This window comes from Sphingomonas sp. (genome assembly GCF_003248515.1).
GTDB lineage: Bacteria > Pseudomonadota > Alphaproteobacteria > Sphingomonadales > Sphingomonadaceae > Sphingomonas_I.
On the sequence record NZ_QFOB01000013.1, the window covers coordinates 1 to 57671 of the forward strand.

At 65.8% G+C, this 57671-nt stretch carries 49 protein-coding genes (1 of these 49 running past the window's edge); 25 read left to right on the forward strand and 24 right to left on the reverse strand.

The window, feature by feature from the left end; all coding sequences use genetic code 11:
• The 3 genes from DI605_RS17625 to DI605_RS17635 all read left to right on the forward strand — a co-directional run.
• Positions 1–187, forward strand: a 187-nt coding sequence (locus DI605_RS17625; RefSeq protein WP_293976250.1) for an FAD-binding protein, incomplete at its 5' end; no start/stop codon positions are given.
• A 9-nt stretch (positions 188–196) separates the two neighbouring features.
• Positions 197–619: a PaaI family thioesterase gene (locus DI605_RS17630; protein WP_293976475.1), complete on the forward strand. Its 423-nt coding sequence runs from the start codon at positions 197–199 to the stop codon at positions 617–619.
• A 21-nt stretch (positions 620–640) separates the two neighbouring features.
• Entirely contained in the window at positions 641–940 is a 300-nt protein-coding gene (locus DI605_RS17635) for a polyhydroxyalkanoic acid system family protein (protein ID WP_293976477.1), read from the forward strand.
• 29 nt (positions 941–969) lie between these two features.
• Here DI605_RS17635 and DI605_RS17640 read toward each other — a convergent pair whose 3' ends face one another.
• Positions 970–2463, reverse strand: coding sequence for an efflux transporter outer membrane subunit (locus tag DI605_RS17640; protein ID WP_293976478.1), 1494 nt, complete (start codon positions 2461–2463; stop codon positions 970–972).
• Between the two features lie 48 nt (positions 2464–2511).
• Between DI605_RS17640 and DI605_RS17645 the strand changes: the two genes are divergently transcribed.
• The 6 genes from DI605_RS17645 (at position 2512) to DI605_RS17670 (ending at position 11406) form a co-directional block, all read left to right on the forward strand.
• Positions 2512–3132, forward strand: coding sequence for a TetR/AcrR family transcriptional regulator (locus DI605_RS17645; RefSeq protein WP_293976480.1), 621 nt, complete (start codon positions 2512–2514; stop codon positions 3130–3132).
• 75 nt (positions 3133–3207) lie between these two features.
• Positions 3208–4305, forward strand: a complete 1098-nt coding sequence (locus DI605_RS17650; protein ID WP_293976481.1) for an efflux RND transporter periplasmic adaptor subunit — start codon at positions 3208–3210, stop codon at positions 4303–4305.
• Complete coding sequence (locus DI605_RS17655) at positions 4302–7388, forward strand: efflux RND transporter permease subunit (protein ID WP_293976483.1); 3087 nt, start codon at positions 4302–4304, stop codon at positions 7386–7388. Before DI605_RS17650 ends, DI605_RS17655 begins: the two co-directional genes overlap by 4 nt.
• A 167-nt stretch (positions 7389–7555) precedes the next feature.
• Entirely contained in the window at positions 7556–7771 is a 216-nt protein-coding gene (locus tag DI605_RS17660) for a hypothetical protein (protein ID WP_293976485.1), read from the forward strand.
• Between the two features lie 39 nt (positions 7772–7810).
• The gene (locus tag DI605_RS17665) at positions 7811–10075 is read left to right on the forward strand and encodes a ribonuclease R family protein (protein WP_293976487.1); all 2265 of its coding nucleotides are present in this window, start codon (positions 7811–7813) and stop codon (positions 10073–10075) included.
• A 248-nt stretch (positions 10076–10323) separates the two neighbouring features.
• Entirely contained in the window at positions 10324–11406 is a 1083-nt protein-coding gene (locus DI605_RS17670) for a mechanosensitive ion channel domain-containing protein (RefSeq protein WP_293976489.1), read from the forward strand.
• Here the strand turns inward: DI605_RS17670 and otsA are convergent.
• The 5 genes from otsA to DI605_RS17695 form a co-directional block, all read right to left on the reverse strand.
• Positions 11367–12776, reverse strand: a complete 1410-nt coding sequence (otsA, locus tag DI605_RS17675) for an alpha,alpha-trehalose-phosphate synthase (UDP-forming) (RefSeq protein WP_293976491.1) — start codon at positions 12774–12776, stop codon at positions 11367–11369. The genes DI605_RS17670 and otsA overlap by 40 nt on opposite strands.
• Entirely contained in the window at positions 12773–14557 is a 1785-nt protein-coding gene (locus DI605_RS17680) for a glycoside hydrolase family 15 protein (RefSeq protein ID WP_293976493.1), read from the reverse strand. Before DI605_RS17680 ends, otsA begins: the two co-directional genes overlap by 4 nt.
• Positions 14554–15321: a trehalose-phosphatase gene (otsB, locus tag DI605_RS17685; RefSeq protein WP_293976643.1), complete on the reverse strand. Its 768-nt coding sequence runs from the start codon at positions 15319–15321 to the stop codon at positions 14554–14556. The genes DI605_RS17680 and otsB overlap by 4 nt, the downstream gene beginning before the upstream one ends.
• Positions 15322–15391: 70 nt before the next feature.
• Positions 15392–16627, reverse strand: coding sequence for an FAD-dependent oxidoreductase (locus DI605_RS17690; protein WP_293976495.1), 1236 nt, complete (start codon positions 16625–16627; stop codon positions 15392–15394).
• 468 nt (positions 16628–17095) lie between these two features.
• Positions 17096–18250, reverse strand: coding sequence for an aminotransferase (locus tag DI605_RS17695; RefSeq protein ID WP_293976497.1), 1155 nt, complete (start codon positions 18248–18250; stop codon positions 17096–17098).
• 149 nt (positions 18251–18399) lie between these two features.
• Here DI605_RS17695 and aroA point away from each other — a divergent pair, with 149 nt between their 5' ends.
• The 3 genes from aroA to DI605_RS17710 all read left to right on the forward strand — a co-directional run bounded on the left by aroA (position 18400) and on the right by DI605_RS17710 (position 21088).
• A complete protein-coding gene (aroA, locus tag DI605_RS17700) occupies positions 18400–19692 on the forward strand; it encodes a 3-phosphoshikimate 1-carboxyvinyltransferase (RefSeq protein WP_293976499.1) in 1293 nt (430 codons plus the stop codon).
• Positions 19693–19708: 16 nt separating this feature from the next.
• Complete coding sequence (locus DI605_RS17705) at positions 19709–20098, forward strand: nuclear transport factor 2 family protein (protein WP_293976501.1); 390 nt, start codon at positions 19709–19711, stop codon at positions 20096–20098.
• A gap of 204 nt (positions 20099–20302) precedes the next feature.
• Entirely contained in the window at positions 20303–21088 is a 786-nt protein-coding gene (locus DI605_RS17710; RefSeq protein ID WP_293976503.1) for a sulfite exporter TauE/SafE family protein, read from the forward strand.
• A 2-nt stretch (positions 21089–21090) separates the two neighbouring features.
• On the opposite strand, the gene DI605_RS17715 is transcribed toward DI605_RS17710, so the two are convergent.
• Complete coding sequence (locus DI605_RS17715) at positions 21091–21345, reverse strand: hypothetical protein (protein WP_293976505.1); 255 nt, start codon at positions 21343–21345, stop codon at positions 21091–21093.
• 35 nt (positions 21346–21380) lie between these two features.
• Between DI605_RS17715 and DI605_RS17720 the strand changes: the two genes are divergently transcribed.
• Together DI605_RS17720 and DI605_RS17725 are read left to right on the forward strand one after the other, a co-directional pair.
• On the forward strand, positions 21381–21713 hold the full coding sequence (locus DI605_RS17720) for a UrcA family protein (RefSeq protein ID WP_293976507.1): 333 nt from the start codon (positions 21381–21383) through the stop codon (positions 21711–21713).
• A gap of 473 nt (positions 21714–22186) precedes the next feature.
• Positions 22187–22681: an SET domain-containing protein-lysine N-methyltransferase gene (locus DI605_RS17725; RefSeq protein ID WP_293976644.1), complete on the forward strand. Its 495-nt coding sequence runs from the start codon at positions 22187–22189 to the stop codon at positions 22679–22681.
• An 81-nt stretch (positions 22682–22762) separates the two neighbouring features.
• On the opposite strand, the gene DI605_RS17730 is transcribed toward DI605_RS17725, so the two are convergent.
• From DI605_RS17730 to DI605_RS17775, 10 genes are all read right to left on the reverse strand, one after another.
• A complete protein-coding gene (locus DI605_RS17730; RefSeq protein ID WP_293976509.1) occupies positions 22763–24937 on the reverse strand; it encodes a S8 family serine peptidase in 2175 nt (724 codons plus the stop codon).
• A gap of 441 nt (positions 24938–25378) precedes the next feature.
• A complete protein-coding gene (locus DI605_RS17735) occupies positions 25379–25717 on the reverse strand; it encodes a cytochrome c (protein ID WP_293976511.1) in 339 nt (112 codons plus the stop codon).
• Positions 25718–25778: 61 nt separating this feature from the next.
• Positions 25779–27686 (reverse strand): PQQ-binding-like beta-propeller repeat protein, encoded by a 1908-nt coding sequence (locus DI605_RS17740; RefSeq protein ID WP_293976513.1) that lies wholly within the window; start codon positions 27684–27686, stop codon positions 25779–25781.
• Between the two features lie 56 nt (positions 27687–27742).
• Positions 27743–28462 carry an MBL fold metallo-hydrolase gene (locus DI605_RS17745; RefSeq protein ID WP_293976515.1) on the reverse strand — a complete coding sequence of 240 codons (720 nt, stop codon included), beginning with the start codon at positions 28460–28462 and terminating at the stop codon, positions 27743–27745.
• Positions 28463–28688: 226 nt separating this feature from the next.
• Positions 28689–30329, reverse strand: a complete 1641-nt coding sequence (locus DI605_RS17750) for a PQQ-binding-like beta-propeller repeat protein (protein WP_293976517.1) — start codon at positions 30327–30329, stop codon at positions 28689–28691.
• Positions 30326–31255: a c-type cytochrome gene (locus DI605_RS17755; protein ID WP_293976519.1), complete on the reverse strand. Its 930-nt coding sequence runs from the start codon at positions 31253–31255 to the stop codon at positions 30326–30328. The genes DI605_RS17750 and DI605_RS17755 overlap by 4 nt, the downstream gene beginning before the upstream one ends.
• Before the next feature lie 19 nt (positions 31256–31274).
• Positions 31275–31775: an SRPBCC family protein gene (locus DI605_RS17760; protein WP_293976521.1), complete on the reverse strand. Its 501-nt coding sequence runs from the start codon at positions 31773–31775 to the stop codon at positions 31275–31277.
• 5 nt (positions 31776–31780) lie between these two features.
• Entirely contained in the window at positions 31781–32695 is a 915-nt protein-coding gene (locus DI605_RS17765) for a ThuA domain-containing protein (protein ID WP_293976523.1), read from the reverse strand.
• A 54-nt stretch (positions 32696–32749) separates the two neighbouring features.
• A complete protein-coding gene (locus DI605_RS17770; RefSeq protein ID WP_293976525.1) occupies positions 32750–33505 on the reverse strand; it encodes an SDR family NAD(P)-dependent oxidoreductase in 756 nt (251 codons plus the stop codon).
• Entirely contained in the window at positions 33502–34782 is a 1281-nt protein-coding gene (locus DI605_RS17775; RefSeq protein WP_293976527.1) for an MFS transporter, read from the reverse strand. The genes DI605_RS17770 and DI605_RS17775 overlap by 4 nt, the downstream gene beginning before the upstream one ends.
• Before the next feature lie 214 nt (positions 34783–34996).
• Here DI605_RS17775 and DI605_RS17780 point away from each other — a divergent pair, with 214 nt between their 5' ends.
• A complete protein-coding gene (locus DI605_RS17780; protein ID WP_293976529.1) occupies positions 34997–35839 on the forward strand; it encodes an SDR family NAD(P)-dependent oxidoreductase in 843 nt (280 codons plus the stop codon).
• Positions 35840–35855: 16 nt separating this feature from the next.
• Positions 35856–36608 carry an SDR family oxidoreductase gene (locus tag DI605_RS17785; protein WP_293976531.1) on the forward strand — a complete coding sequence of 251 codons (753 nt, stop codon included), beginning with the start codon at positions 35856–35858 and terminating at the stop codon, positions 36606–36608.
• A 156-nt stretch (positions 36609–36764) separates the two neighbouring features.
• Here the strand turns inward: DI605_RS17785 and DI605_RS17790 are convergent, their stop codons facing one another.
• From DI605_RS17790 to DI605_RS17800, 3 genes are all read right to left on the reverse strand, one after another.
• A complete protein-coding gene (locus DI605_RS17790; protein WP_293976533.1) occupies positions 36765–37610 on the reverse strand; it encodes a fumarylacetoacetate hydrolase family protein in 846 nt (281 codons plus the stop codon).
• A gap of 69 nt (positions 37611–37679) precedes the next feature.
• Positions 37680–38420 (reverse strand): GntR family transcriptional regulator, encoded by a 741-nt coding sequence (locus DI605_RS17795; protein ID WP_293976535.1) that lies wholly within the window; start codon positions 38418–38420, stop codon positions 37680–37682.
• An 83-nt stretch (positions 38421–38503) separates the two neighbouring features.
• Positions 38504–40285 (reverse strand): IlvD/Edd family dehydratase, encoded by a 1782-nt coding sequence (locus DI605_RS17800; RefSeq protein ID WP_293976537.1) that lies wholly within the window; start codon positions 40283–40285, stop codon positions 38504–38506.
• 195 nt (positions 40286–40480) lie between these two features.
• On the opposite strand from DI605_RS17800, the gene DI605_RS17805 reads away from it, so the two are divergent.
• Positions 40481–43558 (forward strand): TonB-dependent siderophore receptor, encoded by a 3078-nt coding sequence (locus tag DI605_RS17805; RefSeq protein WP_293976539.1) that lies wholly within the window; start codon positions 40481–40483, stop codon positions 43556–43558.
• Positions 43559–43729: 171 nt separating this feature from the next.
• Here the strand turns inward: DI605_RS17805 and dld are convergent, their stop codons facing one another.
• Positions 43730–45445, reverse strand: a complete 1716-nt coding sequence (gene dld, locus DI605_RS17810; RefSeq protein WP_293976541.1) for a D-lactate dehydrogenase — start codon at positions 45443–45445, stop codon at positions 43730–43732.
• Between the two features lie 23 nt (positions 45446–45468).
• Complete coding sequence (locus DI605_RS17815) at positions 45469–46593, reverse strand: MBL fold metallo-hydrolase (protein ID WP_293976543.1); 1125 nt, start codon at positions 46591–46593, stop codon at positions 45469–45471.
• 346 nt (positions 46594–46939) lie between these two features.
• On the opposite strand from DI605_RS17815, the gene DI605_RS17820 reads away from it, so the two are divergent.
• A complete protein-coding gene (locus DI605_RS17820; protein ID WP_293976545.1) occupies positions 46940–48484 on the forward strand; it encodes a PQQ-dependent sugar dehydrogenase in 1545 nt (514 codons plus the stop codon).
• 182 nt (positions 48485–48666) lie between these two features.
• Here DI605_RS17820 and DI605_RS17825 read toward each other — a convergent pair whose 3' ends face one another.
• Complete coding sequence (locus DI605_RS17825; protein ID WP_293976547.1) at positions 48667–49173, reverse strand: outer membrane beta-barrel protein; 507 nt, start codon at positions 49171–49173, stop codon at positions 48667–48669.
• Positions 49174–49622: 449 nt separating this feature from the next.
• Between DI605_RS17825 and DI605_RS17830 the strand changes: the two genes are divergently transcribed.
• From DI605_RS17830 to DI605_RS17860, 7 genes are all read left to right on the forward strand, one after another.
• Complete coding sequence (locus DI605_RS17830) at positions 49623–49823, forward strand: hypothetical protein (protein ID WP_293976549.1); 201 nt, start codon at positions 49623–49625, stop codon at positions 49821–49823.
• Between the two features lie 147 nt (positions 49824–49970).
• Positions 49971–50297 (forward strand): DUF485 domain-containing protein, encoded by a 327-nt coding sequence (locus tag DI605_RS17835; protein WP_293976551.1) that lies wholly within the window; start codon positions 49971–49973, stop codon positions 50295–50297.
• Positions 50294–52006: a cation acetate symporter gene (locus tag DI605_RS17840; protein WP_293976553.1), complete on the forward strand. Its 1713-nt coding sequence runs from the start codon at positions 50294–50296 to the stop codon at positions 52004–52006. Before DI605_RS17835 ends, DI605_RS17840 begins: the two co-directional genes overlap by 4 nt.
• Positions 52007–52214: 208 nt before the next feature.
• A complete protein-coding gene (locus tag DI605_RS17845) occupies positions 52215–53732 on the forward strand; it encodes an MDR family MFS transporter (protein WP_293976555.1) in 1518 nt (505 codons plus the stop codon).
• 100 nt (positions 53733–53832) lie between these two features.
• Positions 53833–54882 (forward strand): sphingomyelin phosphodiesterase, encoded by a 1050-nt coding sequence (locus DI605_RS17850; protein WP_293976557.1) that lies wholly within the window; start codon positions 53833–53835, stop codon positions 54880–54882.
• A 7-nt stretch (positions 54883–54889) separates the two neighbouring features.
• Complete coding sequence (locus DI605_RS17855; protein ID WP_293976559.1) at positions 54890–55987, forward strand: glycosyltransferase; 1098 nt, start codon at positions 54890–54892, stop codon at positions 55985–55987.
• Positions 55984–57072 carry a glycosyltransferase family 4 protein gene (locus DI605_RS17860; protein WP_293976561.1) on the forward strand — a complete coding sequence of 363 codons (1089 nt, stop codon included), beginning with the start codon at positions 55984–55986 and terminating at the stop codon, positions 57070–57072. Before DI605_RS17855 ends, DI605_RS17860 begins: the two co-directional genes overlap by 4 nt.
• A 31-nt stretch (positions 57073–57103) precedes the next feature.
• Here the strand turns inward: DI605_RS17860 and DI605_RS17865 are convergent, their stop codons facing one another.
• Positions 57104–57671, reverse strand: partial view of a formyl transferase gene (locus DI605_RS17865; protein ID WP_293976563.1) — the 3' portion only. Its footprint extends 338 nt past the window's final position; the window shows 568 of its 906 coding nt (coding positions 339–906); its start codon lies off the right edge, out of view; its stop codon occupies positions 57104–57106.

Below are 57671 nucleotides of genomic sequence, written 5' to 3' on the forward strand. Positions count from 1 at the left end.
CGTGGCGCCCGAAGTCTATGTCGCGGTCGGCATCTCCGGCGCCATCCAGCACCTTGCCGGCATGAAGGACTCCAAGACCATCATCGCCATCAACAAGGATGAGGACGCCCCCATCTTCCAGGTCGCAGACATCGGCCTCGTCGGCGACCTCTTCAAAATCCTCCCAGAACTCACCGGGAAAATTTGAGGCAAGCCGATGACCGGTCTGGATGAAATCCGGAAACTGATGGCGGTCGGCAAGCGGCCGCCCATGATGGAACTGCTCGATATCGATCTGATCGAGGCGGATCATGGGCGCGTCGTCTTCGCGGCCACGCCCACGCAGCAGAGCTACAACATCATGGGCATCGTGCACGGCGGCTATGCCGCGACGCTGCTCGATTCCGCATGCGGCGTGGCGGTCAGCGCTGCTGCTGAAAAGCCCGTCACCTGCGTGACGCTGGAATTGAAGGTCGCCTATCACGCGGCGCTCACCGATCAGGTGGGGACGGTGCGGGCGATCGGGCAGATCGTGTCGATGGGAAGGCGCGTGGCCTATACCGAGGCGAAGCTGGTGGACGCCAACGACAAGCTCTTCGCCTCCGCGACATCGACCCTGCTCATCACCGAACGCCGATAGCGAACGCGAAGGACATCGAACGTGGAAATCAGCATCCCCCACGAACTGGGAAAAGCGGAGGCGCGCCGCCGCATCGAGCAGGGGCTGCCGAAGTTGCAGCAGCATATACCGGGCGGCGGATCGATGGAGGCCGAATGGCCTTCCGACTACAGCCTCGCTCTCCTGATCGGCGCGATGGGGCAGAAGATCCCGGTGCGGCTGGACATTGAGGAGGATCATATTCGCGGAGACGTGACCATCCCCATCTTCCTGAAGATGATGTCCGGCCAGGTATCGGAATTCGTGAAGACCAGCGCCGAAAAGATGCTGGCCAAGGCCTGATCGCGCGAGGACGTCCGCTATGGCGCCTGTCAGATCGCGCCGGACCAGCCTCCGCCGAGAGAGCGGAACGAGGCCACGGCCGCCCGCGCCGATTCCGTGCGCGCCTGGACGAGCGCGTCGCGCGTGGCGAGCAGGCGCGTATCGGCATCGAGCACCTCGATCAGACTGACCACGCCGCCCTTGTACGCCGCCATCGAGGATTGCTGCGCGCGGGCGAGCGACGTCTCGCCGCCGGCCAGCATGCGCTGCTGCGCCTCGCGATTCACCAGTGCCGAGAAACTGTTCTCCACATCCTCCGATGCGCGGAGCACGGCGAGGCGATAGGCGGCGAGCGCCTCGGCATTGCGGCCGCGCGCGGACTTTATCTCGGCATCGACGCGGCCGAAATCGAACAGCCGCCAGCGCAGGCCGGCAACGCCCTGCGCCTGCGTGGCCGCGCCCGTGAAGAGGGCGCCCGGCCCGGTCGCCGCCGTGCCGATCAGCCCGGTGAGCGACAATTTGGGAAAATATTCGGAGATGGCCGCTCCGATCCGGGCATTGGAAGCGGCGAGGCGGCGCTCGGCGACGATCAGATCCGGCCGGCGGCGGAGTAGATCGGCGGGGCTGCCTATGTCCGCCATGGCGGGGGGCGCTGGGATGGCGGAAGGCTGGGACAGGCGCGCGCGATAGGTGCCCGGCTGCGCACCCATCAGTACGTCCAGCGCATTCAACGCGCCATCCAGAGCGATGGTGAGCGTGGGTACCGTGCCCTGCACCTGCGCGAGCACGCCTTCCGCCTGCCGCAATTGCAGCTCGGCGGCGACACCCTTGCGATATTGCAGGCCGATCGTATCGACCAGCTTCTGCTGGGTCGCGACCTGATCGGTGGCGACGGCCAGCCGCGCCTGAAGACCCCGGATCATGATGTAGGTATCCGCCACCTGCGCCGCGACGGACAGGCGCGCGGCGGCGACGCCGGCCTGCGATGCCTGATAGTCGGCTGCCGCCGCCTCGCGATCGCGGCGCAGGCCGCCGAACAGATCGATCTCCCAGCTCGCGCCGAGATCGGCCTCATAGCTTTCCTGATTGCGGTTCGTGCCGAAGGCCGCGAGCTGGCGGCCCTGCAACGTCTCTCCCGAGAGGCGGAGTGCGGCGGCCGAGCCTGAAACGGTGCCCGAGGGAAGCAGGGCGGCATCGGCGGCGTGAAGCCCGGCGCGGGCTTGCGTCACGCGGGCGACGGCCTGCGCGATATCCAGATTCTGTTCGAGCGCATGGGCGACGAGATCCGTCATCACCGGATCGCCGAAGGAAGCCCACCAGGCGGACGCGGAGACGGGCGCCGGCGCGCTCACCACCGCTGTGGCGGGTGCGCGCCCGGCGACGGCGGCCGCGCCCATGAAGGACGTGGGAGCGGCGAGTGTGGGGCGACGATAATCGGGGCCTACCGTGCAGCCGGCCAGCGCCGCAGAGGCGAGGAGCAGGGTGAAGGAGCCGGAAAAGCGCATGGTGACCTCGACGTCGAGCAGGATGTGACCGATATACATTATGGTCACTCGTTGTCAATTCGTGGATCAGCCTCTATGTGGGTTGCCATGAGCGTACTCAAAGTCAGCAAAGGCGCCGGCCAACGCGGCCCCGCCGATCACGGCATCCGCGATCAGATCATCGAGGCGGCGGACGAGCATTTCAGCCATTATGGCTATGGCAAGACGACGGTGGCGGATCTCGCCAAGCAGATCGGCTTCTCCAAGGCCTACATCTACAAGTTTTTCGATTCGAAGCAGGCGATCGGCGAGGCGATCTGCGCGCGCTGCCTGGGCGGGATCATGGAGGCGGTCGAGGAATCGGTGGCCGGCGGAAAGAGTGCGACGGATAAAATCCGTAGATTGTTCAATACGATATCGGCATTGAGCGCCGAATTGTTCTTCAATGATCGCAAGCTCTATGACATCGCTACTTATTCCTGCGCCGAGCACTGGCCCTCATCGGAAGCCTATATCGCCCGAGTGGAGGAGATGGTTGCCGAACTCATCCGCGAGGGGCGCGAGGGCGGCGAATTCGAGCGCAAGACGCCGATCGACGAGGCCGCGCGCGCGATCATGATGGCCTTCCAGCCGTTCATGAACCCGATGATGCTGCAATATAATCTGGATGCCGTGCCCGAGGGCGCGAACGAGGTGGTGAGCCTGATCCTGCGGAGCCTGGCTCCATAAAAAGTTACGAGTGACTAGTTGACACAAGAGTCACTCGTCTTCATTTGAGCGCGACCCAGCAAAGGGACGCGACTCATGGCACGCTCGTTCACTCCTGTTCCGATCCGGTTTCTGGGCGCCTCGTCGCTCGCGCTCTCCCTGGCCATCGCCGGTTGCGCGAAGGCGCCGGCGGATCCGCGCGTCGGCGCGCCGCTCGTCCGCGTGGCGACAGCAGGCGGCTCGGCGGAGGCGACGCAGGATTATACGGGAGTGGTTTCCGCCCGCGTCCAGAGCGATCTGGGCTTCCGTGTTTCCGGCAAGATCGTCGAGCGGCTCGTGGATGCGGGGCAGAAGGTCCGTCGCGGCCAGCCCCTGATGCGGATCGACCGGACGGACCTCGCGCTCGCGACGGTCGCGCAGGCCGGCGTGGTCGAGGCGGCCCGCGCCCGCGCGTTGCAGGCGGCCGCCGACGAGGCGCGCTATCGCGATCTGGTGGCGGCGGGCGCCGTCTCGGCCTCGGCCTACGATCAGGCGAAGGCGGCCGCCGATGCGGCGCAAGCGCAGCTGGACGCGGCCCGGGCGCAGGCCGGCGTCGCGCGTAACGAGGCCAGCTATTCCCTGCTCGTGGCGGATGCGGACGGCATCGTCGTAGAGACGCTGGCCGAGCCGGGGCAGGTCGTCACTGCGGGGCAGACGGTGGTGCGGCTCGCCCGCTCCGGCCCACGCGAGGCGACGATCAACCTGCCCGAGACAATCCGCCCCGCGATCGGATCCACCGCCACCGCGGCGATCTTCAACACGCCCGGCTCGGGCACGGCGCGCCTGCGCCAGCTTTCCAACGCCGCCGATCCGCTGACCCGCACCTATGAGGCGCGCTATGTGCTGGAAGGGCCGGCCGCTGCCGCGCCGCTGGGCGCCACTGTCACGATCCGCCTCGCGCTGGCCAGGGCCGGCACGGAGATGCAGGTGCCGCTTTCGGCGCTCTACGATAATGGCAAGGGGCCGGGCGTCTGGGTGGTCCAGGGTTCGCCCCGCAAGGTGGAATGGCGCGCGGTTCAGATCGTCCGCGTGGGCGAGGAGGCTGCGACGATCAGCGGCGGCCTCCATCCCGGCGAGCGCTTCGTCTCGCTAGGCGCGCACCTGCTTCATCCGGGCGAGGCGGTGCGGGTTTCCGAACAGGTCGCTTCGCGATGAGCGGCTTCAATCTCTCCGCGCTGGCGGTGCGGGAACGCGCCGTCACCCTGTTTCTCATCATCGCCATTTCAGCGGCAGGCCTGTTCGCCTTCCTGAATCTTGGCCGCGCCGAGGATCCAAGCTTCACGATCAAGGCGATGACCTTCGTCACCACCTGGCCCGGCGCCACCGCGCAGGAAATGCAGGATCAGGTGGCCGAACCGCTCGAAAAGCGGATGCAGGAACTGAAATGGTATGACCGGAGCGAGACCTTCACGCGCCCCGGGCTCGCCTTCACCACCGTCACGCTGAAGGATCCGACGCCGCCCGCCGAAGTGCCCGAGGAATTTTACCAGGCGCGCAAGAAGCTGGGCGACGAGGCGGCCAGGCTGCCCCAGGGCGTGCAGGGCCCCTTCATCAACGACGAATATGGCGATGTCACCTTCGCGCTGTATGCCCTGAAGGCGAAGGGCGAGCCGCAGCGCCTGCTGGTGCGCGAGGCGGAGCAGTTGCGCCAGCGCCTGCTGCATGTGCCGGGCGTGAAGAAGGTCAACATCATCGGCGAGCGGCCGGAGCGCATCTACGTCGAATTCTCCTATGCCCGCCTCGCCAATCTGGGCGTTTCGGCGCGGGACGTGTTCGCCGCGCTCAACGATCGCAACATGCTCACGCCCGCCGGATCGATCGATACGAACGGGCCGCAGGTGCAGGTACGCCTGGATGGCGCGCTGGACGATCTGAGCAAGATCAGGGACACGCCGATCGTCGCCAACGGCCGCACCCTGAAGCTCTCCGACATTGCGGAGGTGAAGCGCGGCTATGAAGATCCCGCCACCTTCCTGATCCGCAACGATGGCGAGCCCGCGCTGATCCTCGGCGTGGTGATGAAGGAGCGTTATAACGGCCTCCAGCTCGGCAAGGATCTGGAGAAGGAGGCATCCGCCATCTCGTCCGGGATGCCGCTCGGGCTGAGCTTCACCAAGGTCACGGATCAGGCGGTCAACATCGCCGAGGCCTATGACGAATTCATGCTGAAATTCTTCGTCGCGCTGGCGGTGGTGATCGCGGTGAGCCTCATCAGCCTCGGCTGGCGGACGGGCATCGTCGTCGCGATGGCCGTGCCGCTGACGCTGGCGGGCGTGTTCGTCATCATGCTGGCGACGGGCCGCGATTTCGATCGCATCACCCTGGGCGCGCTGATCCTTTCGCTCGGCCTTCTCGTGGACGATGCGATCATCATCATCGAGACGATCGTGGTGAAGATGGAGGAGGGCTATGATCGCATCCGTGCGGCCACCTATGCCTGGGGGCATACGGCGGCGCCGATGCTGGCCGGCACGCTCGTCACCACGATCGGGCTGATGCCGGTCGGCTTCGCGAAATCCAGCGCGGGCGAATATGCGGGCAACATCTTCTGGGTGGTCGGCTTCGCGCTTTTGACCTCGTGGGTCGTGGCGGTGGTGTTCACGCCCTATCTCGGCGTGAAGCTGCTGCCGGATATCGCGAGGGTTGAGGGCGGCCACACCGCCATCTACGGCACACCGCGCTACGAGCGGCTGCGCGCCGGGATCAGCTGGATGGTCGACAACAAGAGGAAGGTGGCGTTCACCGTCGTCGGCCTCTTCTTCGCGGCCATCTTCCTGATGGGCTTCGTGAAGCAGCAATTCTTCCCGATCTCCGACCGGCCGGAGGTGCTGGTGGAGGTGCAGATGCCCGAGGGCACGAGCATCGAGGCGACGAACGCTGCGACGAAAAAGATGGAGAGCTGGCTCCGTAAGCAGCCGGAATCGAAGATCGTCACCGCTTATGTGGGGCAGGGGGCGCCGCGCTTCTTCCTCGCGATGGCGCCGGAACTGCCGGATCCCTCCTTCGCCAAGATCGTGATCCTGACGCCGGATGAAAAATCGCGCGAGGCACTGAAGCATCGTGTGCGCGAGGTGGCGGCCGAGGGCCTTGTCCCCGGCGCCCGCATCCGCGCGACGCAGATCGTGTTCGGGCCTTATTCGCCCTTCCCGGTGGCCTTCCGCGTGATGGGGCCGGATGAGGGCAAGGTGCGCGAGATCGCCGGCCAGGTGCGGGCGGTGATGCTGAAGAACCCCAATATGCGGCAGGTGAATACCGACTGGGGTGAGCGGGTGCCGACCGTGCATTTCGTGCTGGATCAGGATCGGCTGCGCGCGATCGGCCTCAGCTCGCACGATGCATCCCAGCAGCTGCAATTCCTGCTGACAGGCGTGCCGGTGACGCAGGTGCGCGAGGATATACGCTCGGTGGAGGTGGTTGCCCGCAGCGCCGGCAATGATCGCCTCGACCCCGCGAAGCTGGGTGCGTTCACGCTGACCGGAAGCGCCGGCCAGCGCGTGCCGCTCGACCAGATCGGCAAGGCCGTGGTGCAGATGGAGGATCCGATCCTGCGCCGCCGCGATCGCTATACGACGATCGCGGTGCGCGGCGACATCGGGGAACAGGTGCAGCCGCCGGACATCTCGAACCAGATCATCAAGGCGATCCAGCCGATCGCCGCGTCGCTGCCGGCCGGCTACAAGATCGAGACGGCGGCCGCGCTGGAGGAATCGGCCAAGGCGAATGTCGCGCTGGCCAAGGTCTTCCCGCTGATGATCATCCTGATGATGGTGGTGGTGATCTTCCAGGTCCGCTCGCTTTCCGGCATGGCGATGGTCCTGCTCACGGCCCCGCTGGCGCTGGTGGGCGTGGCACCGACATTGCTGATCTTCAACCAGCCGTTCGGCTTCAACGCCATCCTCGCGATGATCGCGCTCGCCGGGATCATCATGCGCAACACCCTGATCCTGATCGGCCAGATCCACCAGAATGAGGCGGACGGGCTGGATCCCTATCATGCGGTGGTCGAGGCGACGGTGCAGCGGGCGCGGCCGGTGATCCTCACCGCGCTGGCGGCGGTGCTGGCCTTCATTCCGCTGACCTTTTCGGTCTTCTGGGGATCGCTGGCCTTCACGCTGATCGGCGGCACGATCGGCGGCACCGCGCTGACGCTGATCTTTCTGCCCGCGCTCTATGCGATCTGGTACCGGATCAAGCCACGCGAGGGCGCCGCGCCGGCCGCTCTCCAGCCGCAGGCGTGATGATCGCGATCCGGCGCGCCTTCCTTTCGTGCGCCGGATCAGCCACGCGACGGACGGTTTCATCCGGCCGCGGATCCCGGATTTCCGGGTGCGACGGATCGAAACCTGCCCTATGATGCCGCCGTCCCGTTCCGGGGCATTTCCGCCGCTGCCGCCGAGGAAGATGCATGATACCCACGCCGGACTGGGACGAGATATGCACGCTCACGCAAACCGGAGGCGAGGACCGGCAGGGGCCGCTGGCCGAACTCGTCCTGTTCGCGACGCGCGACGAACTGGAGGATCGCCCCTCCTATCTGCTCGTCTCGGAGTCGCTGGGCGAGGTGGATAATGAGCAGCTGGAATGGCTGCGCCGTCGCCCCGATTTTCCGCTGATGGCCTGAACCGGGGACAAAGCCCGCAAACGCCCTTATGGATGGGCGATGCCCCGTCCCGCACGTCCCGCGCCCGGCCTCCCCAGCCGCCAGCAGATCCTCGATTTCATCGCCTCCAGCGAGACGCCCGCCGACAAGCGCGAGATCGCACGCGCCTTCGGCCTGCACGGGCAGGAGAAGATCACGCTGAAGGCCCTGCTCAAGGACATGGCCGACGAGGGGCTGATCGATAGCGCGCCGGGCCGCGCCTTCCACAAGATGGGCGGCGTGCCGAAGGTGACGGTGCTGCGCGTGGTGGACGTGAGCGACGGCGGGCAGGCGTTCGCCGTGCCGGAGAGCTGGCATGCCGATCAGCCGCCGCCGCGGCTTCGCGTGGTGGAGCGTGGACGCAAGGGCGGCGCGTTCGCCGTGGGCGATCGGATGCTCGCACGGACGGAGGAGGCCGGGCAGGGCTGGGTCGCGCATCCGATGAAGCGCCTGGCGCGCGGCGAGGAAATGATCCTCGGGGTGCTCCACAAGGAGGGCGACCGCCTCTGGCTGAAGCCGGTCGACAAGCGCGAGAAGCGCGAATTGCAGGTGTCCGACGCGGGCGAGGCGCAGGCGGGCGATCTGGTGCTGGCCGAGAAGGCCGGCCGCCCGCCGCGCATCATGGCGCGGGTGACGGAAAAACTGGGGCAGCCGTTCGAGCCGCGCAGCTTCAGCCTGATCGCGATCCACAAGTTCGGCATCCCAGATCATTTCGCGGAAGAGACGATCCAGGAGGCGGAGCGCATGGCCCGCCAGCCGCTTGGCGATGGGCGCGAGGATCTGCGCCATCTGCCGATCGTGGCGATCGATCCCGCCGATGCGCGCGATCATGACGATGCGGTGTGGGCCGCGCCGGATGAGGATCCCGCCAATCCCGGCGGCTACAAGGCGGTCGTCGCGATCGCGGACGTGAGTTTCTACGTTCGCCCGGGATCGGATCTGGATCGCGAGGCGAGGCGGCGCGGCAACAGCGTCTATTTCCCCGATCGCGTCGTGCCGATGCTGCCCGAGACGCTCTCGGCCGACATCTGCTCGCTCAAGGAGGGCGCGGATCGCGCCGCGCTCGCCTGCCACCTGACGATTGCGGCGGACGGCACGCTCAGGGCGTGGCGCTTCTCCCGCGCGATCGTCCGCATCGCCGCGAATATCGCCTATGAGGATGCGCAGGCCGCGATCGACGGGCGTGGCGATGTGGTGTTGAAGGCGGTGCCGCCCGAGCTTCTGGAGGATGCCCTCAGGCCGCTCTGGGCCGCCTGGGCGCTCCTTGCCAAGGCGCGCGACAAGCGCGAGCCGCTGGATCTCGATCTGCCCGAGCGCCGCGTGATGCTGGACGAGAAGGGGCGCATCCTTTCGGTGGCCCCGCGCGAGCGGCTGGATGCGCACCGGCTGATCGAGGATTATATGATCGCCGCTAACGTCGCCGCCGCCAAGGCGCTGGAGGCGAAGAAGGCGCAGGTCATGTATCGCGTGCACGAGGCGCCGAGCCGCGAGAAGCTGGTGGCGCTCAAGGATTATCTGGAGACGTTCGATATCTCCTTCGCGCTGGGGCAGGTGATCCGCCCCGCCACGTTCAACCGCATCATCGAGAAGGTGGGCGACGTGGATTTCCGGCCGCAGATCATGGAACAGATCCTGCGTTCGCAGACGCAGGCTTATTATGCGCCGGTGAATCCGGGGCATTTCGGCCTCAGCCTGGGAAGCTACGCGCATTTCACCAGCCCGATCCGTCGCTATTCGGATCTGCTCGTCCATCGTTCGCTGGTGGGTGCCTACCGGCTGGAGCCGGCCATCGAGCAGACGCGCCTCGCGCCGGCGGATGCGGCCGATCTCACTGCCGTCGGCCAGTCAATCTCGGCCGCCGAGCGGCGGGCGATGGAGGCTGAACGCGAGACGATCGATCGCTATGTCGCCGCCTTCATGGCCACGAAGGTGGGCGAACTGGTCGAGACGCGGATCACCGGCGTCAAGAGTTTCGGCTTCTTCGCCACGGTGGAGGGGCTGGGCGGCGACGGGCTGGTGCCGGTCTCCACGCTGGGCGCGGAGCGCTTCCGCTATGACGAGGCGGCGCAGGCGCTGGAGGGCGAGGAGAGCGGCGATCGCTATGTGCGCGGAATGATGCTCACGTTGCGACTGGTGGAGGCGGATCCGATCGGCGGCTCGCTCCGCTTCGAACTGGCCGAAGGCGCAAACCATCTGCCGATGCGCGGCGGCCCGCGCCGGGATCGGATGAAGATGGGCCGGCGCGGCCGCCCGTCGAACATCCGCCACAACGGCAAGAGACGGTAGCACCGGGCGGGATCGGGCGCCGGCCCGGTGCGACGGCCGCTTGCCCCCATCCGTTCGTGCCGGGCCGTTCCCGATCGGCGTGGAAACGGGAGCTGTGCTCCGGCGGGTTCGGCATATCCGTTCCGGGCGCCCGTCATCCATGCGCCGTTTTCGCGGGAATGAGGCATTTCGGGGATGAGCCGTTGGAACGGCTCCGTGCGCGCGCCGTTGGCTGATGGAGTTCCCCGCGACCGGAGTGCGCGCCCCTGATGACCCTGATCCCCGGCATCCCGCCATGGCTGGCGGATATCGTGTCGGTCGCCGTCGCGATCGTCGCCGCCCTTCTGCTCCATCGCGTCGCGATATTCGTCGCGGTGCGCGCCGCCCGGCGGACATCCACGATCGTCGATGACGTGATGCTGGAATGCCTGAGCACGCCGATCCGCTGGCTCCTCATCCTGCTGGCCCTGGGGGCGGTCCAGCCCGCGCTGGATATGGGCGAGGGCATGCAGATCGTGTGGCGGCGCATCGTCGGCCTGTTGGGTCCCGCCTTGCTCGGCTGGCTGGCGGTCCGCCTGCTCGGCGCATTCCAGAGGATCGTGCTGGCGCAGGCTGATATCAGCGTGGAGGATAATCTGCGCGCCCGCCGCCGCCGCACCCGCGCCAGCATCCTCCATCGCGTCGCGACGTTCGTGGTGCTGGGCGTCACCTTCTGCCTGATGCTGATGAGCATTCCCAGCATCCGCACGATCGGCGTGACGCTGATCGCGTCCGCCGGCCTCGCCGCACTGGCGATCGGCGCGGCGGCCCAGCCCGCGCTCAAGAATCTGATCGCGGGTCTCCAGATGGCGTTCACCGAACCAATCCGGCTGGACGATGTGGTCATCATCGATGGCGAATGGGGGCGGATCGAGGATATCAGGCTGACGTTCGTGGTCGTGCGGATCTGGGATGATCGCCGCCTCGTCGTGCCGGTTTCCAAATTCCTGGAAGACAGTTTCCAGAACTGGACGCGCGAAACCAGCCAGCTGCTCGGCAGCGTTTTCTGGCAGCTCGATCCGGCGACGGACATCGCTCGGCTGCGCGCGAAGCTGGGCGATGTCGTCCAGGCCAATCCACGCTGGGACAAGCGCTTCTTCAACCTTCAGGTGACAGAGGCGCGCTCGGATGCGATCGAGGTGCGCGCCCTGATGACGGCGCGTGACGCCAGCACCGCTTTCGATCTGCGCTGCGACGTGCGCGAGGCGATGCTGGATTTCATGCGCCGCGAAATGCCGGAGGCATTCGTGCGCAATCGCGCCGATCTGGTGATTCAGTCGACCGGATCGGGAGAAGGCATGGCGGCGGCCTGAGGCGTGTTGATGAGCGCATCGGTGAAGCATTGCCGCCACCAGATCACGTCCTCGCGCTGGACATTGTCCATCAGCGCGCGCCACCGCGCGATCCGCTCGTCGCGCGACATGCGCAGCGCCGTGAGGATCGCATCGGACATCTCCTCCGCGCTGTAGGGATTGACGATCACGGCCTCCTTCAGCTGGAGCGCCGCGCCCGCGAAGCGCGAGAGGATCAGCACGCCGGGATCCTCGGGATCCTGCGCCGCTACATATTCCTTGGCGACAAGGTTCATGCCGTCGCGCAGGGGGGTGACCAGCCCGATGCGGGCGGCGCGATAGACGCCGGCAAGCACATCGCGCGGATAGCCCTGGTTCACATAGCGGATCGGCACCCAATCCAGATCGGCATAGGCTCCGTTGATGCGTCCGGCGAGGCCCTCCAGCCCCGTGCGGATCTTCTGGTAGGTTTCGACCGATCCTCGCGAGGGCGGCGCGATCTGGAGCAGGAATACTTCCTTCCGCTCGCCCGGATGTTCCTTGAGGAAGCGCTCATAGCCGAGGAAGCGTTCCTCGAGGCCCTTGGAATAATCGAGCCGGTCGACACCGACGATCATGTCGCGGCCAACGGCGCTGTCGCGCATCTGGCGGAAGGCGAGGCGCGCGCGCGTGCTCTGCGAAAGCTCGGCAAATTCCTTGGCGTCGATGCCGATCGGCGCGGCGATCGCGCGCAGCGTGCGCCCCTTGAGCGTGACGAGATCGCCTTCCACCGATCCGCCAAGCTCGTTGGTGACGAAATCGAAGAAGGATTGCAGCCATTCCTGCGTGTGAAAGCCTATGACATCATAGGCGAAGAGCGTGGTGACCAGTTCCTCCGCCTCGGGCAGCGTCGAAAGCAGGCGCTGCGGCGGCCACGGAATGTGGAGGAAGAAGCCGATCCGGTTTTCGCATCCGCGCCGGCGCAGTTCCTCGCCCAGCGGCAGCAGATGATAATCCTGGATCCAGACGATATCGTCCGGCTCGATCAGCGGGCGGACGGTTTCGGCGAACCGTTCGTTGACCCGCTGATAGCCCCCGGCGAAGCCGCGCTCATATTCCGCCAGATCGATCCGATAGTGGAACAGCGGCCAGAGCGTGCGGTTCGCATAGCCGTCATAATATTCCTCGACGTCCTGCTCCTCCAGATCGACCGTGGCGGTCGTCACGTCATGCGCGCGCTGGAAATTGATGTGGCCGTTAAACTGCTCGGTGGTCTCGCCCGACCAGCCGAACCAGATGCCGCGATATTCGCGCAGCGCCGCCGAGAGGGCGACGGCGAGGCCACCCTGCGCGCCCGAATGGGAGCCGGTAGGGGCCGAGACGCGGTTGGAGATGACGATCAGTCTGCTCATCGGATGCTTGTCCACGGTTTGCTCAGCATCGCGGCGCAGTTGATCATGCCGACGAGCGAATAGGTTTGCGGATAATTGCCCCAGAGCTCGCCCGTCACAGGATCGATATCCTCCGACAGCAGCCCCGCGGACGTCCGCCTTCCCAGCACCTCTTCGAAAAGGGCGCGTGCATCCTCCGTCCGGCCCGTCGCCTGAAGCGCTTCGATCAGCCAGAATGTGCAGACGTTGAAGGCGGTTTCGGGCAGGCCGAAATCGTCTTCCGTCGCATAGCGCAGCATGTGCGATCCCCGCCGAAGCCCTTCCTCGACCGCCTTCAGCGTGCCGAGAAAGCGGGGGTCGTCGGGCGAAAGGAAGCGCAGATCCAGAAGCTGGATCAGGCTGGCATCCAGATCGTCGCCCGAAAAGGTGGCGGACATGCGGTTCGTCTCCGGACGCCACGCCGATGCGATGATGCCATCCTTGATCCTGCCGGCGCGATCATTCCAGTAATCGCGCCTGTCATCCAGGCCCAGGACGTGCGCGGCATTGGCCAGGCGATCGCACGCCGCCCAGCACATGGCGGAGGAATAGGTGTGCACGCTCTGGCGCGTGCGCAATTCCCACAGGCCGGCATCGGGCTGGTCATGAAACTGCCAGGCGCGCTCGCCCACCTTCTCCAGCGCCTCGAAATCCTCGATCGTGGCGGGGCGGAACAGGCGGCGATCGAAGAAGGCCTGCACGTTGCACAGCACGATCTGGCCATAGGCGTCGTGCTGGATCTGCTCATAGGCCTGATTGCCCACGCGCACAGGCCCCATGCCGCGATAGCCCGCCAGATCGGGCGCGAACCGCTCCACCAGCGTCGCCTCGCCCAGAACGCCATAGAGCGGCTGGATATGGCCGCCCCGGGCGCTGTCGACGATGTTGCGCAGATATTGAAGATAGCCTTCCAGCACATCCAGCGCGCCCAGCCGGTTCAGCGCCTGCACGGTATAATAAGCGTCGCGGATCCAGCAGTAGCGATAATCCCAGTTGCGCTGCGATCCGGCATGTTCGGGGATCGACGTGGTGAGCGCCGCGACGATCGCGCCCGTCTCCTCATGCTGGCAGAGCTTCAGCGTGATCGCGGATCGGATGACGACATCCTGCCATTCCAGCGGGATGGCGAGGCCGCGCACCCAATGCTGCCATTCCTGCGTAGTCGCGTAGAGCATTTCCTCGATCGTCGCGCCGACATTGCGATCGAAGCTCTCGTCCGGGCCGAGGAAGAAATAGAGGGGGTGTTCGACGCGGAAGGCGCGCTCTTCCTGGATCAGGCCGACGGGCGCCGTGGTCGTCAGCCGCAACGTGATCCCGTCGCCGGGAAAGCGGATATGGTTCGAGCCGCCCGTGCGGATCGCGCAGCCGCCGCCCCAGCCGCATGTCGGCCGCAGCTTCACTCGGATGCGCGGGCTGCCGGAGAGCGGCTTCACGATCCGGCAGAAGGCGGTAGGGCGGTAATTGCGCCCGAGCCGCTCGAAACGGGGGCAGAAATCTGTGATTTCGATCGAATTGCCCGAAGAATCGGTCAGGCGGCTGATGAGGATCGGCGTGTTGCGGACATAGGTCTGCTCGATCGTCGCCACGTCTTCCAGCTCGATCGCCCAGAAACCGGTTTCCGGCGCTTCCCCGCCGATGAGCGCGGAGAAGAGCGGATCGCCGTCCACGCGCGGCACGCAGCCCCACACGAACCGCGCCTCGCGATCGACCAGCGCGCTGACCTGGCAATTGCCGATCGGCCAGAGATCGAGATCGGGCTTCATGCCGCGGCCTCCGTGGCGGCGGCCAGCCAGTCGATCGTCTCGGTCACACCTTCCAGGCGATAGCGTGCCGCACTCGGGCGATCCGCGCCGACGAGGACGCCGGCTCCACCCAGCTTCCGGGCCATGGCGAAGGCGGCTTCGTCCGTCACGTCATCCCCGAAGACCAGCGGGCGCGTACCCGCCATCGGCGGTTCGTTCATGAAGGTGGCGACAGCGGCGCCCTTGTCCGCGCCGAGCATGCGCAGTTCGACCACCATCTTGCCGTGAAGCACCTCGATGTCGCTCGCTTCGGCGAGATTTTCAGCAAAGGAGCGGCAGGCCCGCTCCTCGTCCGGCGCCTGGCGATAGTGAAGCGCGATGCCGAACGGCTTGGTCTCCACCAGCACGCCCGGCCGGCTCCTGCCGAACGTTTCGAGCCGGGATCGCGTCGGTGCCAGCCAGGCGGGCGGCTGGGCATCGCGGCGGCTGCCATCCGGCCAGAGCATCTCGGCCCCATGGCTGCCGCTGAACACCAGCTGGGGTATCTCCAGCAGTGCCGCGATCTGCGCGAGAGGACGCCCGGTGACGATCGCCACGCGGCCGGGCAGGGCGGACTCCAGAGCTGCCAGCGTGCCCAAAAGGCGATCGCTGACGATCACCGCCTCCGGCCGATCCGCAATATCCACCAATGTGCCGTCGAAATCGAGGAACAGGCTCGCATCGCGGATCAGATCCACAGGAGGCGCGAGCCGGCCGCCGACGATGGTCGTCGTCTCTTGCTGCATCACGGTAGAAAGGATTCGGGGCCGGATCGTTCCACGTCCGCCCCGATTCTCCGGCAGGGACGACGAAGCGTTAGGAAGCGGCGGCGAGTTCCTTGAGTGGCACCGCAGCATCGGCCAGCCGCGCGGGATCGGGCGCGATCCCGCCGGCCACCAGCGCCTTGCCCTGAACATAATCCTTGGTGGCGTTCACGCAATCGAGCGCGATCACCCGGCCACCCTTCAGATAGACGAGGCTGAAGCTCCGGCTGGCGGTATCGCCACGCTGGACCACGGCATCGTGGCCGATCGAGAGGCCCACCGTCTGCAGGCGCAAATCATATTGGTTCGACCAGAACCAGGGCACGGAATCGTAGGTGACGTCCGCGCCGGTGATCGTCTTGGCCACCACGGTTGCCTGATCGTTTGCATTCTGCACCGATTCCACGCGGATGGTGGCACCCTCCGCATAGCCGTTGCTGTGGAGCGCGCAGTCTCCGATAGCGAAGATATCGGGCAGGCTGGTGCGGCACCGGTCATCCACGGACACGCCGTTGCCGCCCTCGGCGCCCGCCGCGATCAGGGGTTCGACCGCCGGCACGATGCCGATGCCGACGATCACCATCTGGCAATCCAGCACCTCGCCATCGTGCAGGCGCACGCCGGTGACCTTGCCATCCGCGCCTTCGAGGCAATCCACCCTGGCGCCGAGCCGCACCTCCACGCCATGGGCGCGATGCTCCGCCTCGTAGAAGCGCGACAGCGGCTCGCCGGCCACGCGCGCCAGCACGCGATCCAGCGCCTCCAGCAGCACCACCTGCTTGCCGAACTTGGCGAGCACCGCCGCCGCCTCCAGCCCGATATAGCCGCCACCGATCACGACGGCGCGGGTGATGCCGTCCAGTTCGTCCATCATCCGGTCCGCATCGGCGCGGGTGCGCACCGTGTGGACGCCGGCCAGATCGTGGCCGGAGCAGACCAGCCGGCGCGGTTTTCCGCCGGTTGCCCAGATGAGCTTGCCATAGCCGATCGTCGCGCCATCCTCGGTCGTGATGCTGTGCGCGGCGGGATCGACGGCGATCACCTTGCGGCCCAGCAGCATCGCGATGTTGCGCTCCTCCCAGAAGGCCGGCTGGCGGATCAGGATCCGCTCGAAAGTCTTCTCCTTCGCGAGATAATCCTTGGAAAGAGGCGGGCGTTCATAGGGAAGTTCGGGTTCGTCGCCGATCATCGCGATCGTGCCCTCGAACTTGTTCTGCCGAAGCGCGATCGCGGCCTGCGCGCCACCATGGCCCGCCCCGACAATCACGACGTCATATGCTTGCCCCACAGGTTCCTCCGAGCGCTTCGTTCGGGGCCTCCCAAGCCCCCGGCGGCATGCCTGTCAATCCTGGAGTGCATGCGCCACACCAGCGATCCGATGCTAAACGGGAGTGATACGCCGCTTTCATGTGCGCCTCTCCCGATCCGGCGATGTTCCGATCGAATTCGCAGATTTCCAAGGTTAATTATCGTCAACGCGCGTTGTGGGAAATGGCCGGCTTCGGCAGAATGGCGGCGTGGCGGCTATGAGAGTCGCCGCAGCGCCCCGCTGAAGCTCACGCCAGCGGGGCGCTTCCTCCTCTTGCCGCCTCTCGCGCCCGGTCCGTCGCCAGACGGATTGCCAAATTGTATCAATATGTCAGGGCCGTAACCGGCGTTCCCCAGCGCCGTGTACCCGGCCCCGCCACACTCCCTTTTGGCGGGGCCGTTTGCGCTCTGGAGAGCCCCCGGTGCGATGCGATGCGATGCGATCCGGCTAGGAGCGGGCGTTTCTGGCTGCGATCAGCCTTTCGGCCGCATCATCGAGCGTCGCATCCTTCTTCGCGAAACAGAGCCGCACGAACGTGCGCGGCGCATTCTCGCTGTAGAAGGCGGAAAGCGGGATGGCCGCCACACTATGATCGCGGACGATCCGCGCGCAAAAATCGGTGTCGCTCTCGTCGATGCCCGAGGCTGCGAGATCGATTGTGAGGAAATAGGTGCCTTCGCTTGGCAGCACGGCGTAGCCACCGCCGGCCAGCGCGCCGCCGAGGCGATCGCGCGACCGCTGATAGCCGGCCCGCATCGCGGCGAATTCGGCCGGTGGCTTCGCCAAGCCGGCCGCGACGCCGATCTGGAGCGCCGGCGGCGTCGTGAAGGTAAGGAATTGATGCGCGCGGGCGATCGGGTCCAGCAGCGCCGGAGAGGCCAGCACGAAACCCACCTTCCATCCCGTGAGCGAGAAGATCTTTCCGGCCGAGCCGATCTTCACGGTGCGCTCCGCCATCCCCTCCATGCCGATCAGGGGCAGATGGCGACGGCCGTCGAACACGACATGTTCCCACACCTCATCGCAGATCGCGACGATATCGTGCGCGATGCAGAGCTGGCCGAGAAAGGACAGTTCCTCCTCGTCGAGCGCCTTGCCCAGGGGATTGACCGGATTGTTGAGCAGCAGGAGCCGCGTGCGCGGGCCGATCGCCGCGCGGAGCGCCGCGCGCGGGAGTGACCATTTCGGTGGCTCCATCGTCACCAGCTTCGGAACGCCGCCCGCGCGCAGCACCAGCGGCAGATAGGCATCGTAGAGCGGCTGGATCAGGATCACCTCGTCCCCCGGCGCGATCAGCGCGAGAAGGGATGCCGCGATCGCCTCGGTCGCGCCTGAGGTGACCAGAATGTCGGATGGCGGGATGGTGAGGCCCTGATGGGCGGCATAATGGGTGGCGACCGCCTCGCGCAGTTCGGGCAGGCCGGCCATCGGAGGATATTGGTTGGATCGCGAGACCAGCGCCTCGGCCGCCGCTCTCCTCACCTCGGGAAATCCATCCTCCTCGGGGAATCCCTGGCCGAGATTGATCGCGCCAGTGGCGCGCGCCAGCGCCGACATCTCCTCGAAGATGGTGGTGGGCATGCCGCAATAGATCGGATTCATAGCGTCTCCATAGGGGATTGCGCTCCCGTGGGCGAGGCCGCGCGGAGAGCGAAGGTCCGGCCAACGCTGCCGGGGGGATTGCGGAAGTCGATCATTGGGCTACGAGCGCGGGCCATTCCTTCCCCCGACGAGAGCTGCCCGGAAGAATTATGCGCACGGATATCGATCCCGATCGCCAGTGGCTGGACGAGGCCGCGCTCCTGATCGTGCCGCCTGCCGGGGCCGCCCAGGCGCGCATAACCCTGCCGGGCTCGAAATCGATCACCAACCGGGCCTTGCTGCTGGCCGGGCTGGCGAACGGCCGCTCGCATCTGACGGGGGCACTCAAGAGCGACGATACCGGCCACATGGCGGTGGCGCTCCGCCAGATGGGCGTCGGGGTCGAGGAGCCCGAACTCACGGCCTTCGTGGTGGAAGGCAAGGGGCGGCTGGAGGCGCCGGAGGCACCGCTGTTTCTGGGCAATGCGGGAACGGCCGTGCGCTTTCTCACCGCCGCATCGGCGACGCTCGCGGGGCGGACCGTGCTCGACGGCGATGCCCATATGCGCAAGCGGCCGATCGGTCCGCTGATCGAGGCGCTGGGGCGGATGGGGGTGAAGGCCAAGGCGCCGAGCGGCTGCCCGCCCGTCACCGTGGAAGGGCCGCTGGCCGGCGGTGGCGAGATCATCGTCGATGCCAGCCTTTCAAGCCAATATCTGTCGGCGCTCCTGATGGCCGCGCCGCTGGGCGCCTCCGCCACGACCTTTCGCCTTTCGGATGCGACGATCGGCGCCCGGGGATATGTCGACCTGACCGTGGCCGCGATGCGGGCATTCGGAGGTGAGGTGGATCAGCCCGACGTGGCGAGCTGGCGCGTACAGCCCGGCGCTTATCATGCGGCCGATTACCGGATCGAACCGGATGCGTCGGCGGCCACCTATGTCTGGGCGGCCGAGGCGCTGCTGGGCGGCTCGATCGACATCGGCTTCGCGCCCTCCGATTTCACCCAGCCCGATGCGGCCGCGCATCGCCAGATCGTGGCCTTCCCGCATATGCCGGCCGTGATCGACGGCTCGCAGATGCAGGATGCGATCCCTACGCTCGCGGTGCTTGCCATGTTCAACGAGACGCCGGTGCGTTTCGTCGGCATCGCGAACCTCCGGGTCAAGGAATGCGACCGGATTTCGGCGCTGGCCACAGAGCTTTGCCGCTTCCGCCCCGGCCTGGCGCGGGAAGAGGGAGATGATCTGATCGTGGCGGGGCAGGGGCTGACCGCAGCGATGGCGCCGCCCGTTTCGATCCACACCTATAGCGATCATCGCATCGCGATGGCCTTCGCTCTGGCCGGGCTGCGCTTCAGGGGCGTGACGATCCTGGATCCGGGGTGCGTGGCCAAGACCTATCCCGGCTATTGGGCCATGCTGCACAGCCTTGGGGTCGGGCTGATGCCGGTTTCCGCATAGGTTCTGGAGGACCCCGATGAGCATTGCCGCCGAGCTGGCGATCCGCAGCGGTCGGGCGGCCTTCAACAGGGCGCTGGCGAATGCCGATCTCGATGGCGTCGCCCGCATGCTCGCGCCGGATGCGATCCTCGTCACCGGTACGGACAGCGCCGTGATTTCCGGGCGCAAGGCGCAGCTGGCCACGTGGAAGCGCGAGTTCGGTGCCTCCGCCAGAACGGTTTACACGCGCACGCCCGAAACGATCGCGGTTTCGCCCGTGGAGCCGATCGCCTTTGAACAGGGCAGCTGGACGGGCGTCCTCCAGCCCGGCGGGCAGGAGCTTGCGCGTGGAAGCTATGTGGCGAAGTGGCGTGAATTCGCGTCCGGCTGGCTGATCGAGGCCGAGCTTTACCTGACCCTCGCATAGGCGGGAGGGGCCTGCCGCCGCCCGGAAGATCGGCATGCGGGCTCGGGCGGGCTGACAGCGCTGCCATAGCGGCTGCGAGAAAAAATATCTCGCGCCGCAAGCCGAATGATCCGAAGCAGCGCTATCGGCCGGGCGTCCTGCACGGCATCTGTTTTGGGACGAATGCCCGATGGTTCCGGCGCTCATCCGCGATCCGCTGTTGCGATGATCCCGGTGCATATCGATCTGCTTTATTCCATTGCGGGTGTGGCGGTTGGGCTGCTGGTTGGCCTGACCGGTGTAGGCGGTGGGTCCCTCATGACGCCGCTGCTGGTGCTCGCATTCGGCTTCCACCCGGCGACAGCGGTCGGGACGGACCTGCTCTACGCCTCCGCCACCAAGTCCGTCGGAACGGCGGTGCATGGTTTCAGCGGCTCGGTCGACTGGAAGATCGTCCGCCGGCTCGCTTTGGGCAGCGTGCCCGCGACATTGGTGACGCTTGGCCTTCTGGCCTTTATCGGGACGCGCGTCGGCGGAACGGAACACCTCATCACGTTCGTGCTCGGGCTGGCGCTGATCGCCACCGCGATCGCCATGATCTTCCGGGGGCGGATCGTGGCCCGTTATGCCGACAGGATCGATGCGCTGGGGGATGGCCAGGTGCGCACCCTCACGATCATCCTCGGCGGAATGCTCGGCGTGCTGGTGGCGCTTTCCTCCGTTGGCGCGGGGGCGCTGGGGATGACGGCGCTGCTGGTGCTCTATCCGAAACTTCCGACCAGCCGTCTGGTGGGATCCGATATCGCCCATGCCGTTCCGCTCACGCTGGTGGCCGGTATGGGGCATTGGGCCATGGGATCCGTGAATTTCGGGTTGCTGCTGTCCCTGCTGATCGGCTCGATCCCCGGGATCATCGTCGGCAGCCTGCTTTCGACGCGCATACCGGATCGTGCCCTGCGCGCCGTCTTGGCGGGCACGCTGGCGGTGGTGGGCGGCAAGCTGCTCTTTTGAGATCAGGGCATCCTTTTAGGGTTTTGATCGCCGATCCATTTTGTTTCGGACAAGATAATTATCCCGATCATGCTCAGATATTTGGTGGACAGCTCGGGAGCGGGGCAAGAAAAATCCGGAAATTCCGCGCCGATATCCGGATATTCGACTTTGTATGACGCAGGATTAACCATTTTAACGTGTTTTTTACGATCGCATATACCGGGCTTCACGGAAGAATGACGCCGAAACCCTAGAGCCTCGTCATCGGCCGCCATGGTGACGCGCCGAAAGGTTCATAGGGGTGGTTCATATGATCCGTGCTTTTCTTCTCGCCGCCGCATTGCTGGGTTCCTCATCGCTGTTCGCGGAGGTGCCGGCGTCCGATGGCCCGCTGACGGCGCACGTCAGCTATGCCGATCTCAACCTCGCCAATCCGGCCGGGCAGAAAGTGCTCGATGCGCGGATCAAGCGCGCCATCGGGCAAGTCTGTCCGGAGCTGAATTCGTCCGTTGCCAGCAGGCTGGCGGCCAATCATTGCCGCCGGGAAGTGACCGCCGAAACGCGGCGCCAGACGGCGATCGTGGTGGCGGCGGCGGGCGGCAAGCGCGCCGGTGGCCCGATGACGGTCGCTGCCATTCGCTGACATGTCTGGATCGAAGAACGGGCGCCTCACCGGCCAGGTGGGGCGCCCGTCTTGCGTCAGATCAAGCTGGCCCCGACCCCGTTTTCGGGGAGCCATCCTGCCCGCTCCCGTCCCGATGCGCACCGGGAGGTTCCGAAGCGGATGGGCTCGGGGGCACGGAAACTCCTACGCTACTCGTACGCCTGCCGGCGGTCCTCAATACGCCGGCAAGATCCCTCTCGCAGAGGCATCGTGAAACCAGCGTGAAATGGAAAACCGTCGGCATGGCCGGCGGGCGACGCTGGCGCGGTTCTCGGACGATCCGTCCCGCATTGGTCTCGTTTCGTCGCTTCGCGTCTGCGAGGCGCCCGAAATGCGACGGGTGGAGGCCGCCGGGGGCGACGATTTCACGCGGAAATCACGGCTTTCTCACGCGCGTAATGATCTGTGGATGGCAAGCAATAGCCTCCTCCAGCCGATGGAAACGAACCGTGATGCATTCTCAGAGCCTCCACACGATCAAACCTTGGATCGAGGGTGGGCCGGGGCTGCGCGCCCGCCGCGATATCGCCGAGGGAACGAAGCTCTATCGGGTGAGCGGAATGCTGTCGGCGCTGCCGACGCGCACGTCACTCCAGGTGGGGGCCGCGCTGCATATCGATTCCGCCACCGCCGAGTGGCGCTTCATCGAACATTCCTGCGCGCCAAACCTGCATATGGATTTCGTCGACTGGTCGTTCCGGGCAGATCGCGACATCGCCGTGGGCGAACTGCTGACCTTCAACTATCTGACGACCGAGGCGCGGATGGCCGCGCCTTTCACCTGTAGCTGTGGCGAAAGCGAATGTTTTGGCGAGATATCGGGCTTCGCCAAGCTGGCGCATGATCTGAAGGAGCGGCTTCGCAATCGGGTCGCCCCGCATCTGTGGGCGGGCGAAGCGGGCGGCTGCATCTTCGGCGCGTTCCAGGCCATGCCCGGCACCCTATAAGTTTCGCGACGTACCGGATCTGCGAAAAAAAGAGGGCGGGGGCGCATGCATCGCGCCTCCGCCCCCGCCGGGCATCAATCCTCAGCCGTTGGCGATGCTCACGGACGCAAGATCGCCAACCTGGAGGAGGGACAGGCCCGTTGTCGTCCAGGCGACACCATACCAGACGCTGTCCGTGCCCGACCATCGGCGGATGACGATCTCGTAAGTCTCGCCCGCCTTCGCCGAGAATTCGGCGACCTCGTAGCTATTGTCCCACGAGGCCGCCACCGCGACCTGGGTGCCGTGGCTGTCACGCACGAGCAGGTCGAGATCCACCGTCAGCGTCGATGCCGTGGGATTGTCGCCCGATGAGGTGACCGCGCTGTCCCAGGCGAGCGCCACCTTCACCCTCGGGAAGAGCAGGCCCCTGGGCACGGCGATGCGATGGCGGAAGGTGGCGAGCCGATCCGCGCCGATGACCGAGGAGGAGAGGGTGCCCACATCCCAGCCGTGACGGGTGGCCGCGCCGTTGCGCGCGTTGCGCTGGCGCGCGATGGTCACGCCGGCGCGGGCATCGAGAGCCCCCGCGCCATCGCGCGCGTCGACCCGGGTGGACACATCCTGCCACCAGTTGCCGTCGCGGATGTTTCTCCCCGCCGACGCCAGCAGGATCGCGCGGCAGCCCTCCGGCCACGAGCAGAGCACGCCATCGACATCCTGCAGCACGGCGGTGACGCCCGCCGTGGCGGGTGCGGCGAAGCTCGTTCCGCTCTTGCTCTCGCCCACCGCCGAAACGCCGGTGCCGTTCGCGGCCAGTTCGGGAAGTTCCCGGTCGCCATGCGAGGAGGTGGGATTGCGGAATACCGAATCCCCCGACATCGCATCGGCCGTGTCATTATGGTTGCCGATAGCGAGTGAATTATAACCCTTGTGGTTCACATATCCATTTTCGGGCGGATTGATGCCGTCGGCATCGCCCAGCCAGAAATTGCCGGCCGCCTGCAGGATGGTGGGATAGGGCCAGCGCAGCACCATCCAGTCCTTGAGCAGATCGTCCGACTGGAGGCCGGAGCCGCCAGGCTCGCTGCTGCGATGGAAGCTCTGGCTGATGACGGTGCAATGCTGATCGTTCACCGCCCATTTGAGCGCATCCGTGCCAGCCCGATTGGCCGAGTAGAGGCTGCAATCCGGCGCGTGGCCATGCGGCTTGCTGGCTTCCACATTCTTGATGATCGCGGAGGTCAGCCGGGCGTGGCTGCTGGCGGGCGGCGATGTGGAGAAGCGCCCCGCGAAGGAAAGATTGGTCGTGTCGCTCGGCCCATCTTCCCACACGGCCACGCGGATGCCCGTGCCATCGAACCCCGCCAGATGCGCGCGGTCCGTCCGCGCGATGGCGATGGAATCGCCAAGATCGGTGATCGCGCTGCGATCGTCATAGTGAATCGCGCCGACAGCGTCGTTGCGGGCCAGAGCGCGGATCTGATCGGCCGTGGCGATCGCCCGCAGGGCTACGGCATCCTTGTCGGCGGCGTCGGCCTTGTCCGGTTCGATCTTGTGGCGGGTGAGGGCCTCTCGCACCTGCCCGCTGCGCTTCCTGATTTCCGCATCGATCTTCAGCTGGCCCTCGGGCGGGCGCGGGGAGCGTTCGTGGGAGGGCTTTTCATAGGGGGCCGCCGGCAGATCGAGTTTCGGCCAGACGATGATCGGCACGCGGCCAGGATCCTTCGTCGTTTCGAGATGATGGAACAGGGTTTCGTGGATGCGGCCATATCTGGCGTTGCGGCGCGCGGCGAGCTCGGCCAGCCGCTCGCCATAGTCCACCCGTTCGCCGCGCTCGTCGAAGGCCAGCTCCACGGGGGCGCCGTCCTTCCGCTGAACCGCCTTCACGACATCGACATGCCCGCCTTGGCCCACTTCGCCGGGGCGAAGACGCACGATATCCAGATCCTGGATCGCCACGCGCACTGCATGTTCGATCCGCAGATCGGCCGGCACCTTGCCCGATATGGGAAGGATCGAAAAAGGCAGGATGTGATGTTCGACGAGCTTCTCGCCCTTGGCGCCGAGCAGCTCCGAGATCGTCAGGCGTGTCGCACCGGGCGAAAGCCCCTCGGTTTCCACCCGTACGGTCCGTCTGGCGACCTTGATGCGGGTCGGCAGCGTCTCGCAGCCTCGTCGGAGCTGGATGGCCCCCTGCGCGGATTGCGGATCGACCGCCGCTGCGAAATTCAGTTCGATGATGCGACCGTCGGCGACGATTTCGTCGGCGCTCACATTCGCTGTGAAAGACGTGATGTCAGCTTTCAAGGATGGATCAATTTTCATCGAAAGTCCCCTCCGCGTACTGGTACAAAAAGATCCCCGTCCACGCGGCGGATCAGGAATCTTCCAGATCGTCGAAAAAGAATCGGCTCCCCCGGGAGCCGGAGAGGTTTCTGTCAGGACCGGCGTGAGGCCATCGTTAAAGTTGCGTGAATAATAACCATAGGGTCGCGCTGGCTGCTCTCGCGGCGAATGACATGGTGTTTTTCTGCGCGGATGGGCCGGATCAACATATCGACGCGCCCGATCTACGCGCCATGCACATGGCGCGCGCGGCCGGGATCAGCGGGTGGGGGCCGTAATCACGCCGGGTGAGGGGAGGCGATGATCGTCTCCGAGGCGCACGGCGGACGGGATCCTTCGCGCGCACGCAGCCGGTGATGCGTACAGGTCTTACGGCTTGGCGGGCGTATCCGGAAAGGCGGTGGCGAGATAGTTGGTCACTTCGTCCAGCTGTTCGTCGGTCGCCTGTGCCCCGCGCGAGGCCATCGTGTTCACCAGCTCCACCCAGCCATCATGCGACAGGCGCTGCTGGGCGGCGATCGCGGGATCGTGACATCCGGAACAGACGCGCAGCATCGTATCGCGGCCGGGGCCGGGGGGCAAAGCGCTGGGCGCGGCGGGCGCCGTCGCCACAGGCTGTGCAGGCGCGGCCGGGGCCTGGGCGAAGGCCCTTGGCAGGACGATGCCAGCGCCGCCCGCAAGAGCCAGGATCACAAGTCTATGGCTCATCAATGAATTTCCCGTCGCTTCCGCTCGTGGTTCTTTTGTGCCGGCTACTGTGAACGGGGGCTTATGGCAGGGAGAAGGCGATGACGGAATCGCCCTCGGCCTTCGTGATATTCTGGCTGCCGCCGGTCGCCACTACCGCGACATATTCCTTGCCGCCGGCCCCCTGATAGACGGCGGGCGTCGAGGCTGCGGCCGCATCCAGCAGGATCGACCACAATTCCTTGCCCGTCTTCGTATCGAAGGCGCGGAAGCGCTTGTCGTCGGTGGCGCCGATGAAGGCGAGGCCGGCGGAGGTGAGCGTCGTGCCGCCAAGGCCAGGCCGGCCCGTATCCCGGAGCCCCTCGGGGAAGCTGTCCGTCACGCCCAGTGTCGATCGCCAGGCGATCTTGCCGGTATCGATATTGACCGCGACCATCTGGCCCCACGGCGTGGGCCCGCACGGGAGCCGCTTGTCGGCATCCCAGAAGCGCCGCGTGCCGGCCAGCGGCCCTCGATTGACGTAGCTGCCGTCCGGATTCCTTTCCATTCGCATCGGCTGTGCGATGTTGTTGACGTTCGCCACGAACAGGCGCAGCCGGGGATCATAGGCGCCGCCATAATAGTTCACGCCGCCCTGCGTGCCCGGCAGCGACACGGTATAGCGATCTAGCTCCAGCGGCGTGTAGACTGGCCCCAGCTTCATATTGTTGTCGTCGACCAGTTTCTCGCAATAGGCCTGATGCGATGGCTCGCCCTTGTAGAGATTGTCGCGGCTGAGCTGCGTCTGCGCGAGCGGTTCGGGCAAGACCGGGAAGGGCTGGGTCGGCGAGAGTTGCTCGCCGGGGATCGTGCTGGCCGGTACGGGCCGCTCCTCGACCCCGAAGACAGGCTTGCCGGTCACGCGATCCAGCACGAACATCAGGCTGTTCTTGTTGACCGAGACGAGCGCGGGGATGGTCTTCCCGCCCTTGCGCACATCCACCAGGGTCGGCGGGGACTGGGTATCCATGTCCCACACGTCATGATGGGTGATCTGGAAGTGCCAGAGATATTTGCCGCTCCTGGCGTCCACCGCGACGATCGAACTGGAATAGAGATTGTCGCCCGGCCGATCGACGCCGACGCGATCGTTGTTGGGTGCGCCGAGCGGCATATAGAGGATCCCGCGCGCCGCATCGATGGTGAACCAGCCCCAGACGTTCACGCCGGATCGCGCCACCCAGCTGTCTCCGCCCCACGTCTCGTGGCCCGGCTCGCCGGGCTTGGGGATGACGTGGAAGGTCCAGACGAGCTTGCCGGTGCGCGCATCCCATGCGCGCGTATCGCCCGCCGGCCCCCTGCCGCCGCCAAGGCCGCCCGGCCCCTCGCCGGGGCCGGCGCCGGTGATGACGAGATTGCCGTAGATGATCGGCGGCGAGGGAAGGATGTAGGATGCCGTTGGCATGCCGTTCATCACTTCGGGCGTCTTCAGGTCGACGATCCCGCCCGCGCCGAAGCCGGGATTGAGCGCGCCGTCGCGTGCGGCGAAGGAATAGAGCTTGCCGTCCCGCGAGCCGACGATCAGCTGCGCGCCAAGCTTGCCGTCGCCCGGCCAGTAGGAGACGCCCCGGATCGAGACGAGATCGCCGTTCGGAACCGGGACCGACCATTTTTCGGCGCCCGTGGAGGCATCCAGCGCGACGATCCGGCCATAGGGCGTCGGCAGATACATGACGTTGCCCACGACGATCGGGATCGCCTCCGATATCATCACGCGCGAACTGGGCGCCTGACCGGCCGCGGGGCGGGGCTTCATGTGATAGGTCCAGGCGATCCGGAGCTTGCTCACGTTGGCGGGCGTGATCTGCGCGAGCGGCGCATAACGCTGCGCGCCGAGATCGCGATTGGAAGAAGGCCAGTCGCCCGGCCCGGCGGCGAGGCCGGGAAGCGCCGCAAGCAGGGCTCCGCCTGTCGCCAGCGCGGATAACGAGCCACGAAGATGATTCCTCACGCTCCCGGTTCCTCTCTCGGTTCGGCTCTGCGGCCGGTTTTTACACAATGGTGCGGCTATTTCGGGCCGCCGGCTTCCGCCCAGAGCCCGTCCACCCGCACGGCGGGCCAGGATGTCGCGGTCCAGCTCCAGCCCAGATCCTCCGTCCTGATCCGGGCGATCAGGTCCGCTTTGGTCGCGCCGCCCCGGATCGCGGTCCGCGCGCGGTCGAGGAAGGTGGCGAGCTTGGCGCGAAACCGCTCGACATCCGCGCGCGACAGGGGCGCGTCGCCATGACCGGGAATGGCCGTGTCGAAATCGAGCTTCAGCATCTCGTCCAGCGTGGCGATCCACCCGGCGATGGTTGCGCCGCCGGCATAATCGATCGTCGGATTGGCGGCGACGACGAGATCGCCGGTGGAAACCGTCTTTGCCGTCGGGAAATGAATGATCGCGTCGGCGGAGGTGTGGCCCGGCCGATAATGATGCGCATCGATCCGGCCGCGCATCAGCACCAGTGAGAAATCCTTCGTGAAAAGGATGCTGGGAGTCTTCGTCCCATTCTTCGCACTGGCCAGCAGGCGATCGATGCCGTCGACGCCGATCACCATCACGCCCGCCGCCAGAAAGCGATCATTGTTGCCGATATGATCGGGATGATAATGGGTGTTGAACACGGCCAGCACCGGCAGCGTGCTGACGCCCCGCACGGCGGCGACGAGATTGTCGAAATTGGCGTCGCCGGCGAGCTTGTCGTCCACCAGCATCACGCCATGATCGCCGATGAAGGCGGTCACGTTTCCGCCCGCGCCCGTTATCATGAAAAGGCCGGGCTTCACCTGCCGTGCGATCTGCGGCTGGGGCGCCGGGGGCGGGGTCTGGGAAAATGAGGGGGCCGCGCCCACTATGGCAATCGCAACGAACGTGGTCCGGCGCACGCAGGAGCCCAGAGCCAGGAGCGCCGCCCTTCGATAACCCCGGGCTCCTGCGTGCGCGGGAGCATGGAGGGTGGCATCGCTCACCTCAGTTTCCACCAGCCGCACCAGGCGCCGCCGGCAGCGTCAGGGAATAGAGCGTGTCGCCGGCGGCGATCACCACATATTGTTTGCCGTCCAGCATGTAGGTCATCGGGCCGTTCGACTGGTTGGCCAGCGCCTTGTAATGCCACAGGATCTTCCCGTCCCGTGCACGATAGACGATGATGTTGTTCTGATCGTCGCCTGTGAACAGCAGATTGCCCGCCGTCGCCATCAGCCCCGGCCCCACCGTGGCGCCGGGCGAATTGAGGTTGGGATAGGGGTGGCGCCAGACGATCTTCACGTTCGTCGGATCGATTGCCAGCAACTCGCGCACGCTTTCGCCGATGCTGCCCCCGCCGCCGCCGGCATAGCCGGCGGGCTTCGGGCTGGTATCGTAGAGATAGTATATGCCCATGCCGCGCACCGTATTCAGATAGAATAGGCCGGTCTGATCCGAATAAGCGGGATTATACCAGTTGGTGGGGTTCGAATTGCCGATCGATCCGGTCGTCTTGGGATCATTGTCGCGATCGGAGATGGGCTCCAGCGTCTTGGGGTTCTGGCCCTTCACCCATTTGAGCGGATCCATATAGGGCCGGGATGCGATCGGCTTGCCCGTCTCGCGATCGACCGTGACGAACCAGCCCGAGCGCGCCGCATAGGAGACGAGCTTGCGCTCCCGCCCGTCGATCATGCGGCTGAACAGGATCGGCGTGTTGGTGCCGTCATAGTCGTGCGTGTCGTGCGGCATGGCCTGGAAATGCCATTTGAGCTTGCCGGTCTCGACATCCAGCGCGACGAGGCTGGCCGTGTAGAGATTGTCGCCCATCCGCCCCTGGCCCGCATAGACCGGGTTGGCATTGCCCGTGCCCCAGTAGAGCGTCTTGAGATCGGGATCATAGGTTCCGGGCAGCCAGGTGCCGCCGCCGCCATGGGCCGCTGATTCCGCATCGGGCCATGTCTCGATGCCCGGTTCGCCGGGGCCTGGCGTGACGTGGAAGCGCCATTGCTCCTCGCCCGTTTCCGGATCGAGGCTGGCGAGGAAGCCGCGAATGTCCATGGCGTCGCCACCGACGCCCACGATCACGTGATTGCCGGCGACGATCGGCGCCGAGGTGGAGAAATATTGCTTGCGCGCATCGGCGATCTCCTTGCGCCAGCGCTCCTTGCCGGTCGCGCTGTCGAGGCAGATCACCCAATTGTCCGGCCCCATGAAATAGAGCCAGTTCTTGTACATGCCGACGCCGCGATTGCCGACGAGATGGCCGCCCTTGTCGACCCACTTGTAGGTCCACAGACGCACGCCCGTCCGCGCATCGAGCGCATAGACGAGATCGGGCAGCGTCACATAGAGAATGCCGTTCACGAAGAGCGGGGTGCCCTTGAGCACCGGCACCGGGGCGCCGCGCATCGTGCCCACATCGCTGAAGCGCGATGTCCACGCCACCTGCAGGCTGCCGACATTGCTCTCGTTGATCTGATCAAGCGTGGAGAAGCGGCGGCCGGAATAGTCGCCATGGAAGGTTGGCCAGCTATCCACGGGCGGCTTGCCCAGCAGGCTCGTGTCCAGCGTATTGGCGTGCGCCGCGATGGCGGCACCCAGCACCAGGCACCAGCCGGCGGATTTCGTGATGCGCCGCGTCATTTCACGGTGCTCAGGTAGGTGACGAGATCCGTCATGTCCTTGTCCTTGAGCCGGTAGGCGAAGTTCTTGTGCCACTCGAGCGGATCCTTGAGCGTGACCTTCACGTCGCTCTGGCGCCAGGCGTGGACGACGCCCGCCTTGTCGCGCAGCACGATATCGAAATCGTCGATTTTGGTGACCTCGCCCTCGACGGTGCCGTCCCGTCCGACAACGGTGGCCTGGATCATCCGGGAGGGATGCCCGTCCCGTTCCGGGAAGATCATGTATCGTTGCAGATCGAGCGGCCGGAACCTGGCGCCAACGCCCTTGAGATCGCCCGTCGCCGAATGGCAGGCGGTGCAGGTCTTCGCGAAATAGGCGGCGCCGGCCTTCGCATCGCCGACCAGCAGGTTGTTCACATTCTGATAGGTGCCGCGATTGGCATAATTCTCGACCTGAAGGTGCAGGAATTCGGTGATGTCGGTGAGCGCCGCATCGCCGAGCTGGGCGAAGGGAGGCATGCCTTTTTCCGGCCGGCCCGCCTTCAGGAACGGCACCAGCTTTTCGCCATGATCGTCGTCCAGCAACTGGCTGGAATAGAGCAGATTGGGGCCGATGCCGCCGCGCGCGTCCGGGCCGTGGCAGGCGGCGCAATTCTGCGCGAAGACCGGGGCGCCGCGCTTGGCGGCCTCCGCATCCGGCGCCACGCCGAGCCCCAGAAAGGCGCGTGTCGCCTCCGCGCGGGCGGCGGGGGCCGCCGCGCCCTGGCGGGCGGACGGCTGCGGCGCGGATGCGGCGCGGGGGGGCTGCGCGCCACCCGGCCTGCGTTCGCCCTGCGCGGCGGCCCCCATGTCGTCATTGGGATCCACCTGCTGACGCTGCTGGGCAAGCGCCAGCCCCGTCACGAACAGGGCGCCCGTGGCGATGGAAAGGGAGAAGCGGCGCATCTCTATCGGCCCCGATCTGTCATTTGGCTTCCGCCAGTCGCTTCATTTCGGCGAGCGCGCCTCCGAAACGGCCCTCGAGCCGCTTGTGCTCGGATTCCCGCACCGCATCCGAAGGCATCAGGGAGGCATCGTAGAAGAGCGTGTAAATCAGCTTCGTGCGGCCCTTGCCCGCAGGCTCGGCGACGAGCGACCCGTGATACTGATAGGGCGTCATCGTGCCGGCGCTTTGCCAATAGGCGTAGGAAGTCGCGGTCTTCGCGACCATCGGCTCCACCGTGGTGCCGTTGAGCCGCCTGACCGTTCCCACCTCGCCGGTGCCGGAGGTTAGCTCGCATGTCACCTTCAGCCAGTCCGCGATCGCGCAATAGCCGCCGATTTTCGCCCAGACCGCATCGACCGGCCGGTCGACGATGTTCGTCTGGACGATGGTCACATAATCGGCCGCCGCCACGGGAGAGGCTGCGACGAGACCGGTTACAAGGGCAATGGCGAGTGGGGCGATGGGGAGGAGTGCGCGCATCGCGATCATCCCTGCCGTGCGGGGCGGGGAGGGGCCGGCGGCTGCTTGTAATCCACCAGTTCGTCGACCGGATGCTTGCCCGCCCAGGCGATGCCCCGCAGCAGCATATTCTCGATCATCGGATTGCCGAGGTTCGCATATTCGTGGCCCTGCATCCACACGAAGGCGCGCGCCGGCTGGCCGCCGGGCAACGCATGTTCGTAGGTCCAGATCTGCGGCACCACCTGGCCCACGCCGCCGCCTTGTCGCGCGGCCGGCGTATCATCGATCGTGGCGGTGGCGAGTACATGGATCTTCGGGCTTTCCGCCCATGTCATCTTGTAGAAGCTCTCTTCGGGCTTCAGCGCGAAATCCTTCACCCCCTTCATGATGGGGGAGGCGGGGTCGACGATGTGATAGGGCACGTTGGCATCGAGCGTGTAATTCACCTCGCCATGCTTCTTGCCGCCACCCACGAGCATGGCCATTTCGGCGGGATCCGGCCCGCACAGGGCATCGTGGATCATGACGATGCCGCCGCCGCGCTTCACGAACGCCATCAGATCGGCGCGCTCCTTCGCGGTCATGAAGCCGGTATCGCCCTTGTACATGACGATCACGTCCACCCCTTGAAGCTCGTCCGCGCCGGGCGCGTGGAAGGATCCGTCGACGACGGCGCCATGCTGCGTCAGGATTTTGCTCCAGTCCGCGAGGAACTGGGGATAATCATGCTGGCCGGGCAGGTGGGTCTTGAGGCCGGCGCGCAGATAGACGTGCATCCCGTTCAGATTCTGGCCGGGAATGCGCGGCTTTTCGGCACCCGTCGGCACGCCATTGGCATCGGTGACGGCGCCACCCTGCGCGCCCGCCACCGCCGAAAGCGCCAGCGCCACGGCCGCTGCGCCGACGAGCGGACTCCACTTCAACATCGTCCTGATCATCATCCCTCTCCCCCCGGGCTTCGATCCGGGTTTTCGTTCGTGTCGTTCAGGCGGTCACTTCACGATCCAGCCGCCGTCGATCACGTAATCCGCGCCCGTGATGAAGCCTGCGAGATCCGAGCAGAGATAGCAGACGAGGCCGCCAATCTCCTCGACATTGCCCCAGCGGCCGACCGGCAGATTGGTGAGGAACTGGGCGTTGGCGACGGGATCATTCTTCACCACGGCATTGAGCGGCGTGCTGAACGGGCCGGGGCTGAGCGCGTTCACCGTGATGCCCTGATCCGCCAGCTCGAGCGCGAGTGCGCGCGTGAAGCCCTGGATCGCAGACTTGGCCGAGGAATAAGCCGTTCGCTGCGGCAGCGAGACATGCGCCAGCATCGAGGCGAGATTGATGATCCGCCCATAGCCCGTGCCAGTCATGCCCGGCACGAAGGCGCGGCAGGCGAGAAAGGTGGAGATCAGGCTGGAATCGACGACGCTGCGGAATTCCTCCAGCGTGAAATCCACGCAATTCTTGCGGATGTTCGTGCCCGCGCTGTTGATCAGGATCTGCGGTGCGCCGAAGCGGGCATTTACCTCATCCCGCAGGCGTGCCACGTCCGCCTCGTCCAGCAGATCGGCCGTGAAGATGGCGGCGTCCGCGCCCCGGGCGGCCAGGTCGCTTTCCAGCGCGCGCAGTTTCTCCGCATTGCGGCCGACAAGCGCCAGCGCCGCGCCGGCCCCGGCCAGCGTGTGCGCCATGGCCTCGCCGAGGCCGCCACTCGCCCCGACGATGACGGCCGTTCTGCCGGTAAGATCGATCTTCACGCGCTCAATGCCTCCTGGGAAGTGGGGCCGCCAAGGCCCGACGCGGCCATGCGGCGGGCCGAACGCTCGCCCGTGGGATCGATGAAGAGCCACAGGAAGGCGCCCAGCGCCGCGAACACGGCCATGACGTGAAGCACCATGCTCCAGTCATTGTTGTAATGCTTGAGGATGTAGCCACCCACGAACGGTGCCACGAAACCCGAGAAATTGGCGAACATGTTCATCGCGGCCCCTACCGTGGCGGTGTATCGCTTGCCGATCTCCACGCAGGCATTCCACGAGATCGGCACCGTCAGGTCGCCGGTGAAGCTGATCGCCGCCATGATGGCGATGGCGGGCACGACGCCGCTTACGTTCGGCAGCAGAAGCAGCAGGGCGAGCACCACGAGATAGGCGCCGATGGCGACCCATTTGCGCGGAACATGAAGGGGCAGGAGCCCGCTCACCAGCGATCCGAATCCGCCGAACAGCAGCGGCAGGATCGCAAAGCCGGCGGTGGCGGCCGCGCTCTGTCCCTGCGCCTCGGTGAGATAGGTGGGCAGCCAGGTGACGAAGAAATACCAGACGTAGGACCAGCAGAAATACTGCATCATCAACAGGATCACCTGAGGCTGCAGCAGCACGCTGACCCAGCTGGCCGTATGATGCGTGACGAGTGCGTGCGAATCCCTCAGCAGATCCAGTTCGGCCGCGTTCACCTTGGGATTGTCGGCCGGATTGTCGTGAAAGGCGCGCAGGAAGAAGACGCACCACACCACGCCCAGCAACGCGAAGGCGACGAAGCTCCAGCGCCAGCCGAACAGGTTGATGCCGAGCAGCGCCAGCGGCGGGGTGACGGCCCCGCCCCAGCGGGTGGCGGCCCACATGAAGGCCTGCGCCCGGATCCGCTCGCCGCGCGGCAGCCACTGGCTGAGCATGCGCGTGAGATTGGGAAAGCAGCCGGCCTCGCCCGCGCCGAACAGGAAGCGGATGACCCAGAGGGACGCCAGATTCCACGCAGCACCGGTCAATGCCGTGAAGGCTGACCAGGCGAGCACGACCTGCGCCAGCACGCGCCGCACGCCGCGCTTGTCGCCATACAGGCCCATCGGGATTTCGAAGAGCGCATAAGCGAGGCCGAAGGCGCCGAGCACGGAGCCCAGCTGCTGCTTGTCCAGGTGCAGATCGGACGCGATCGGGCCTGCCGCCTGGCTGATCGCGACGCGCTGGATGTAGGAGAGGATGGCCAGTGAAAGGGCGAATCCGACGACGCCATAGCGGACCTTGGTCGCCTTCATCGCGGGTTTCCGATCCCGGCACCATGGCGTCGTCGCGACATCGCATCCCCTCGATATAGAGAGCCGGTTTTCCGGCTTGCATCTGTATACTAAATTCTGATTCCCGCTTGTCAATGCGCAGCATTCGCGTCATCAAGCTGCAACTGCGCCGCCTTCCTATAGGGTAAATCAAGGAGGAAGGGGGTGCTAAAATCTGTATTCAGGGAGGCCGGAGATGGATCAGAGAGTCGAGGCCCGGGGGTCGGAGCCTTCGTCTTCGGACCTGACGGGGCAGATCGCGCTGGTCACAGGCTCCGGGCGCGGGCTGGGGCGCACGATCGCGGAGAAGCTGATCGCTCTGGGCGCCCATGTGGCGATCCACGATATCAATGAGGACGCGCCCGCCCAATATGGCGAGGGCAAGAGCCTGAGTGAGGTTGCCGCATCGCTCGGCGCAGGCGGCATCGAGACGATGGGCGTGACCGGCGACATCACCGACGAGCAGGCCGTCGACCGGATGGTAAGCGCGATCGAGGCGCGGCTGGGCGGCGTTTCGATCCTCGTGAACTGCGCCGGCGGCGATATCGGCGCTTCGGGCACGAAGCCCCATCCGAACGGGGCGCTTGATATCAGCCTTGCCGATGCCATGGCGGTATTCCAGCGCAACTTCATCGGCACGATGCTGATGTGTCGCCGCATCGTGCCGGGCATGATCGCGCGGAAGTCGGGCGCGGTCGTCAATTTCGGCTCGCTCAACGGCCATGTCGCTGTGTCGCCGGAAGTGATGTACGGCTGCGCGAAGGCCGCGATCGTCCATTATACGCGCTGTCTTGCCCTGGAGACGCGGCCCGTGGGCGTCCGGGTGAACGTCGTCAGCCCCGGGCCGACGACGACGGCGCGCTTCCTCGCCACGCGTCAGGTCGATCCGGCGATGATGGGGAAGGGACCTTCGCTGGATCGCTATGCCATGCCGGCAGAAATCGCGGATGTGGTGGCCTTCCTCGCATCGCCGCAGAGCAGCTTCGTGAGCGGGCAGGTCCTCCGCGTGGACGGGGCGATCGGCCTCTACGCGGCCTGAAAGGAACAGACGAACCATGACGTCGCGATTGGCCGGGCGATTGGCCGGCAAGGTCTGCCTGGTGACGGGCGCCGCCCAAGGCATCGGCAACGCCATCACCGAAGCGTTTCTGGCCGAAGGCGCGATCGTCGTCGCGACCGATCTGAGCGAGGACCTGCTGGCCGCCGCCTATGTGAGGCGCGAGGTGCGGATTGCGCGGATGGACGTGACCGATGCCGCCGCGGTCGCATCCGTCGCGGCGGCGAATCCGGATATCAGCGTACTGGTCAACTGCGCCGGCTGGGTAGCGAGCGGGGCACTGCTGGAGAGCGATCCGGCCGATCTCGACCGCAGCTTCCAGATCAACGTCACCTCGATGGCGAATACGATCCGCGCGGTTCTGCCCGGCATGATCGGGCGCGGGGATGGCGCGATCGTCAATATCGCCTCGGTCGTTTCCTCCGTCATGGCGGCGCCCAATCGCTTCGCTTATGCCACCAGCAAGGCGGCCGTGATCGGCCTCACCATGTCCGTGGCGCGCGATTATGTCGGCCATGGCATACGCTGCAACGCGATCAGCCCCGGCACGATCGACAGCCCTTCGCTGGGCGAGCGGCTGCGTGCGGGTGGCGACGAGGCGGCGGCGCGCGCGGCCTTCGTATCGCGCCAGCCCATGGGCCGGATCGGCACGCCGCGTGAGATTGCGGATGTCGCGGTGATGCTCGCCTCGGACGAGGCGACCTTCATGACCGGATCGAACCTGATCGTCGACGGCGGCATGAGCCTTTGAACGGAGCGGGCACGCGCAAATGCGGGCGGAGCGAGGAGGCGATCCCGTCCCCATCGCAAAGGCGGGCGGGGCGCCGCGCGGCCTTGCCCTCCGCGCTGACGGCATCCCGATCCAGCTCCGGCGAAGACGGGGCGGCTCGGCGCCGCCCCTTTTTCTTCAGCCCTTGTAGCGGCTCACCTCCTGCCGCTGGTCGCCGAGACCCGCGATGCCGAGCGTGATGACATCGCCTTCCTTCAGGAAGACGGGCGGCTTCTTGCCCAGCCCCACGCCCGGCGGGGTGCCGGTGGAGATCACGTCCCCGGGCTGGAGGCTCATGAACTGGCTGACGTAGGAAACGATCGTCGGCACATCGAAGATCAGGGTGGAGGTGTTGCCGGTCTGCATGCGCTGGCCGTTCACATCCAGCCACATGTCGAGATTGCCGACATCGGCCACCTCGTCGAGCGTGACGAGCCAGGGGCCGAACGGGCCGAACGTGTCGCACCCCTTGCCCTTGTCCCACGTGCCGCCCCGTTCGAGCTGATATTCCCGCTCGGAGAGATCGTTTATCACGCACAGGCCGGCGACATGCTCCATCGCCTGTTCCTTGCTCACGTAGCGCGCTTCCTTGCCGATCACGACGCCAAGCTCGACCTCCCAGTCGGACTTGGTGGAGCCCGGCGGCAGCAGCACCGCATCGTTCGGGCCGATGATCGAGGATGTCGCCTTGGTGAAGATGATCGGCTCGGTCGGGATCTCCATGCCGGATTCCGCCGCATGATCGCTGTAGTTCAGGCCGATGCAGAGAAACTTGCCGACGCGCGCGACAGGCTCGGCAAGGCGAATTCCGGCTTCCACGATCGGCAGGGAGGCGATGTCCAGACCCCGCAGCATCTCCAGCCCGTCCGCCAGGATCGCGCCGTCAATATCCGCGATGAAGCCGGAAAGGTCGCGGATCGCCCCCTGATCGTCCAGAAGGCCCGGCTTTTCCTGCCCCCTGGGGCCATAGCGCAGCAATTTCATGATCTTGTCCTCTCATATTGCGGGCCTCCCGATCTCGCAGGACGCGATCGGCCCGGTGCGATCGCGCGATCAGTCGCGCGGCTTGGAACCGATGGCGAGGCTCGAGAAACGCTCGGGCTCGTTATAGGCCATGCGGAAATGGGTCAGCAGCGCCATCTGCGGATCGGCCGCCTCATTCACCAGCGCATCGAGCAGCGCGCGATGGTGATTCAGGCGCCAGCGGCGGATTTCCTGGCTCACATGCTCCAGCGCCTTGTGGGCGAAGAGCGAGGTGGTGAGGGAATCCAGCATCCGCTGCAGATAGGGATTGCCGGTGGCCGCCCAGATCACCTTGTGGAATTTGCGGTCCAGCGCGGCGGCATCGATCAGCGGACCCTGCCACGCCTCCATCTGATCGACGAGATCGGTCAGCTCGGCCATGATTTCCGGCGTCATGTTGGCGCGCGCGAGCAGCATCGCCTCGTTCTCGAGTACGAGGCGCAGGCTGTTGATCTGCTGCACTTCCTCTGGGCTGAGCTGCATTACGAACATGCCGCGCCGCTCGTGATTCATCACGAGGCCCTGCTCCTGAAGCTGGGACAGAGCCTCGCGCACCGGAATGCGGCTGACATTGAATTCGCGCGCGATCTGGCTTTCGTTGAGCCGCTCGCCCGGGCGGTAGCGGCCGCTCAATATCTGGGAGCGGAGCACCTTGACGATATGCGTGCGCAATGTGGAGGGCGTCGTATCGTCCGATCCTGCCGTTACCTCGCCTTGCTGCATCTTCGTCTCGTCATCCGCTGTTTTGCGGCCGCTTGGGGGCTTCGCCATCTGCTCCGGCCTTATAGCAGAGGGCGTCATTTACGAACCCTGATCGACATGGCCCGATCGATCTTCACCGGTCCGGCCCGCCATCAGTGATTGTGTCGCGGCAATTCGCGCGAGATGCGCTGATAGCGCGTCGCGAATTCCAGCACCGCGCCATCCTGCAACTGGCCGACATGCGCCCGGTACATTTCCTCCCACGGCGTATGGCTCGGCGGCATGGCGGGCACGCCGCCAGCCTTGCGGCGCGTGATTTCCTCCTCCGAAACCAGCGCGTCACAGCGGTTGAGGTTCAGATCGACGCGGATCATGTCGCCTGTCCGGAGCCAGGAAAGGCCGCCGCCCGCCGCGCTTTCGGGCGAGCAATGCACGATCGAGGGGCTGTCCGACGTGCCCGACTGGCGCCCGTCGCCGATCGTGGGCAGGCTGTTCACGCCGCGCCTCAGCAATGCGTCCGGCGGCTGCATGTTGACGACTTCCGCCGACCCGGGCCAGCCCACGGGGCCGGCGCCGCGCATCACCAGGATGCAATCCTCGTCGATTTCCAGCGTCGGTTCGTTGATGCGATGATGATAATCGTCGCCGCCCTCGAACACGATCGCGCGCCCTTCGAAGACATTTTCGTGCCCCGGCCGGGAGAGATAGCGTGCCCGGAACTGATCCGAGATCACGCTGGTCTTCATGATCGCGAAGTCGAAGAGATTGCCCGTCAGAGGGAGCAATCCCGCATTTTCGCGCATCGGCGCATCGAAGGCGAAGATCACCTCGCGGTCACGCGCGCCACGCCCTTCGAGATTTTGCGCCACCGTATCCCCGGTGCAGGTGATGCGATCGGCGTGGAGCTTTCCATGATCCAGCAATTCCCGCATCACGGCGGGCACGCCCCCGGCGCGATGAAAGCGTTCGCCCAGATATTTGCCGGCGGGCTGCATGTTGACCAGCAGGGGCAGGGCGAAGCTGTCGCGCCAATCCTGCACGCCAATCTCCACGCCCGCATGCCGCGCCATGGCCGTGATATGCGGCTGCGCGTTGGTGGAGCCACCGATCGCGCTGTTCACCGCCATCGCATCGAGGAAGGCCTCGCGCGTCAGGATCCGGGAGGGGCGCAGGTCCTCATAGGCCATGTCCACGATGCGGCGGCCGGTGGCATAGGCATATTGGCCGCGTTCGCGATACGCGGCCGGAATGGCCGCGCAGCCGGGCAGGGAGAGGCCGAGCGCCTCCGCGATCGCATTCATCGTGGATGCGGTGCCCATCGTGTTGCAATGGCCGACCGACGTGGCGGAGGCGACCGCGGCATCCAGAAAGCCTTCCTCGTCGATCTCGCCCGCTGCCAGCCGCTTACGGCTCTTCCAGATGACGGCGCCCGATCCGGCCAGTTCGCCCTCGAACCAGCCATCGAGCATGGGGCCGCCTGAAAGCACGATGGCCGGCAGATCCAGCGTGGCCGCCGCCATGATCCCGCTGGGCGTGGTCTTGTCGCAACCCGTGGTCAGCACGACGGCATCCAGGGGATAGCCGTAGAGGATCTCGACCAGCGCCATATAGGCCAGGTTACGATCGATGGCGGCGGTGGGCCTCCGGCAATTTTCGAAAATGGGGTGGACCGGAAATTCCATGGGAATGCCGCCGGAATCCCGGATCCCGTCGCGCACGCGTCTGGCCAGCTCGATATGGACCCTGTTGCAGGGGGTGAGATCGGTGCCCGTCTGGGCGATGCCGATGATCGGCTTGCCGCAGCGGAGTTCCTCCGGCGTCAGCCCGTAATTCATGAAACGCTCGAGATAGACGGCGGTCATGTCGCTGCGTTCGCGGTTGGCGAACCAGTTGGCCGACCGGAAGCCCCCGGGCGGCGCATCGCGCCTCGTCATTCTCAATCCCTCACTCTTGCAAACTGTATACTAAGGTCGCGGCTGTTTCTGTCAATCTCGCACGGGTGCCATAAGGGAGAGGGATCTCCGAACTTTGCTGGATGATGAATTATCCTGCTTGACGCGGGCAAAAGCTGAATACAGTATTCATTCCATAAGAGAAGCGGCCCAGCCGCAGGGAACGGGGATGCCATCATGAAAACGATACAGGTCGCTCGTCGTGCGCTTCTGCTCGGCACTGCGGGTCTCGTGACGGGCGGCGCTTATGGCCAGACCGTCGCGATTCCGGCTGGCCCGGCGGCGACCACCTCCGCCGCCACCGCCGCGCCGAGCAGCGGTGCCGCCACCGCGCCCATGTCCGGCCAGGACGTGACGCCCACGGCTTCCGCAGCGACGCCGCCCGCCACGCTGACGCCGAGCCAGGTGAATGAGGTGGGCGAAATTCTCGTGACCGGATCGCGCATCGTCGCCAACGGCTATCAGGCGCCGACTCCGGTGACCGTGGTCAGCACGGTAGAGCTTCTGAAGAAGGCACCGGAAAGCCTTGCGGCCGGCCTTGCGACGATGCCGCAATTCTTCCAGTCGTCCGGCGCGAACGTCACGTCGAGCCAGGCGCGCGAGACCCGCGCGGGCAATTATCTCAATCTGCGCGCGCTGGGCGAGATCGAGACGCTGCTGCTGCTGGATGGCCAGCGCCTGCCGCCGACCTCCTATGTCGGCACGACCGACGCGAACATCATTCCTCAGGCCTTGATCCAGCGCGTGGACGTGGTCACCGGCGGCGCTTCGGCCGCTTATGGTTCGGATGCGGTGGCCGGCGTGGTCAATTTCGTCCTCGATACCAAGTTCGAGGGCCTCAAGGGATCGGTCCAGTATGGCAAATCCAGTCGCTGGGACAATCATCAGGTGAAGGCCAGCCTGGCCGGCGGCAAGAGCTTCCTCGACAATCGCCTGCACCTGGAAGCCAGCTTCGATTACTTCTTCCAGCCCGGCATCGCGAATAATGGCGAGCGGCCTTATGGCGGTAATTATACCGGTGGCTGGGTGAATGTGGGTGCCTATGCGCCCGGCACGGGCACCAATACGGTGGCGAATGGCTGTGCCGCCACCACCGGCTGCGCGGCGGGCACGCAGCAAAATCCCTATACGCCCACTTTCAACGTGCGGCTGGCCAACGGCACATATGGCCTGCTGATCAACCAGGGGCGCAACGCGGCGGACGCCACGGTGCCCTTCTCGCTGGTCAATTACACGTTCGAGCCCGGCGGCGCCTATCACGCGGCCGATCTCGGCACGCGCACTGGCACGCCGAACTTCAACGTCGGCGGCGCCGATACGGCGGTCACGTTCGGCACGACGCTCACCAGCAAGCTGCGGACCAAACAGGGCTTCGCGCGCGCCGATTATGATTTCGGCGGCGATATCACGGGCTTCCTCCAGGGCAGCTATACGGAAGGCCATACCGAATTCGTGACGGTGGCGGCGGGCACGCAGTTTAACTCGATCCGCATCTTCCAGGACAATGCCTTCCTGCCGACCGGCGTGCGCGATGCGATGATCGCGCAGGGCGTGAACAGCTTCGTCGCCAGCCGGGTCGAGGCCGATCAGACGCCCAAGCGCGCCTATCAGGACAATAGTGCGCTCACGATCTTGGGCGGCCTCAAGGGCAAACTGGCCAACTTCAACTGGAACGTGACCGGATCCTATGGCGATTCCCTGCTGAAGGCGCGCCATTCGGGCAATTTCCAGCAGGCACGCTGGTATGCCGCGCTGGATGCGGTGCGCGATCCCGCCAGCGGCGCGATCGTCTGCCGCACGACGATCACCAATCCCGGCCTCTATCCGGGATGTATTCCGTGGAATCCGTTCGGCAACGGATCACCCTCCAAGGCTTCCTACGCCTATTTCGAGGAGGATTCGAAATTCCGGGTGCGATCGCGCCAGTCCGATTTCGCGGCGAATATTTCCGGCGCGCTGTTCGATCTCCCCGCAGGGCCGGTCAATATCGCGCTGGGCGCCGAATATCGGCACCAGTATCTCAACATGACGAGCAATACCGATCCGTCCAGGCCGATCGACCTGACCGGGCTGCGCGCCTATGTCGGCACCTATAATCTCACCTATAATTCCACAAACCAGGGGCCGTCCTACGGCACGCAGAATGTGAAGGAAGGCTATGGCGAAATCGCCATTCCGATCCTGCGTGACACGCCCTTCTTCCAGGCGCTCGATCTGAACGGCGCCGCCCGCTACACCGATTATAGCGTGTCCGGCGGCATCTGGGCCTGGAAGGGGGGCGTCAGCTGGACGCCCGTGGAAACGCTTCGCTTCCGCGGCACGATTTCCCGAGACATCCGGGCACCAACCCTGAACGAACTCTTCGCGGGCGTTTCCTCCACGCGCGGCACCTTCACGGACGTGCACACCGGCGTGAACACGAACATCATCACGCTGCAGCAGGGCAATTCGAACCTGAAGCCCGAAAAGGGCGACACGATCACGCTGGGTGCGGTGTTCCAGCCCAGCTTCATTCCGGGCTTCAGCGTTTCGCTCGATTATTATCACATCAAGATCAAGGACAAGATCACCACGCTCAGCACGACGGATCTCAACCAGCGGTGCGAGGATAGCGGCGGCTCCGATACTTTGTGCCAATATGTCCTGCGTCCATTCCCCTTCTCGAATCGCACGGCGGCGAACTTCCCGACGAGCATCTCGCAGGTTCCGTTCAACCAGGCGTCACTCAAGACCTATGGCTTCGATTATGAGATCAACTATCGGATGCCGCTCGGCCGGATCTTCTCGGACGAGCCTTCGCGCCTCGATCTGCGCCTGATCGGCAATTACACGCCCCGCCTGATCAGCCTTTCCTCCGCCACCGCCACGCCGCTCAGGCTGGACGGAACGGCGGCGGGCGGCGGCAGCGGTGTTCCGCGTCACAAGTTCACGGCATCCACCCAGTTCACGGAAGGCCCGCTGAGCTTCGGTTTCGACGTCCGCTTCATCGGCGTGATGCACTACACCAAGCAACCGACCGTGTTCGTGACCAACAACCGCATTCCGGCGGTCGCCTATCTGAATGCGAACATCTCCTATGATTTCAATATCAGCGGGCATCAGATCACGGCTTTCGCGACCGGCACGAACCTGACCGACAAGTTCGTGTTCGCGCCGCAGAACAATGCCCAGCCGACCGAATTCTATCCGAGCTTCCAATCCTTCTATGACGTGATCGGCGCCTATTTCGTGGTTGGCGCACGCTTCAAATTCTGAGGCTCCCCTCCCCGAATCCAGGCCTCGGAATCGGCCCGGCATCCAAGGATGCCGGGCCTTTTTTTGATCGCGGCAGGGCAGCTGGGCGTACCGGAGGCCGCAATCCCGGATCATCGATGCATGGAGCAGGCAGCCCGGGTGCCGGCCCGTGCCGGAACCCGGTAATTAGGGTCAGCCTGCTTTTTCGCCCCAGAAGCGCTGTTTGGTGGTCTGGCCGATCCCGGGATTGAGCTGGTTGCGCGGATCGAGGCCGCGATAGAAATCCGCGAGCGCCGGCTTCGCCTTGTAGAGATGGCCCACATTATGCTCGGCGGGATATTCGGCGCCGCGATCGTCCAGCAGGTGCCACATCCGATGTTCCAGCGCGATCGGATCCACGCCCTTCCGCACGATATAATCCTGATGGAAGACGTGGCAGAAGAAGTGGCCATAATAGAGCTTGTGGATGATGTGCCCCTCGATTTCGGGCGGCAGAATTTCCATCCAGTCGCGTTCGTTGCGGGGCAGGGCGATATCCAGCGCGACGATATCCTCCACCTCCTGCCGGTGGATCTCGCGATAGCGGATCGCGGCGCCGGCGGCGGCGAAGCGGTGGAGAAAGGCCTTGGTCGCCTCCTCGCCGGTGCATTCGAAAAAGGCGCCCTCGCCGGAGGAAAAGACCTGCCCGAGCAGGGCGCGCGTCTGCTCGATCGCGGCGGCCGGCATCTTCAGCATCAGATGATGTTCGAAGCGATCGCGATAATCCCGCATGCGCCGGGGAAGATGGTGCGGGAAGAGCCTGCTCGCGAACTGCATCACATGATCGCTGACGTGATCTCCGAAGATGCGGAGCCTGCCGACCAGCGTATCGACCTTCGCCTTGAGCGCGAACAGACCTGGCAGGCGATCCGTGCCAAGCCGCTGGATCGCGAGGAACGTATCCTTGCCGTAGATGGCGGCGATATCGAAGGCGGTGCGGTGAATATATTCGCCGGCGATCGGCAGGCTTTCGAAACTGCCCAATATTTCGCGGCGCAGGCGCGTGAGCTGCATCGGATCGTTGGTGCCGATGTAGAAGGTGGCCACCCCCGTCTCGCGCGGGAAGGTATCGAGCCGTACGGCGAACAGCACGAGCTTGCCCGCGCTGCCCGAACCCTCGAACAGGCAGCGCGGATCGGCGTTGAAGCGCGCGGGTGTATCCGCATCCACCTGCCGAACATGATCGGCATAGGCGCGGTCATGCGCCCAGCGCTCCGGATCATGCGCGATCGCGGCGGGGTCGAAGCCGCCGCGCTCGACATGGGCGAGCACCTCTTCGGGCGTGCCGTTTATGGCGATGCCCAGATGGTTGACGAGGTCCACGCCGCCGTCCGGCCGGATCGCGGCATAGAGGGCAAGCTGGGTGAAAGCCGGCCCGCGCTGGACCAGCGAGCCACCCGAATTGTTGCAGACCCCTCCCAGCACGGAGGCGCCGATGCAGGAGGAGCCGATCACCGAATGGGGCTCGCGCTCATAGGGCTTCAGCGTGCGCTCCAGTTCGTAGAGCGTGGCGCCGGGCAGGCACACCACCTGTTGGCCCCCGTCGATCACATGGACGCCGGCGATGCGCGTCGTGCTGATGAGCACCACGCCGCCCGGATAGCCGGCGCCATCGGGCGTGGAGCCGCCGGTGAGCCCGGTGTTGGAGGCCTGGAGGATGATCGAGACGTCCGCGGCGACGCAGGCCCGCACGATCCGCCACTGCTCCACCAGCGAGCCGGGGCGCACCACTGCGATCACCGGCCCCTCGCCATAGCGATAGCCGCTGCGGAAGCGGCGCGTTTCCGCCTCACCCGTCAGAACATGGGCCGGCCCAACGATGGTTCGGAGCGCGGCGACGAGGGGGGCGGGGGCGGGATCTGTCGGCATCATATCGTCTCGTGAATCGCGGATCAGTGGCGCGGGCTCTGCCGGTAGGTGATGGTGGCACCGGTACGGGGATTGGTGACGGCGATGGTGCCATCCTTGCTGGCCACGATCTGGAGCGGATAGATGCTGTCCGGCCCATCGAGATTGGCGATCTGATCGGCGGGTGCGTTGCTTGCGGGGCTGCGCGTGGCGAAATGCAGTTGCCACATCCCCTTCACGAATGGTGCGGCGGCAACATTGGCCAGCGTCGCCTCGTCGGCTCCCTTGGTGGGGCCGTTGTTGAAGACGAATACGGTGGGCTTCACCGTATTGAGCAGGTTCGGATTGCCGCTGTTGGCCGAGCCATGATTATTGGCCATCATCATGTCGACAGGGCCGATCAGGTTGCGCGGGCAGACCAGCTTGTTCTCCATTTCCCAGGTCGTGTCGCCCAGCGAGAGGATGCGGGCCTTGCCCCAACTGGCGACGATGCCGAGCGAGCGCGGATTTTCCTCGCCGCCGATATCGGGCACGCCGGGCGGATTGGGGCGCGCGCAGCCCGCGCCGGGCGCGCCCTTGCCGAATATGGGGCGTGCCGGGATCTGCCCATCGCTGTTCACGGCGGTGATCAGCATGTCGTCCATCTTCAGCGTGTCGCCCGGCTTCATCACGCGACGGGGCCTGTTTCCGATCGCGGCGAGATAATCGCGATATTTCGTTTCCGGCGCATAGGTGCGCGCGCGTTCGGGGGCGGCTTCGGGCAGCATTTCCCGGTTCGGTCCGTGATCGATGAAGGCACCCACCGGAAAGGCACCGACAAGCTCCCGCAGGCCGCCGATATGATCCAGATGATAATGGCTGATCAGGACATGATCGATGCGCGAGAGGCCGGCCGCTTTGGCCGCGGCCACGATCCGCTGGGCGCTCGTGCTGGTCGGTGGCGGCGCGACCCCGCCGGCGGCGGGGCCGGGCTTGCCGCCGCCGAGGCCGGCGGGGAAGCCCGTGTCGATCAGCAGCGAATGTCCCTGCGGCGTCACGAAAAGGGTCGCCGCGCCGCCTTCCACGTCAATCGGGATGATGCGGAGCTGATCGGGGCTGGCCGCCGGGGCGGGGAGCGGGGCGAGGCCGACGGCCAGCGCGGCCGCAAGGCGAAGGGTGAAGTGTTTCATCGAAATGGCGTCCCGTCCATCATCCCGTCGGATCGCGTGATAGCGGCGTGAGCGCGCGCGGAAAGGCCTATCATGCCAACGCCGCCCGCACATCCTCTCCGACAGGCCCGCTGCTCGCGAACCCGTGCCAGCCTAATTTGTATACATTTCTGGTCAATCGGAATGTCGTTGCCTCATGTGCAGGGTGCGACCGATCCCGAACTATATATCTGTAATTAATTAACTAAAATCGAATGTGGTGATGACCGGAGCGAGCTCACGAGCGGCGGAGTCCGAGCGATCGTTGACACGCTCCATAGACTGAATACAGTTGCGGCAACGACAAGAAATCGGGTGACAGGTGAGGATGCGCGCTGGCCGTGCGATCGTTCTGGCGGCATTGTTCGCGGCTGGTGCCGCAGGGCTCCTCGCTGACGTTCGCGCCCAGCGGAACGGGATGCCGCCCGGCGATGTCGCCGATCTTGCGGGCTTTGGCGAGCGGACGTTTGCTTCGGTCTGTGCCGGCTGCCATGGCACCGATCTTTCGGGCGGCAGGGGCCCCAGCCTGTTCGACGCGAGGCTGCTCGGCGCCCGCAGCGACCAGCAGTTGCACGACCGGATCGCAGCGGGTGTGACGGGCACCGAAATGCCGGCGTTCGGCAATGCCTATAGCGGCAGCCAGATCGACGGGATCATCGCCTATCTCCGGCGGCACACCACCGAGATCGGGCAGGCGCCCGCGCCACGCGCGGACCCGGCCGGGCAGGTGATTCACAGCCGGCGGCAGGCCTTCAGGATCGATGTCGTCACCGATGCGCTGGAAACGCCGTGGGGCCTCGCCTTCCTGCCGGACGGGAGGCTGCTCGTCACGGAGCGGCCCGGCCGGCTGCGCATCATCGACAGGCGTGGCAAGCTGCTGCCCGAACCGGTGCGGAACCTGCCGAAGGTGTGGGAGCGGCAGGATGCCGGCATGCTGGATGTGGCCATCCACCCGCGCTTTGCGCGCAACGGCCTCATCTATCTTTCCTATGTGGAGATGGCGCCGGGGCATGTGCTGACCAGAGAGGAGGCGAGGCCGCCTCTGCCGGGCGAGCATCCCGGGAGCCCGCCCTCGATGACGGTGCTGATCCGGGGGCGGATCAACGCGCGCAACGAATGGGTGACCGACCGCGAGATATTCCGCGCGCCGACCGCTCTATATACGGCCAGCGGATCGCATTACGGCACGCGCTTCCTGTTCGACGGGAAGGGGCATCTGTTCTTCTCGCTGGGGGACAGGGGCGACATGGCCAATGCCCAGCGGCTGGATACGCCGCTGGGCAAGATCCATCGCGTGAATGAGGATGGATCCGTGCCGGGGGACAATCCCTTCGTGCATGTGCCGGGCGCGGTGCCTTCGATCTGGAGCTATGGCCATCGCAATCCGGAGGGGCTGGCCTTCGATCCGGCCACGGGGCTGCTGTGGGAATCCGAGCATGGCCCCGCCGGCGGCGACGAGATCAACATCATCGAAAAGGGCCACAATTACGGCTGGGGGGTCGTCTCGATGGGGATGCAGCCGGGCATCGTGAAGCGCGAGGCGCCGGGCATGGATCAGCCGATCGCCTATTACACGCCGACGATCGCGCCGAGCGGCATCCATTTCTATCGGGGCACGCGCTATCCGGGCTGGACGGGGAATCTGTTCGTCGCGGGGCTGGCCGGGCAGCAACTGCGCAGGCTCGCCGTGCGCGGTCGGGCTGTGATGGAGCAGGAAGAGATCTTCAGCCGCTTCGGCCGGGTCCGCGCGATCGCCACCGGACCGGACGGATTGCTCTATCTTTTGCTTCAGACGGCGACGGGGCCGGGCACCGGCGTCGATCTGACATCCTCAACTCCCGGCAGCCTCGTTCGGCTGGTGCCGCTGCCGTGAGGAAGGCGAAGCTCGACGGGCGAAAAGGCCAGGAGCGCCGGGGTCGAGCCGAAGCGTCACCGTCGCTCATTCGGCGGAGGGCTGCCCCGGTTGGTGCATTCCGCCGCCACGCGTCATGCCGGCGCGAGCCGGCATGACGGATGCGGAGGGCGACGGCGCAGGCGCCGTCGCCCGACCATGGCTCAGAAGCGGTAGCCGAAGCCCACGATGCCCGCATCGCGGCCACCGAAGCTGTCCTCATATTCCGTCCGACGATATTCGGCCGAAATGTAGGTGTGCGGCGTCACCGCATATTCCAGGCCGCCGCCATAACGGACGCCCTCGAGGTTGGTGTGGCCGGCACCGGCCACTTCGACGCGGGTCGTGTCATAGCCGACCTTCGCGAAGGCCAGGATCTGCGGCGTCAGCACATAGCCGGCCCGAGCCGAGATCGCGAGATCGCGCGAAGCATGGACGCCACCGAACTTCGTGGTCGAATCCTCGAGCGTCGTTTCGGCGCCCAGCGTGATCTTCGGGGTCACTGCCAGATCATAGCCGATCGCGCCGCCATAGGCGAAGCCATCCTGACCATGGGTCTTGTCATAGCCGAGCGTCGCCCCGACGCGTGCACCGGTGAACGGCGCGGCGTCCTGTGCGAACGCGGGGGCGGCGACTGCGAGCGCCGCTGCGGCGATGAGAATAGTGCGCATTTTTCACTCCTTCAGCCGCGTTTCGGTGGATTTGAATGCATTACCGGAACGCGGGGCGGCGCCATTGCGCGCCGCAATATGAATGTCACATAAACGTCATCAGGCGTGTTGCTGCGGCGCAACGTTCCCAAGAGTTTGCTTGTCAAGAGGTTGAAACGAGGGGGGGGCTGCCCTAGTCTCGTTTCGTCGCGCGAATTCATCCAGAAGCGCATCGATATTTATGTGACGTTCATTTGCGCCGACGTGCCTGTCGTCGCGATATGCCCAAAACTGAATTTTTGTTCATCGATCGATTTGGTGGTGATCTGACAAGCTCGCTGCGAGGTGCATGGCGAATTCTGTGATTCGTTAGGAGGCAAACGACTCGCATTTTCGGCCGATCCGGCCGGGAAGAGCGTGGCGCGTGTCGCGGGTGGACAGGCGATCGGGCGCACGGCTATCGGCGCGCAATGCCTGTTATTGCCACCGTCATGAACTCCACCACCGGCCAGCCGATCCAGAAGATCAGCTTCGGCCGGATGCCCAAGCCCTGGATCTCCTTCACACTGGAAAGTGGCGAGCTGGTGAAGGCCGATCGCGTGGAAATCGGCAAGCCCGCGCCGGGCAAGGTGGTGGTTCCCGTGTCGGTATGGGTGACGCCCAAGGGATAAGCCCGTCGCGGTCTCGACGCCTCCGCGGCTCTTTTTCGCGCAATTTCCGGCCATGGGCCTGATGGTCGGCCAAAGAGGCGCGGGCGGTCGGAATATGTCGCGTCCGGACCTTATTGCCATCGCCACCGTCTGCGCCGAAGAAGGGGAATGTCTATCCCTTCCGGCACCGACGACGCGCTCGAAGCGCGCATCTCCAGCGATCCGCGTTATCGTGCGCTCGTGCGGGATCGGCAGCGTTTTTCCTGGCTGCTGACGGCCATCACCGTGCTGGTCTATGGCGGCTTCATCTCGCTGATCGCCTTCGACAAGCCCCTGATGGCTCGCCCGATCGGCGATGGCGTGACCAGCCTCGCCGTGGTGCTGGGCGCCGCGATGCTGCTGGGCACGATCGCGATCTGCGCCGTCTATGTGCGTCGTGCGAACAGCAGCTATGATGCGCGGCTGGCGGCGCTGCTGGCGGAGAATGCGGCATGATCCGGCCCGTGATCCGTGGCGCTGCCCTGCTGGCTCTGGCGGGCTGGGCGACGATGGCGATGGCGGCGGATCTCGCCGTCGACGGCCCGATCGCGCGGCAGCCCACAAACTGGACCGCGATCACGATGTTCGCGGGCTTCGTGGCGATCACGCTGTGGATCACGGGCATCGCCGCGCGGCGCACGCGCACCGTATCCGATTTCTATACGGGTGGCGGCATCACCGGCTTTCAGAACGGGCTCGCCATGGCGGGCGATTATTGTTCGGCCGCCTCGTTCCTCGGCATCACCTCGCAGATCTTCAACGATGGCTATGATGGCCTGATCTACGCGATCGGCTTCCTCGTCGGCTGGCCGATCGTGCTGTTCCTGATCGCGGAGAAGCTGCGCAACCTCGGCCGCTTCACTTTCGCCGACGTCGCTTCCTATCGCTTTCTCCAGGCGCCGGTTCGCAGCTTTTCCGCGATGAGCACATTGCTCGTGGTATCCTTCTATCTCATCGCGCAGATGGTGGGGGCGGGCCAGCTCATCCAGCTCCTGTTCGGGCTGCCCTATCTCTATGCGATCGTCGTCGTTGGCGGCCTGATGATGGTCTATGTGCTGTTCGGCGGCATGCGCGCGACATCGTGGGTGCAGATCATCAAGGCCGTTATGCTGCTCTGCGGCGCCAGCTTCCTGGTGCTGGGCGTGATGGCGCATGTGGGCTTTTCGTTCGAGGCGCTTTTCGCGCGCGCCGTGGAGGTGAAGACGAAGCTGGCGCTGGGCCATGGCCTTTCGGCCGAGGAGGCCGCCGCCAAGGGCCGCGCGATCATGGGGCCGGGCGGCTTCATCAAGGATCCCGTCTCGGCGCTTTCCTTCGGCTTCGCGCTGATGCTGGGCACGGCCGGCCTGCCGCATATCCTGATGCGTTTCTTCACCGTTCCCGATGCCCGCGAGGCGCGCAAGTCGATCCTGTGGGCGACGGTCTGGATCGGCTATTTCTACGCGCTCACCTTCCTGCTCGGCTTCGGCGCGATCGTGCTGATCTCGTTCGATCCCGGCTATGTGGATGCCGGCGGCGCGCTGCGCGGCGGCAACAACATGGCGGTGATGCACCTGGCCCACGCCATCGGCGGAAACCTGTTCCTCGGCTTCATCTCGGCGGTGGCTTTCGCCACGATCCTCGCGGTGGTGGCGGGGCTCACGCTTTCGGCCGCCTCGGCCATCTCGCACGACATCTATGCGAGCGTGATCCGCAAGGGGCATGCGGATCCGGTGAAGGAATTGCGCGTGTCGCGCGTGACGACGATCCTGCTCGGCATCGCCGCGATCATTCTGGGCATCGTATTCGAAAAGCAGAATGTGGCCTTCATGGTGAGCCTGGCCTTCGCGCTGGCCGCCTCGGGCAACTTTCCCGTGCTGGTGATGTCGCTGCTCTGGAAGGGATGCACGACGAGAGGCGCGGCATGGGGCGGGGCGATCGGCCTGCTGAGCGCATTCGTGCTGACCGTGCTGTCACCGGTGATCTGGGTCGCGATATTCCACTTCGAGAGCGCGATCTTCCCCTACAGTTCGCCGGCCCTCTTTTCGGTCCCGATCGCGTTTTTCTCGATCTGGCTGATATCGGTGCTCGATCGTTCCCCGCGCGCGGCGGTGGACAAGGCGGGCTATCCGCAGCAGCGGCTCCGGTCCGAAACCGGAATCGGTGTACACAGTCCCAGCGATCACTGAACACAGAACGCTGAGTACTGGGCATTGAGCGTGGGGCGGAAAGGCCGGCGTCGCCCGGGCGCACGGGGAAGCGAAAGCGCGCCTTGTGCCTGCAATGTCGGTTATTTCTTGATGTAGGCTGCCGACGCGTCCACGCCGGATCCGTCGTGTTGATGCCGCTTTCCCTTCCCGCCTTCCCCTCCATTCGCCCTTTTCGAGCGGATTTCGTATGTTGAGGCCGCGCCGGCGGGGGCTCGCTTCGGTCAATGCGGAGGTTCGCGACGGGATCGTGCCCGCCGCAGGCGCGCTGGCCAAAACGCGCGACGTGGGGCCTGCCGGCTCCGGCCAGAATTATCGCATCGTCGCGCTCATCATCGCCAGCGCCCTGTTCATGGAATTCGTGGACGCGACCGTCCTGGCGACCGCATTGCCGACGATGGCGCGCGATTTCGGCGTGCCGGCGCCGACGATGAGCATCGCGTTGACATCCTATCTTCTGGCGCTGGCGATCTTCATCCCGGCCTCCGGCGTGCTGGCGGATCGATATGGATCGCGCGTGATATTTCGGGCGGCCATCCTGCTGTTCATGGTCGGCAGCCTTGCCTGCGGGCAGGCGCCCACTCTTGAGATCATCGTCGTCGCGCGGTTTGTGCAGGGCATTGGCGGCGCGATGATGATCCCCGTCGGCAGGCTCGTGCTGCTCCGCTCGGTCGCGAAGAAGGATATGGTCGATGCCATGTCCTGGCTGCTGGTGCCGGCGCTGATCGGGCCGATCCTGGGGCCGCCTCTCGGGGGCTTCATCGTCACCTATCTCGATTGGCGCTGGATCTTCTACATCAACCTGCCGGTGGGGCTGCTCGGCTTCTGGCTGGTGGGGCGGTTCATCGCCAATTTCCGCGAGGATCATCCGCCGAGCTTCGATGTCAGGGGCTTTTTCCTGAGCGGCATATCGCTCGGCAGCCTCCTGTTCGGCTTCGAGATGCTGAGCCATCCGGGGGAGGGACGGGCGGCCCTCCTGCTGGTGGCGATCGGCCTTGTCGCGGGCGCGCGCTATGTGGCGGGGGCGTGGCGGCGCAAGAATGCGATCCTCGATCTGGGGCTGCTGCGGGACGAGACCTTTCGCCTGTCCGTGATCGCGGGATCGATCATGCGCATCACGCAGGGCGCGCAGCCCTTCCTGCTGCCGCTGATGATGCAGATCGGCTTCGGCTTTTCGGCGGCGCGTAGCGGATCGATCACGGTGGCCACCGCGATCGGATCTCTCGCAATGAAGGCGTTCGCGCCGCGCATCCTGCGTCGCTTCGGGTTCCGGCGGGCGCTGATCGTAAATGGCGTGCTGGCGGCGGCCGGCTATGCCGTCTGCGGTTTCTTCGGGCCGGCCTGGCCGCTCTGGGGCATTTTCGGCGTTCTGGTTTTCGCGGGCTTCTTCATGTCCTTCCAGTTCACCGCCTATAACACGATCGCCTATGACGGCATCGACAAGCGGCAGATGAGCAGCGCCACCGCTTTCTATTCCACGCTCCAGCAACTGATGCTTTCGCTGGGCATATGCATAGGCGCTCTGGCTCTGCATGGTGCGATGCTGGCCCGTGGCCATGCCGCACCCGCGCCCGCCGATTTTTCCACCGCTTTCTGGATCGTCACGGGCCTGTCACTCACCGCGACCTTCTGGAACCTTCGTTTCAGCGATGGCGCGGGGCGCGAAATCAGCGGCCACGGCATGCCTTCCGACGAGGCCGTCGACTGACCTGACTCGTCGCGCCTTCGGGCCGCTGCGCGAGGCAACGAAATCCTGTGCGGAAGTCTCGGATCGGCCCCGTCTCTGGATCGAGGCGGAGACGTTGTTGATGAACATGCGAATGGTGTTGGGGCGGGGATTGGCCTTGGGGGTGCTGGCGCTGGCGCCGCTCCCCGCAATGGCCACGAAGGTTTCCACGCCGGAAGCGGCCGGCCTCTCGATCCTGACCTACAATGTCGAGGGATTGCCCTGGCCCGTGCGGTTCGGGCGCGCGGCGAAGCTGGCCCGGATATCGTCGACGCTGAACGGGCTGCGCGCGCACGGCAGGCAGCCGCACGTGATCGTGCTGCAGGAGGCTTTCTCGCCGGAGGCCAAGGCGATCGCCCGGCAGGCTGGCTATCGTTATGTGGTGGATGGTCCTTCGAAGACGCTGGCGGGCGCATCCGCGCAGACGGCGGCGGATCGCGCCTTCGCGGCCGGCGCCAGTCTGTGGCGGGGGGAAACGCAGGGCAAGTGGCTGGACAGCGGCCTGCGCATCGCCTCCGATTATCCGATCGTCGCGGTGCGGCGTATGGCCTATCCGGCCTTCGCCTGTGCGGGCTTCGATTGCCTGGCCAACAAGGGCGCGCTGGCGGTGATGATCCGGGTGCCGGGCGTCGCCGATCCGGTCTCGCTGGTCGCGACGCACCTGAATTCGCGCGTCGCCTCGCATGCTTCCAACGAACGCGCGCTCTATGCCTATCAGCGGCAGATGGATGCGCTGGGCACCTTCGTTCGCGATGTGGTTCCCGCGCATGATCCCTTCATCCTCGCCGGCGATCTGAATGTCGGGCCGAAGATCGAGCGGCGGGCCTATCTGGCGCGCAGCACCGCCTTGTGGCGCACGGATGCGCCGCTCAACGTGGCGATGACGGCCTGCCTGCCCGACCCTGCCTGCGCGAAAGGCAACATCGCGGATCTGCGCTTCAGCAACAGGCGGGCGCGGGATTGGCAATTCTATTCGCCCGGCCCGCGCACCGGCGTGAAGATCGCAGCCATAAATGGGCTGTTCGGGCGCGATCCCAGCGGCGCGATGCTTTCCGATCATGTCGGCTATGTCGCCTCCTATCTGTTGACCGCGGCGAAGACAGCGGCGCCGATCACCGTCGCGTCGCGGTAACGATCCGATGGCCATCACGTCTGTCGGGATCGTCCTGCATGATTTCGCGCTGGGCGGCACGGAGCGGATCGCCGTCCGCCTCGGCCGGGCCTGGGCGGAGCAGGGCGTGGACGTGCGCGTCTTCTGCGGGGAGGATACGGGGCCGCTCAGGAGCTTTCTGGGGAAGAATATTCCGGTGCTGGCGGCCGAGCCGGCCTTGCCGCGCGCGCAACGCGACAGGGGGCGCCTCGCGATCGCGGCGGCAGAGGAATTCGCGCGCGATCCCGTGGATGCGGTGTTCGTGCCCGGCAATTATCACTGGCCGGTCGCGCACCGGCTGACGCGGATGGCGCGGGGGCGCCGCCCGGTCGTCGCGGCGCAAATCAGCGCGGCGGTGTGCAAGCCGCAGCGCGGCCCCGTCCGCCAGCGTGCCTATGACTGGCAGATGCGTCGCCTGCTGAAGAAAGCGGACGGATTGATCGCGCTTTCCGGCGCGGCGCGCGTGCAGGTGGAGGATATCGTCTCCGGCCCGGCGGTGCGATCCATCCCCTCGCCGGCGCTGGATGATGTGCTGCCGCCGCCGACGCAGGCCGAAGGACGGATGGTGATGGCCGCCGGCCGGCTTGTTCCCGAAAAGGGCTTCGGCATGCTGATCGAGGCCTTCGCACGGACCAGGGATCCCGATGCGATGCTGACGATCGTGGGCGAAGGGCCTGATGAGGGGCGGTTGCGCGCGCTGATCGGCGCGCTGAATCTGGAGGATCGCGTGACGCTGGCCGGCTATCAGCCGGATATTCGCCCGTGGCTGGATCGCGCGCGCCTGTTCGTCCTGTCCTCCGATTATGAAGGCTATCCGGCCGTGATGATCGAGGCGCTGGCCGCCGGCCGACCGGTGATCGCCACCGATTGTACGCCGGCCACCAGCGAATTGCTCACCTCGCCCGATCGCGGGATGGTGGTGCCGGTGGGCTTTGCGGCGAGCATGGCGGCGGCAATCGATACGATGCTGGCCCGCCCCGCTCCGGATGCCGCGCAGTTGGCGGTGGCGGTGGATCGCCATCGGCTGGGCCATGTGGCGCGGCTGTATCTGGACTTCTTCGCGGAGCTGGCTACGCGCCGGGTGTGACCCGTCCGATCCGCATCGCCTATGTGATCAATTCGGTGGAAGGCGGCGGCGCTGCCCTGCCGGTGCCCTCGGTGGCGGCGGTGCTGCGTCGGCTGGGCGCCGAGGTCCGCATTTTCGCGCTGACCCCGCGCGATCGGCGGGCAGTGGCGCCGATGGAGGCGGCGGGGCTGGCCGTCACCGTCCGCCCCGGCGGCGAAAAGGATCATGCCGCCGCCGCGCGCTGGCTGGATCGCGAGCTGCGCGCCTGGCGGCCCACCGTGATCTGGACATCGCTCACGCGCGCGACGTTGCTGGGGCAGCTGGTGGGCCTGCGTCTGCGTCTGCCGGTCGTCAGCTGGCAGCATGCGGCATTCCTCAAGCCCGCCAATCTCTTCCTGTTGCGCCGGCTGAACCGGCTTTCGCGGCTGTGGATCGGGGATTCGCAGATGATCAGCGATCTCACGGCCGAGCGGCTCGGCATCGGCCCCGATCGCCTCATGACCTGGCCGATCTTCCGTGCGGATCCCGATGCGATGCAGGCGCCGGCCTGGAAGCCGGGCGAGACGATCCGCATCGGCACGCTGGGGCGGCTTCATCCGGTGAAGGGCTATGATGTGCTGATCGCGGCGCTGGCGATGCTGCCGCCTCTGCCCGTGGCGTGGGAGGTCGCGATCGGCGGCGACGGGGCCGAGCGATCGGCGCTCGAACAGGCGATCGCGAGCGCCGGCCTCTCCCATGTGCGGCTGGCGGGCTATGTCGATCCGGCCAGTTTTCTTGCCGGGCTGCACCTGTATGTGCAGCCTTCGCGATCGGAGGGGCTGTGCATCGCGGCGCATGAGGCGATGCAGGCGGGGCTCCCTGTCCTGGCATCGGCCGTGGGGGCGCTGACCCGATCGATCGACGATCGGGTGGGGCGGCTCGTGCCGCCCGGCGATCCGGCCGCGCTGGCGGCGGCGCTCGCGGATCTGCTGCGGCAGCCGGAACGGCTGGCCGTGCTCGGCGCCGCAGGGCGGGAGCGCCTGCTGACCCATTATGGGCCAGCGACGTTCGAGGCCGCGGGCAAGGCGATCCTGGATCGGATCAGCACCTTCCAGGCGCGCACCTAGACGGAAGGCACCGGCCGTCGGCGAGGAGGGCTCAGCGCCGTTTGCGAATCTCTCGCCGGATGCGCTCGCCGAGCTGGATGGAAAGGCCGTGGAGCGAAAGCTCGGTGCGCTTCATGTCCACGAGCGTGATGTCGCCCGCGCCGGACAATGTGTGCAGCCCCTCCACGAAGGGCGCCGCATCGGCGGGCGCGCGGAGCGGCTTGCCGAGCGTGGCGGAGAAGACCTCGGGGGTCAGCCGGTCGATCACCAGCGGGCTGATCGCTCCGCCATAGGTGGCGCTGCAATCCTGCACCGGGAGGGTGATCCTGCCATCGCGCACAAACGGGGTGCCGCCCGGGCGGGAGCCGGCCGGATCGCGGCGGACGGGATTGGCCGGGTGCGGCGTCCACGGTCCGGTCAACCGATCCGCATGGGCGACGTAGAGCGCGCCGGTCTTGTCCTCCTCCGCATCCGCCGACGTATAGAAAAGCCACCAGCGGCCATCATGGAATAACGGGGTCGCGTCGATCGGCACATGATCCACCGCGATTACGTGCGCTGCTTCCCAGCGATAGGGAAATTCCCGCGCGCGATAGAGGGTGAGGCGGCCCGATTTGTGC

Excerpts from the sequence above, each read along its gene's own strand:
- DI605_RS17630 (WP_293976475.1), top strand. The coding sequence starts at position 197 with ATGACCGGTCTGGATGAAATCCGGAAACTGATGGCGGTCGGCAAGCGG.
- DI605_RS17640 (WP_293976478.1), bottom strand. The coding sequence starts at position 2,463 with ATGTATATCGGTCACATCCTGCTCGACGTCGAGGTCACCATGCGCTTT.
- DI605_RS17645 (WP_293976480.1), top strand. The coding sequence starts at position 2,512 with ATGAGCGTACTCAAAGTCAGCAAAGGCGCCGGCCAACGCGGCCCCGCC.
- DI605_RS17650 (WP_293976481.1), top strand. The coding sequence starts at position 3,208 with ATGGCACGCTCGTTCACTCCTGTTCCGATCCGGTTTCTGGGCGCCTCG.
- DI605_RS17655 (WP_293976483.1), top strand. The coding sequence starts at position 4,302 with ATGAGCGGCTTCAATCTCTCCGCGCTGGCGGTGCGGGAACGCGCCGTC.
- DI605_RS17660 (WP_293976485.1), top strand. The coding sequence starts at position 7,556 with ATGATACCCACGCCGGACTGGGACGAGATATGCACGCTCACGCAAACC.
- DI605_RS17665 (WP_293976487.1), top strand. The coding sequence starts at position 7,811 with ATGCCCCGTCCCGCACGTCCCGCGCCCGGCCTCCCCAGCCGCCAGCAG.
- DI605_RS17670 (WP_293976489.1), top strand. The coding sequence starts at position 10,324 with ATGACCCTGATCCCCGGCATCCCGCCATGGCTGGCGGATATCGTGTCG.
- otsA (WP_293976491.1), bottom strand. The coding sequence starts at position 12,776 with ATGAGCAGACTGATCGTCATCTCCAACCGCGTCTCGGCCCCTACCGGC.
- DI605_RS17680 (WP_293976493.1), bottom strand. The coding sequence starts at position 14,557 with ATGAAGCCCGATCTCGATCTCTGGCCGATCGGCAATTGCCAGGTCAGC.
- otsB (WP_293976643.1), bottom strand. The coding sequence starts at position 15,321 with ATGCAGCAAGAGACGACGACCATCGTCGGCGGCCGGCTCGCGCCTCCT.
- DI605_RS17695 (WP_293976497.1), bottom strand. The coding sequence starts at position 18,250 with ATGAATCCGATCTATTGCGGCATGCCCACCACCATCTTCGAGGAGATG.
- aroA (WP_293976499.1), top strand. The coding sequence starts at position 18,400 with ATGCGCACGGATATCGATCCCGATCGCCAGTGGCTGGACGAGGCCGCG.
- DI605_RS17705 (WP_293976501.1), top strand. The coding sequence starts at position 19,709 with ATGAGCATTGCCGCCGAGCTGGCGATCCGCAGCGGTCGGGCGGCCTTC.
- DI605_RS17710 (WP_293976503.1), top strand. The coding sequence starts at position 20,303 with ATGATCCCGGTGCATATCGATCTGCTTTATTCCATTGCGGGTGTGGCG.
- DI605_RS17715 (WP_293976505.1), bottom strand. The coding sequence starts at position 21,345 with ATGGCGGCCGATGACGAGGCTCTAGGGTTTCGGCGTCATTCTTCCGTG.
- DI605_RS17720 (WP_293976507.1), top strand. The coding sequence starts at position 21,381 with ATGATCCGTGCTTTTCTTCTCGCCGCCGCATTGCTGGGTTCCTCATCG.
- DI605_RS17725 (WP_293976644.1), top strand. The coding sequence starts at position 22,187 with ATGCATTCTCAGAGCCTCCACACGATCAAACCTTGGATCGAGGGTGGG.
- DI605_RS17735 (WP_293976511.1), bottom strand. The coding sequence starts at position 25,717 with ATGAGCCATAGACTTGTGATCCTGGCTCTTGCGGGCGGCGCTGGCATC.
- DI605_RS17750 (WP_293976517.1), bottom strand. The coding sequence starts at position 30,329 with ATGACGCGGCGCATCACGAAATCCGCCGGCTGGTGCCTGGTGCTGGGT.
- DI605_RS17755 (WP_293976519.1), bottom strand. The coding sequence starts at position 31,255 with ATGCGCCGCTTCTCCCTTTCCATCGCCACGGGCGCCCTGTTCGTGACG.
- DI605_RS17760 (WP_293976521.1), bottom strand. The coding sequence starts at position 31,775 with ATGCGCGCACTCCTCCCCATCGCCCCACTCGCCATTGCCCTTGTAACC.
- DI605_RS17765 (WP_293976523.1), bottom strand. The coding sequence starts at position 32,695 with ATGATCAGGACGATGTTGAAGTGGAGTCCGCTCGTCGGCGCAGCGGCC.
- DI605_RS17775 (WP_293976527.1), bottom strand. The coding sequence starts at position 34,782 with ATGAAGGCGACCAAGGTCCGCTATGGCGTCGTCGGATTCGCCCTTTCA.
- DI605_RS17780 (WP_293976529.1), top strand. The coding sequence starts at position 34,997 with ATGGATCAGAGAGTCGAGGCCCGGGGGTCGGAGCCTTCGTCTTCGGAC.
- DI605_RS17785 (WP_293976531.1), top strand. The coding sequence starts at position 35,856 with ATGACGTCGCGATTGGCCGGGCGATTGGCCGGCAAGGTCTGCCTGGTG.
- DI605_RS17790 (WP_293976533.1), bottom strand. The coding sequence starts at position 37,610 with ATGAAATTGCTGCGCTATGGCCCCAGGGGGCAGGAAAAGCCGGGCCTT.
- DI605_RS17795 (WP_293976535.1), bottom strand. The coding sequence starts at position 38,420 with ATGGCGAAGCCCCCAAGCGGCCGCAAAACAGCGGATGACGAGACGAAG.
- DI605_RS17800 (WP_293976537.1), bottom strand. The coding sequence starts at position 40,285 with ATGACGAGGCGCGATGCGCCGCCCGGGGGCTTCCGGTCGGCCAACTGG.
- DI605_RS17805 (WP_293976539.1), top strand. The coding sequence starts at position 40,481 with ATGAAAACGATACAGGTCGCTCGTCGTGCGCTTCTGCTCGGCACTGCG.
- dld (WP_293976541.1), bottom strand. The coding sequence starts at position 45,445 with ATGCCGACAGATCCCGCCCCCGCCCCCCTCGTCGCCGCGCTCCGAACC.
- DI605_RS17815 (WP_293976543.1), bottom strand. The coding sequence starts at position 46,593 with ATGAAACACTTCACCCTTCGCCTTGCGGCCGCGCTGGCCGTCGGCCTC.
- DI605_RS17820 (WP_293976545.1), top strand. The coding sequence starts at position 46,940 with ATGCGCGCTGGCCGTGCGATCGTTCTGGCGGCATTGTTCGCGGCTGGT.
- DI605_RS17825 (WP_293976547.1), bottom strand. The coding sequence starts at position 49,173 with ATGCGCACTATTCTCATCGCCGCAGCGGCGCTCGCAGTCGCCGCCCCC.
- DI605_RS17830 (WP_293976549.1), top strand. The coding sequence starts at position 49,623 with ATGCCTGTTATTGCCACCGTCATGAACTCCACCACCGGCCAGCCGATC.
- DI605_RS17835 (WP_293976551.1), top strand. The coding sequence starts at position 49,971 with ATGTCTATCCCTTCCGGCACCGACGACGCGCTCGAAGCGCGCATCTCC.
- DI605_RS17840 (WP_293976553.1), top strand. The coding sequence starts at position 50,294 with ATGATCCGGCCCGTGATCCGTGGCGCTGCCCTGCTGGCTCTGGCGGGC.
- DI605_RS17845 (WP_293976555.1), top strand. The coding sequence starts at position 52,215 with ATGTTGAGGCCGCGCCGGCGGGGGCTCGCTTCGGTCAATGCGGAGGTT.
- DI605_RS17850 (WP_293976557.1), top strand. The coding sequence starts at position 53,833 with ATGAACATGCGAATGGTGTTGGGGCGGGGATTGGCCTTGGGGGTGCTG.
- DI605_RS17855 (WP_293976559.1), top strand. The coding sequence starts at position 54,890 with ATGGCCATCACGTCTGTCGGGATCGTCCTGCATGATTTCGCGCTGGGC.